Origin of the sequence: Mesorhizobium sp. M7A.F.Ca.MR.245.00.0.0, assembly GCF_003997415.1 — a bacterium.
In the GTDB taxonomy this organism is placed as follows: domain Bacteria; phylum Pseudomonadota; class Alphaproteobacteria; order Rhizobiales; family Rhizobiaceae; genus Mesorhizobium.
In genome coordinates, this window is sequence record NZ_RZTE01000024.1 from 44686 (window position 1) to 86321 (window position 41636).

General features: G+C 63.9%; 43 protein-coding genes and 1 tRNA gene. 21 read left to right on the top strand and 23 right to left on the bottom strand.

The genetic code is table 11. The features are described 5' to 3' along the window. The first annotated feature begins 124 nt into the window (after nt 1–124). The 3 genes from EOB80_RS22345 to EOB80_RS22355 are packed head-to-tail and all read left to right on the top strand — an operon-like array spanning nt 125 to nt 3611. Nucleotides 125–1615, top strand: coding sequence for an ABC transporter ATP-binding protein (locus EOB80_RS22345; protein WP_127329834.1), 1491 nt, complete (start codon nt 125–127; stop codon nt 1613–1615). Continuing rightward, nucleotides 1615–2670 (top strand): ABC transporter permease, encoded by a 1056-nt coding sequence (locus EOB80_RS22350; protein WP_127329777.1) that lies wholly within the window; start codon nt 1615–1617, stop codon nt 2668–2670. Before EOB80_RS22345 ends, EOB80_RS22350 begins: the two co-directional genes overlap by 1 nt. Continuing rightward, nucleotides 2667–3611 carry an ABC transporter permease gene (locus tag EOB80_RS22355; RefSeq protein WP_127329779.1) on the top strand — a complete coding sequence of 315 codons (945 nt, stop codon included), beginning with the start codon at nt 2667–2669 and terminating at the stop codon, nt 3609–3611. Before EOB80_RS22350 ends, EOB80_RS22355 begins: the two co-directional genes overlap by 4 nt. Before the next feature lie 80 nt (nt 3612–3691). Here EOB80_RS22355 and EOB80_RS22360 read toward each other — a convergent pair whose 3' ends face one another. After that, a complete protein-coding gene (locus EOB80_RS22360; RefSeq protein ID WP_127329781.1) occupies nt 3692–4459 on the bottom strand; it encodes an SDR family oxidoreductase in 768 nt (255 codons plus the stop codon). Between the two features lie 289 nt (nt 4460–4748). Here EOB80_RS22360 and EOB80_RS22365 point away from each other — a divergent pair, with 289 nt between their 5' ends. Beyond that, nucleotides 4749–4904 (top strand): hypothetical protein, encoded by a 156-nt coding sequence (locus EOB80_RS22365; protein ID WP_127269069.1) that lies wholly within the window; start codon nt 4749–4751, stop codon nt 4902–4904. 109 nt (nt 4905–5013) lie between these two features. Continuing rightward, complete coding sequence (locus EOB80_RS22370; RefSeq protein WP_127329836.1) at nt 5014–5955, top strand: LLM class flavin-dependent oxidoreductase; 942 nt, start codon at nt 5014–5016, stop codon at nt 5953–5955. A 6-nt stretch (nt 5956–5961) separates the two neighbouring features. On the opposite strand, the gene EOB80_RS22375 is transcribed toward EOB80_RS22370, so the two are convergent. From EOB80_RS22375 to EOB80_RS22395, 5 genes are all read right to left on the bottom strand, one after another. Further along, entirely contained in the window at nt 5962–6648 is a 687-nt protein-coding gene (locus tag EOB80_RS22375) for an isochorismatase family cysteine hydrolase (RefSeq protein WP_127329783.1), read from the bottom strand. Nucleotides 6649–6684: 36 nt separating this feature from the next. After that, nucleotides 6685–8409: an ABC transporter ATP-binding protein gene (locus EOB80_RS22380; protein WP_127329785.1), complete on the bottom strand. Its 1725-nt coding sequence runs from the start codon at nt 8407–8409 to the stop codon at nt 6685–6687. Between the two features lie 109 nt (nt 8410–8518). Continuing rightward, on the bottom strand, nt 8519–10522 hold the full coding sequence (gene fhuB, locus EOB80_RS22385) for a Fe(3+)-hydroxamate ABC transporter permease FhuB (RefSeq protein ID WP_127329787.1): 2004 nt from the start codon (nt 10520–10522) through the stop codon (nt 8519–8521). Continuing rightward, nucleotides 10519–11379, bottom strand: a complete 861-nt coding sequence (locus EOB80_RS22390) for an ABC transporter substrate-binding protein (RefSeq protein ID WP_127329789.1) — start codon at nt 11377–11379, stop codon at nt 10519–10521. The genes fhuB and EOB80_RS22390 overlap by 4 nt, the downstream gene beginning before the upstream one ends. Nucleotides 11380–11404: 25 nt before the next feature. Continuing rightward, nucleotides 11405–13624, bottom strand: a complete 2220-nt coding sequence (locus EOB80_RS22395; RefSeq protein WP_127329791.1) for a TonB-dependent siderophore receptor — start codon at nt 13622–13624, stop codon at nt 11405–11407. 181 nt (nt 13625–13805) lie between these two features. On the opposite strand from EOB80_RS22395, the gene EOB80_RS22400 reads away from it, so the two are divergent. The 4 genes from EOB80_RS22400 to EOB80_RS22415 are packed head-to-tail and all read left to right on the top strand — an operon-like array spanning nt 13806 to nt 17055. Beyond that, a complete protein-coding gene (locus EOB80_RS22400) occupies nt 13806–14597 on the top strand; it encodes an ATP-binding cassette domain-containing protein (protein WP_164762277.1) in 792 nt (263 codons plus the stop codon). A gap of 58 nt (nt 14598–14655) precedes the next feature. Further along, nucleotides 14656–15627 carry a tonB-system energizer ExbB gene (gene exbB, locus EOB80_RS22405; RefSeq protein WP_127329794.1) on the top strand — a complete coding sequence of 324 codons (972 nt, stop codon included), beginning with the start codon at nt 14656–14658 and terminating at the stop codon, nt 15625–15627. A 4-nt stretch (nt 15628–15631) separates the two neighbouring features. Beyond that, nucleotides 15632–16099 carry a TonB system transport protein ExbD gene (gene exbD, locus EOB80_RS22410; RefSeq protein ID WP_127322595.1) on the top strand — a complete coding sequence of 156 codons (468 nt, stop codon included), beginning with the start codon at nt 15632–15634 and terminating at the stop codon, nt 16097–16099. Beyond that, nucleotides 16096–17055, top strand: a complete 960-nt coding sequence (locus EOB80_RS22415; protein WP_127329796.1) for an energy transducer TonB — start codon at nt 16096–16098, stop codon at nt 17053–17055. The genes exbD and EOB80_RS22415 overlap by 4 nt, the downstream gene beginning before the upstream one ends. Before the next feature lie 150 nt (nt 17056–17205). On the opposite strand, the gene EOB80_RS22420 is transcribed toward EOB80_RS22415, so the two are convergent. From EOB80_RS22420 to EOB80_RS22450, 6 genes are all read right to left on the bottom strand, one after another. Next, entirely contained in the window at nt 17206–17526 is a 321-nt protein-coding gene (locus tag EOB80_RS22420) for a hypothetical protein (protein ID WP_127322597.1), read from the bottom strand. 108 nt (nt 17527–17634) lie between these two features. Beyond that, a complete protein-coding gene (locus tag EOB80_RS22425; protein WP_127329798.1) occupies nt 17635–17895 on the bottom strand; it encodes a hypothetical protein in 261 nt (86 codons plus the stop codon). A gap of 4 nt (nt 17896–17899) precedes the next feature. Next, nucleotides 17900–18154, bottom strand: coding sequence for a hypothetical protein (locus EOB80_RS22430; RefSeq protein WP_127268063.1), 255 nt, complete (start codon nt 18152–18154; stop codon nt 17900–17902). Between the two features lie 68 nt (nt 18155–18222). Then, a complete protein-coding gene (locus EOB80_RS22435) occupies nt 18223–19287 on the bottom strand; it encodes a SagB/ThcOx family dehydrogenase (protein ID WP_127329800.1) in 1065 nt (354 codons plus the stop codon). A 428-nt stretch (nt 19288–19715) separates the two neighbouring features. After that, nucleotides 19716–20465: a helix-turn-helix transcriptional regulator gene (locus EOB80_RS22445; RefSeq protein WP_127322138.1), complete on the bottom strand. Its 750-nt coding sequence runs from the start codon at nt 20463–20465 to the stop codon at nt 19716–19718. A 348-nt stretch (nt 20466–20813) separates the two neighbouring features. After that, a tRNA-Ala gene (locus tag EOB80_RS22450) sits at nt 20814–20889 on the bottom strand. A 256-nt stretch (nt 20890–21145) separates the two neighbouring features. On the opposite strand from EOB80_RS22450, the gene EOB80_RS22455 reads away from it, so the two are divergent. Continuing rightward, nucleotides 21146–21436, top strand: a complete 291-nt coding sequence (locus tag EOB80_RS22455) for a YggT family protein (RefSeq protein WP_023811703.1) — start codon at nt 21146–21148, stop codon at nt 21434–21436. A gap of 13 nt (nt 21437–21449) precedes the next feature. Continuing rightward, on the top strand, nt 21450–21767 hold the full coding sequence (locus EOB80_RS22460; protein WP_127268066.1) for a DUF167 family protein: 318 nt from the start codon (nt 21450–21452) through the stop codon (nt 21765–21767). A gap of 19 nt (nt 21768–21786) precedes the next feature. On the opposite strand, the gene EOB80_RS22465 is transcribed toward EOB80_RS22460, so the two are convergent. From EOB80_RS22465 to EOB80_RS22475, 3 genes are read right to left on the bottom strand one after another with little or no spacing between them, the layout of a single operon-like run. Continuing rightward, entirely contained in the window at nt 21787–22668 is an 882-nt protein-coding gene (locus tag EOB80_RS22465) for a MurR/RpiR family transcriptional regulator (protein WP_127268067.1), read from the bottom strand. A gap of 10 nt (nt 22669–22678) precedes the next feature. Further along, nucleotides 22679–23746, bottom strand: coding sequence for a sn-glycerol-3-phosphate ABC transporter ATP-binding protein UgpC (gene ugpC, locus EOB80_RS22470; RefSeq protein WP_127329802.1), 1068 nt, complete (start codon nt 23744–23746; stop codon nt 22679–22681). Nucleotides 23747–23748: 2 nt separating this feature from the next. Next, the gene (locus EOB80_RS22475) at nt 23749–24537 is read right to left on the bottom strand and encodes an SDR family oxidoreductase (protein WP_127329804.1); all 789 of its coding nucleotides are present in this window, start codon (nt 24535–24537) and stop codon (nt 23749–23751) included. A 179-nt stretch (nt 24538–24716) separates the two neighbouring features. On the opposite strand from EOB80_RS22475, the gene EOB80_RS22480 reads away from it, so the two are divergent. The 4 genes from EOB80_RS22480 to EOB80_RS22495 all read left to right on the top strand — a co-directional run bounded on the left by EOB80_RS22480 (nt 24717) and on the right by EOB80_RS22495 (nt 29297). After that, complete coding sequence (locus tag EOB80_RS22480; protein WP_127329806.1) at nt 24717–25949, top strand: sugar ABC transporter substrate-binding protein; 1233 nt, start codon at nt 24717–24719, stop codon at nt 25947–25949. Nucleotides 25950–26088: 139 nt separating this feature from the next. Then, complete coding sequence (locus tag EOB80_RS22485) at nt 26089–26958, top strand: sugar ABC transporter permease (RefSeq protein WP_023811708.1); 870 nt, start codon at nt 26089–26091, stop codon at nt 26956–26958. After that, nucleotides 26955–27779: a carbohydrate ABC transporter permease gene (locus EOB80_RS22490; RefSeq protein WP_127329808.1), complete on the top strand. Its 825-nt coding sequence runs from the start codon at nt 26955–26957 to the stop codon at nt 27777–27779. The genes EOB80_RS22485 and EOB80_RS22490 overlap by 4 nt, the downstream gene beginning before the upstream one ends. A 24-nt stretch (nt 27780–27803) precedes the next feature. After that, the gene (locus EOB80_RS22495; RefSeq protein ID WP_127329810.1) at nt 27804–29297 is read left to right on the top strand and encodes a M81 family metallopeptidase; all 1494 of its coding nucleotides are present in this window, start codon (nt 27804–27806) and stop codon (nt 29295–29297) included. A gap of 147 nt (nt 29298–29444) precedes the next feature. Here the strand turns inward: EOB80_RS22495 and EOB80_RS22500 are convergent, their stop codons facing one another. The 6 genes from EOB80_RS22500 to EOB80_RS22525 all read right to left on the bottom strand — a co-directional run bounded on the left by EOB80_RS22500 (nt 29445) and on the right by EOB80_RS22525 (nt 34735). Continuing rightward, a complete protein-coding gene (locus tag EOB80_RS22500; protein WP_127329812.1) occupies nt 29445–31499 on the bottom strand; it encodes a M3 family metallopeptidase in 2055 nt (684 codons plus the stop codon). Nucleotides 31500–31594: 95 nt separating this feature from the next. Next, nucleotides 31595–32029, bottom strand: coding sequence for a nuclear transport factor 2 family protein (locus tag EOB80_RS22505; protein ID WP_127329814.1), 435 nt, complete (start codon nt 32027–32029; stop codon nt 31595–31597). Beyond that, a complete protein-coding gene (locus EOB80_RS22510) occupies nt 32026–32670 on the bottom strand; it encodes a carbonic anhydrase (RefSeq protein ID WP_023811712.1) in 645 nt (214 codons plus the stop codon). The genes EOB80_RS22505 and EOB80_RS22510 overlap by 4 nt, the downstream gene beginning before the upstream one ends. A 148-nt stretch (nt 32671–32818) precedes the next feature. Then, nucleotides 32819–33589, bottom strand: a complete 771-nt coding sequence (locus tag EOB80_RS22515) for a DUF429 domain-containing protein (protein WP_127329816.1) — start codon at nt 33587–33589, stop codon at nt 32819–32821. After that, entirely contained in the window at nt 33586–34470 is an 885-nt protein-coding gene (gene pdxY, locus EOB80_RS22520; RefSeq protein WP_127269643.1) for a pyridoxal kinase PdxY, read from the bottom strand. Before pdxY ends, EOB80_RS22515 begins: the two co-directional genes overlap by 4 nt. A 13-nt stretch (nt 34471–34483) precedes the next feature. Next, a complete protein-coding gene (locus EOB80_RS22525) occupies nt 34484–34735 on the bottom strand; it encodes a hypothetical protein (RefSeq protein WP_127269645.1) in 252 nt (83 codons plus the stop codon). 162 nt (nt 34736–34897) lie between these two features. Between EOB80_RS22525 and EOB80_RS22530 the strand changes: the two genes are divergently transcribed. The 5 genes from EOB80_RS22530 (at nt 34898) to ppa (ending at nt 38782) form a co-directional block, all read left to right on the top strand. Then, entirely contained in the window at nt 34898–35536 is a 639-nt protein-coding gene (locus EOB80_RS22530; protein ID WP_127269647.1) for a LemA family protein, read from the top strand. Nucleotides 35537–35794: 258 nt separating this feature from the next. Then, nucleotides 35795–36685: a YgcG family protein gene (locus EOB80_RS22540; RefSeq protein WP_127329818.1), complete on the top strand. Its 891-nt coding sequence runs from the start codon at nt 35795–35797 to the stop codon at nt 36683–36685. Between the two features lie 8 nt (nt 36686–36693). After that, nucleotides 36694–37332: a TPM domain-containing protein gene (locus EOB80_RS22545; RefSeq protein WP_127329820.1), complete on the top strand. Its 639-nt coding sequence runs from the start codon at nt 36694–36696 to the stop codon at nt 37330–37332. Nucleotides 37333–37629: 297 nt separating this feature from the next. Then, the gene (locus EOB80_RS22550) at nt 37630–38136 is read left to right on the top strand and encodes a GNAT family N-acetyltransferase (RefSeq protein WP_013528996.1); all 507 of its coding nucleotides are present in this window, start codon (nt 37630–37632) and stop codon (nt 38134–38136) included. A gap of 112 nt (nt 38137–38248) precedes the next feature. Continuing rightward, nucleotides 38249–38782, top strand: coding sequence for an inorganic diphosphatase (gene ppa, locus EOB80_RS22555; RefSeq protein ID WP_013528997.1), 534 nt, complete (start codon nt 38249–38251; stop codon nt 38780–38782). 201 nt (nt 38783–38983) lie between these two features. Here the strand turns inward: ppa and EOB80_RS22560 are convergent, their stop codons facing one another. Both EOB80_RS22560 and EOB80_RS22565 read right to left on the bottom strand, forming a co-directional pair. After that, the gene (locus tag EOB80_RS22560) at nt 38984–39577 is read right to left on the bottom strand and encodes a hypothetical protein (protein WP_127329822.1); all 594 of its coding nucleotides are present in this window, start codon (nt 39575–39577) and stop codon (nt 38984–38986) included. 45 nt (nt 39578–39622) lie between these two features. Then, complete coding sequence (locus EOB80_RS22565; protein WP_127267937.1) at nt 39623–40240, bottom strand: TetR/AcrR family transcriptional regulator; 618 nt, start codon at nt 40238–40240, stop codon at nt 39623–39625. Between the two features lie 72 nt (nt 40241–40312). Here EOB80_RS22565 and EOB80_RS22570 point away from each other — a divergent pair, with 72 nt between their 5' ends. Further along, nucleotides 40313–41596 carry an MFS transporter gene (locus tag EOB80_RS22570; protein WP_127329824.1) on the top strand — a complete coding sequence of 428 codons (1284 nt, stop codon included), beginning with the start codon at nt 40313–40315 and terminating at the stop codon, nt 41594–41596. Nucleotides 41597–41636 lie beyond the last annotated feature (40 nt).

Consider the following 41636-nt stretch of genomic DNA (forward strand, 5'->3'; position numbering starts at 1 on the left):
CCCTTGAGGGGGAGATGGCCGGCAGGCCAGAGGGGGGTGCGGCGCATCCCTCTCAATCAAAGCTGAATCGTAAAGCCAATCCCGATCAGGAGCATCCTTGCCGACGCCCGCCCCCCTCATCGAAATGCGCGGCATCACCAAGAGCTTCGGCGCCGTCAAGGCGAACGAGGCTGTCGATCTCAGCGTCGCGCCCGGCGAAATCCTCGGGTTGCTGGGTGAGAACGGCGCCGGCAAGACGACGCTGATGAATGTGCTGTTCGGCGCCTATGCGCCCGACGCCGGTGAAATCCTTATCCAGGGCAAGCCGGTGCGGATCACCAGTTCCGCCGATGCGCTGGCTGCCGGCATCGGCATGGTGCACCAGCATTTTCACCTCGCGCCGCGGCTGACTGTGCTGGAAAACCTTTTGATCGGCATTCCCGGCAAGACAGGACGGATCGACCGCGCCGGCGGGCTGGCGCGGCTGGCCGAGATCGGCCGCCAGCATGGGCTGATGCTTGACCCGAACCTGCCGGTCTCGGCGCTGTCGGTGGGCGAGCAGCAGCGGCTCGAAATCGTCAAGGCTCTGTTTCGTGGCGCCAGGCTGCTGATCCTCGACGAGCCGACAGCGGTGCTGGCGCCAAGCGAGGTCGACGGGCTGTTTTCGGCGTTGCGTTCTATGGCGGCGCAAGGTCTCGGCATCATCTTCATCTCGCACAAGCTCAACGAGGTGCGGGCGCTGACGCATCGCTGCACGGTGCTGCGGCAAGGCCGCGTTGCCGGCCGCGTCGATGACCCCGCCAACACGACATCCTCGGAGATGGCAACACTGATGTGTGGCCATGAGATCGTGCCGCCGGCGCGGGGGCCATCGACGCCAGGTGCTGATGTGCTGACACTCGACGGCATTTCCACCTCGCATCATTCCGGCACGCCGCTGCGCGACATATCGCTTGCCGTTCGTGCCGGCGAAATCCTCGGCATTGCCGGAGTGTCGGGCAATGGCCAGCGGGCGCTGGCGGAGGTGATCTCCGGCGTGCGGGCGCCCGATGCCGGACGGATGACGATTGCCGGCCAAAAGGTCTCGCGGTTTTCGCCGCGCGAGGTGCAGGCGCTCGGGCTCGGACGTATCCCGGAAGACCGCATGACCACAGGGCTGGTGACCAATCTGCCGCTCGCCGATTCGATGGTGCTGCCTCGCATCGGCACCGCGGCGTTCAGCAGCAGGGGCCTGCTCAAGCCGGATGCGATCCGCGCCTTTGCCGAGGCGCAGATCAAGGCCTATGATATCAGGTGCCCTGGGCCGATGACCCGGGCCGGCGCATTGTCCGGCGGCAATCTGCAGAAGGCGTTGTTGGCACGCGAGCTTGCCTTCGATCCGAAGGTGCTTGTTGTCTCGCAGCCGACGCGCGGGCTTGACATCGGTGCCGCCCGCTTCATCCATGAAAAGTTCCTCGACATGCGGGCCAAGGGCTGCGGCATCATCGTCATTGGCGAGGATCTCGAAGAGCTGCTGGTGCTCTGCGACCGCATCGCGGTGATGTATGAGGGCCGCATCGTCGGCACGCTCGACAGCGCCGATGCGACGATCGCGCGGCTCGGCCTGATGATGACCGGGGCGGAGGGCCACAGCTGATGTTTCGCCTGGAGGTCCGCAGCTCGACGCCGACCTGGTTCAACCTCGCTCTGCCATTGCTGGCGATCGGAGCAACGCTCATCCTGTGCAGCGGCCTGATTGCGCTGGCCGGCGCCGGCGTGCTCGAAGCCTATGGCGTGATGTTCACGGCGTCGCTGGGCGACAGCTATGCGATCACCGAAACGATGGTGCGTGCAACACCCATGATCTTCACCGGACTGGCGGTCGCGGTCGCCTTCCGGGCCAAATTCTGGAACATCGGCGCCGAGGGGCAATTGCTGGCCGGCGCGGTGGCCAGCTGCTTTGTCGGCGCCATTCCAATGCCGGGGCCGCTCGCCATGGTCTTGATGGCGGTCGCCGGTGCTGCGGCGGGAGCCGCAGTCGCGCTGGTGCCGGCGACGCTCAGAGTAAAATTCAAGGTCGACGATGTCGTCAGTTCGCTGCTGCTCAACTCGGTCATCTATTATGCGCTGATGGCGCTGATCGAAGGCCCGTGGAAGGACTCCTTCAGCGGCTATCCGATCTCGCCGCCGATCGAGGATTCGGCCAATTTCCCGGTGCTGCTCGAAGGCACAAGACTGCATCTCGGCGTCGTCGCGGCGCTGATCGCGGCGCCGCTGATCTGGTTCCTGATCGTGCGCACGACGCTCGGCTTCAGGATCAGGGTCACCGGCGAAAACCCGGAAGCCGCCAGATATGGCGGCATCCATGTCGAGCGGGTGCTGATCTCGACGGCGCTGCTGTCCGGCGCGCTGGCCGGGTTGGCCGGCGTCGGCGAGGTCGGCGGCGTGCATTTCCAGGTGATGAGCGACATCTCGCCGGGCTACGGTTATTCCGGCATCGTCGTTGCGATGCTGGCGCGGCTCAATCCGCTCGGCGTGGTGCCGGCAGCGATCTTCCTTGCCGCCGTGATGACCGGCGCCGAGGCGATGTCGCGGGCGACCGGCGTTCCGGCCTTCCTCAGTGACGTCATCCAGGGCACCGCATTGCTTGCCATGCTGGTGGCGCTGCTGTTCACCGCCTATCGCATCCGTCGCGTCGGAGTTGCCCGATGAGCGCGGTGTTCGAACAGATATTCCAGGTCGGCTTCCTGGCCGCGATCATTCGCATTGCCACGCCGCTGGCTTTCGCGACGCTCGGCGAAATGTTCTCGGAGCGGGCCGGCGTGCTCAATCTCGGCATCGAAGGCATCATGCTGTTGTCGGCGATGACCGGCTTTACCGCCGCCAGCCTCAGCGGCAGCCTGTGGCTCGGCGTGCTGGCTGCGGTGCTGACCGGCATGCTGATGAGTGCGCTGCATGCGCTGTTCACCGTGACGCTCGGCCTCAGCCAGCATGTCTGCGGCATCGGGGTGACGCTGTTCTCGTCGGGCCTTGCCTATTTTCTCTATCGGCTGATCTTCGGCCAGCAATCGGTGCCGCCCAACATCAAGGGGTTTCAGACACTGCCGATCCCGCTCCTGTCGGACATCCCGGTGCTCGGGACGGCGGTGTTCAACCAGTTCGCGCTGGTCTACATGGCGATCTTGGCCATTCCGCTGGCCGCCTTCGTGCTCTACCGCACGCCATGGGGCCTGTCGGTGCGCATGGTCGGTGAAAATCCGCGGGCCGCCGATTCGGCGGGGGTCAGTGTCATCGCCACGCGCTTCCAGGCAGTCATCCTCGGTGGTGCGCTGATGGGGCTGGCCGGCGCCTTCCTGTCGATGGCGCAGTTCAACGCCTTCACCTTCGGCGTCGTCTCGGGGCGCGGCTGGGTGGCGATCGCGCTGGTCGTGTTCGGCCGCTGGGATCCGTGGCGCTCGGCGGGCGCGGCGCTGCTGTTCGCCTTCGTCGATGCGCTGCAGCTGCGCATGCAGGCCAGCGGGCTCGGGCACATTCCCTACGAGGCGTTCCTGATGCTGCCGTTCATCTTCACCATCGTCGCCATGGCTGTGATGTCGCGCAACGCGGTGGCACCGTCGGCGCTGCTCAAGCCGTTTCGTAGGGAAGAGCGGTAGCAAAGCTTGGGTTCCTCTCCCCCACCTTCGTGGGGGCGAGGAACCCGCATCCTGCCAAGTTCGCGCCTCCTTTGAGCGTTTCACATCGCGGTAAAACCGTTGTCGACGAACAGATACGTGCCGTTGACGAAGCTCGACTCGTCGCTGGCGAGGTACAACGCTGCCTTCGCCACCTCTTCCGGTTCGCCGATACGGCCCTGCTGCGCGGCCAGTGCCGCGTCCGAGACGTCAACGCCGAGCCTGCCAAGGTCGGCGACCTCGCGCAGGCCGTGCGGTGTACGGATGAAGCCGGGGCAGACGGCGTTGCAGCGGATGTTGCGGTCGCGGAACTCGACGGCGATGGCGCGGGCGAACATGTGGCAGGCGCCCTTGGTGGTGTCGTAGAGCACTTCGTTGGGAGTCGCCGCCACCGCCGAGATCGACGAAGTACAGACGATCGAGCCGCCGCCGGCCGCAATCATGCCGGGCAAAACGGCGCGCGTCATCAGGAACATCGAGCGCACATTGACGGCATGCAGCCAATCCCATTCCTGCACCGTGGTCTCCAGGAAAGGCTTTATCACGATGGTGCCGGCGTGGTTGAACAGCACGGTGATGGGCCCGAGTTTTTCGATAGCACCCTTCACCGCCGCTTCGACCTGTGCCTCGTCGGAGACGTCGGCGACAAAATGTTCGGCGAGATGGCCGCGCGCCCTGATTGTCGCTGCGGTTGCGGCGGCCGCCTCGCCGTTGCGGTCGATGATCGCCACCTTGGCGCCTTCGGCGGCGAACAGCTCCGAAGCCGCTCCACCCATTCCCGTCGCTCCTCCCGAAATGATGGCGACCTTGCCGGCCAGTCTTGTGCCCATTTTTCTGCCCCTATGTGACGATTTCGCTTTGCGGGTTGGGCGATGCTACCGCGCCGGCGCCGGGCGGCCAATCCACGAATTGCGTGCAGCGAGGGCAAGGCCATAGGTCCATTCGGACACAGAAGCGAAAACGGACGCGCCATATGGATCGGCCGTTGGAGTGCTCCCTCTAAGCAAGTGTCTACCAACTTCTAGCACGATAGGAGAAAATTATTCTATCTTTGGCCGAAAAATAGCAATCGACAAAGTCTACAAGTTTTATAGATTAACCGCCGAGACGGAGGTCGATATGTCCTATATCCAGAACGCCCAGACGGATCGCAGTGATCAGCGGTCGGCCAATGCCCAGGCCTTTCGCCCGGCCTATGCCGGGGCTTTCGCCTATCTCGTCTTTGCCCTTGCGTTCGTGTTCACCGGGGCAGTCGTACTGGGCCTTATTCCCTGAGTCGTCAGATCGACCGGGCTTAGCTGCCCACCGCTTTCAGGCAATCGGAGTTGAATGAACCGAATCCTCGGCGTGCTTTCGCGCGCCCGACACCACGGAGGACATGGCAATGCCGATCGAGTTCACGCATATCCCCGGTAAGACCGCCGATGCCGCGGTTCCCTTTTTCTACGACTTTGCCGAGACCGCGGCCAAGCTCGGGCTGATCGAGGATGGCGGCTTCCGCAAGATCGTCATCGACGATTCGGCCGGACTGCTGACCAACATGGATCTTGCGGCCCAGGTGCTCGATCGCACCTCGTCGCTGGAAGTCGTGCTCACCCATTGGGCGGGCGTGGTCGAACCGACCGTGGCGGCCCGCCAACTGGCGTCGATCGACAGGAAAAGCGGCGGGCGCCTGGCGCTGAGAATGATCAGCGAGCCGCTGAGCGACGCCGACGCCGAAACACGGCCGGTCGGGCACACCGTCATCTGGCAGCGCATCGACGAATATCTGGTGCTGCTGAAGCGGCTGTGGTCGAACGACCGGCCCTTCGACCACGAAGGAACGTTCTACAGCATCAAGGGCGGCTATGTGCCGCGCAAGGGACCGCACGGCGCCGACCTGGTCATCCGCATGGGCGGGCAGTCCGGAACGGCACTCAAAGTTGCCGGCCGGCATGCCGATGTCTTTGAATTGGCGCCCGGCTCGATCGACGAGATCCGGCAATTGATGGAGCGGGTGCGCCGCTCCGCCGCCGAACATGGCCGGGCCGGCAAGCTGCGCTTCGCGCTTCCGGTCGGGATTCACCAAGGTGCTTCCGCCTCCGGCCACAAAGCGGTCGATGTTGCCGGGCCGCCAGCCCAGGCCGCCCTGTCGCTGCTTGCTTATGCAGCCCTTGGGATCGATGAATTCATGATTGTCGGCGTCGACACGCCACGCGAGATCGCAACGCTCGGCCGGGAAACGATCGCTCTGCTGCGCAATTCGCTGGCGCGTCGCGAACACGAGGCATTCCAGCCTGGGGCATATGCGTCTCGTGCAGGATTGGAGACGCGGGCAACGGGCTGAAGTTCTTCAGCCTTTTGTTGCCTCGGGCCTGTCGCCAAGCCGCGACAGGCCTTCAATGACAGCGCTCGAATCCGTTAGCGCGCCGAAGACGCCGTCTTCAACCGTCACCATGTGAAGGGCTGCTTCGTGCGCTTGTCTGTCGCCGCTGGCGCAGGCGTCCGAGATCGTCAGGCATTGGAAATTCCGGTCGCAGGCTTCGCGCAGCGTGGTGTGGACGCAGACATCCGTCGTGCATCCGGAAAACATGAGATGCGTGATGCCTTGCGCGCGCAGGACAAGCTCGAAATCCGTATAAATGAAGGCGCTGTTGCAGGTCTTGTCGACAATGATGTCCTGCGGCGCGACGTCGATCTCCGGAACGATCTGGAACCCCGTGCCCGAGCGCAGCAGGATATCGGTGCCCTCGAGACCGGCGCGCTTGCGGCGCCATTTTTCGTAAGGCGTCATATCGGCCATGTCGGCCCGATAGCCCTGCCTGGTGTGGATGACCCTGACGCCGGCCTTGCGCGCGGCAGCGATCAGCCGGCTCACCGTCGGCAGGATCGCCCTTAGAGGCGACGGGTCATAGCCCTGCCTGGCGAAGTAGCCTGTCGTCGACAGGAAATCCTGCTGCAGGTCGATGACGACCAGTGCGGTGTTTTCGGCCACCAGCCTGCCGTCATAGGGGAAATCGAAGGGCGTTGCCTTGATCATCCGGGGCTCCCTGCTTTGGGCCGCCACCATAGTGGATCAGCGCGACGACACCAGATGCTGCGCGTCGTGCAGGCGCCGATAGATGCCGCCGGCGCGGAGCAGTTCGCTGTGCGAACCCTGTTCGACGACGCCCGACTCCGAGACGACGACGATGCGGTCGGCGCCACGGATCGTTGCCAGCCGGTGTGCGATGACCAGCGTGGTGCGGCCCTCGGCAAGTTCGGCCAACGACCTCTGGATTTCGCGCTCGGTCTCGGTGTCGAGCGCCGACGTCGCCTCGTCGAGGATCAAGATCGGCGGGTTCTTCAGGAACATGCGGGCGATCGCCAGCCGCTGCTTCTGGCCGCCGGACAGTTTGACGCCGCGCTCGCCGATGATCGTGTCATAGCCGGCCGGCAGGCCCGATATCATGCCGTCGAGCTGCGCCCGCCGCGCGGCATCGGCGATGGCGTCGTCGGAGGCGCCGAGACGGCCATAGGCGATGTTTTCGCGGATCGAGCCGCCGAACAGGAAGACATCCTGCTGGACGATGCCGATCTGGCCGCGCAGCGAGGCGAGCGTCATGTCCCTGATATCGATGCCGTCGATGCTGATCGCGCCGGCGCTGACCTCGTAGAAACGCGGCAGCAGCGAGCACATGGTGGTCTTGCCGGCGCCGGACGGGCCGACGAAGGCGATGGTTTCGCCGGCGTGGATGGTGAGATCGATACCCCTGAGCACCGGCTTGCCGTCGCCATAGCCGAAGCTGACACCGCGATATTCGATGTCGCCCTTGAGGCCGCCCACAGTCACGGCACCTGGCCGGTCGGCAATGTCGGGTTCGGTGTCGAGCAGCTCGGTGTAGCGCCGGAAGCCGGCAATACCCTTGGGATAGGTCTCGATCACCGAGTTGATCTTCTCTATCGGCCGTACGAAGACGCCGACCAAAAGCAGGAAGCCGACGAAGCCGCCATTGCTGAGGCCTCCCGTGATGACGAGATAGCTGCCGGCGATCATGACCACGAGCTGGATCAACCTGATGCCCATATAGTTCAGGGAATTGCTGGCCGACATGATGCGGTAGGCGTCGAGCTTGGTCTGGCGGTAGCGCTGGTTGTCATGCGCGAACAGCGTGCGCTCATGCTCCTCATTGGCAAAGGCCTGGACGACGCGCATGCCGCCGACATTCTCCTCGATGCGGACGTTGAAATCGCCAACACGCCGGTAGAGCGCCTGCCAGTTGCGCTCCATGCGGTCGCCGTAGCGCATCGTCACCCAGGCGATCAGAGGCACGATCACCGCCGTGATCAGCGCCAGATGCATGTTGACCGTGAACATCAGCACGAAGGCGCCGGCGAAGGTCATGATGGCGATGAACAGGTCCTCGGGGCCGTGATGGGCGATCTCGCCGATCTCCTCGAGGTCCTTGGTGACACGGCCGACGAGATGGCCGGTCTTGTGATTGTCGTAGAAGCGGAACGACAGCTTCTGCAAATGGTCGAAACTCTTGCGCCGCATCTCGGTCTCGATGTTGATGCCGAGCATGTGACCCCAATAGGTGACGACCGCCATCAGCACGGTGTTGAGCAGGTAGATCACCAGCAGCCCGGCAGACGCGATGATGATCAAGGTCCAGTCCTGCTGCGGCAGCAGCTGGTCGACGAAGGTGCGGACCGCCATGGGAAAGCCGAGTTCAAGCAGGCCGGCCAGCACCGCGCAGGAGAAGTCGAGGGCGAACAGCCCCTTCCAGGGCGCGTAGTAGGAAAGGAAACGTCTGATCATCGAGGTGAACCGCAAGCTGTCTTGGCGGGCGCGGTGAGCGCGCCGGCCGTCATCGGTGGGCGCTGCTTACAATCGGCAGCGCAAGGGCGGCAATATGCCAGGACGGACTTCATTGCCTGCCTTTCCACATCAGCGCCATGAAATAGGGGCCGCCGACGAAGGCGGCGATGAGGCCGGCCGGCACTTGCCAGGGAAAGATCAGCGTCCGCCCTGCCCAGTCGGCGGCAACGAGAATCAGCCCGCCTGTCATGGCCGAGGCCAGAAGCTGCGGCACGGCGCGGCGGAAGCCGAGCATGCGTGCGAGGTGCGGCGCCATCAGGCCGACGAAGCTCAGCGGGCCGATGACCAATGTCGCGGTTGCGGTGGCCAATGCGGTGAGCGCAAGCAATGTGGCGCGAACACGTCCCAGTCGCAGGCCAAGGCCACGCGCGGCGGTTTCGCCGAGCGGCAGTATATCGAGCCAGCGCGCGGTCAGCGGCGCCAGCGCGAGGACGGTGACCGCGACCGTTGCGGCGGTGAAGGCATCCGTTGGCGTTGCGCGATAGGTCGATCCCGACAGCCAGGCGAGCAGGAAGTCCATGCGCGGATCGCCGCTGGCCAGAAGCAGCGCGGCGAAGGCGGACGCGACCGTCGCCACGGCGACGCCGGCAAGCAGCAGCCGCTCGGGCGACAGGGCATTGCGCCGCCCGACCAGCACGACGATCGCCAGCGCCAGCAAGGCGCCCGCGAAGGCCGCGCCGAGCATTGTTGAGCGGTCGAAGCTGTCGCTGAGCAGCAGCAGCGCCAGCACGCCGAAAGAGGCGCCGCCGGAAATGCCCAGGACCTCGGGTGCGGCCATCGGGTTGCCGGTCATGCGCTGCATCAGCGTGCCGGCGACGGCGAGCAGGACGCCCGCCGACAGGGCGACGACGACGCGAGGCGCGCGCAGGGCAAGCAGCTCGGTCAAATCCGCGGATGCGATCCAGTGCCAACCGCCTGCGCCACGGCCAAAGCCGATGGCGAGGACAACCGCGAGGATGAGCGCCAGCAGACCCGCGATCAACGGCAGGCCGTTTGTCGGCAGGCGTATCGACGACACCATGTCGGCCTGCCTTTCGGGGGTGGTTCGCATTCGCGGCAACAGGAACAGCAGCAGCGGCGCGCCGAGCAAAGCGGTCGCGGTGCCGGCGGGGATTTCGCCGGTGAACGGCAAATGCTGCACCAGACGGTCGGTGAGCCAGAGCAGGGCACCGCCGACCAGCGGCGACCAGACCAGGCGGCGGCCAAGCGTGCGCGCTCCGGCCAGCCGCGCCAGCGCCGGGGCGGCGAGCGCCACGAAACCGATGACGCCGACCTCGGCGACGACCAGCGCGCTGAGCGAGACGGCGACTGTCATGCCGGCAAGGCGGATGACGGCCGGCCGGGTGCCGAGCGATGCCGCGCCGTCGTCGCTGAGGTCGAGCAGGCGTAGCGGTCGCCAGAGCAGGAGCGCGGCGCAGATGCCGGCCAGCAGCCATGGCGCCAGAACAAGGACCGCCACGTCGCCATTCTGCACCAGCGAGCCGCTCTGCCAGATGAACAGCTCCTCGGTGTATTCGCGGTTGAGCGCCATCAGCAGCGCGCCGGCCGAGCCGAAAGTGAGGCTGACGACGAGGCCGGCGATGATGATCGACACTGGCGAGAAGCTGCGCCCGCGCGCCAGTGCGAAAACGGCTGATGTGGCGAGCGCGCCGCCAGCCAGCGCCACGCCTTCGCGGCCGCCTTCCAGCAGCCATGGTGCGTAGAGGGTGGCGGCCGCCAAAGCGAGGCTCGCTCCGGCATTGGTGCCGATCGTGGTCGGCTCGGCCAGCGGGTTGCGCAGCACATGCTGCATGATGACACCGGCGAGACCAAGTGCCGCGCCGGCCAGCATGCTGACGGCGACACGCGGGAGGAAGGCATAGCGATACAGCAACTGCGCTGGATCGGATGTGTCGGGAGCGGTGAGCGGCTGCCACCACAGGTGCGTCGGGAAAAGGTTGATGAGATCGAAGATGGTCAGCATCAGTGCCAGGCCCGCGGGCACGGCCACCAGCAGGATGAGCGCGCCGATGCCGTCGCGCTGTCGCGGCAGGGACATTGCCTGAGCGATCATGCCGCTGCCACGAATTCGGCGAAACGCGCGGCAGCAGTGAGACCGCCGAACGGCCAGACTGGCGGAATGGTCCGCACCTGGCCGTTCCGGACGCAGGGCAGATTGGCCCAGAGTGAGCTGCGGGCGATCCTGATCCTGACGTGCGGCGGGATCGGATCGACCGAGATCAGTTGCGCCTCGCCGACGGCGACCAGTTCCTCGATGCCGACCGTCGAAAAACCCCATTCATTGGTGGCGCCGGTCCAGGCGTTGACGAGGCCGAGCCGGTCGAGGACATCCTGCAGCAGGCTGCCGGCGCCGTAGACGCGGACATGGCGATCGTCGAACATGCTGACGACGCAGACCGGTTTTTGCACCGCCCGCTCCAGCCTGGCACGCGCTTGGGCGATCGAGGCTTCGGTGCGCCCGACAAGGTTTTCTGCTTCCGTCCTGCGGCCAAGCATGTCGCCAAGCTGCAGCGTCACCTGTTGCGCCTGCGCGTAAGGTGGAGCCTTGCCGCTGTAGAACGGCACGCTGAAGGTCGGCGCCAATCTGGTGAAGCTGTTCTCGTCCAAGCCATAGCCATAGGCGCCGACGATCAGGTCGGGCCGCAATTCCCGAAGCAGTTCGAGATTGGGCTCGCTGCGCGATCCCAGGTCGATGGTGGCCTGCGGCAGCGCCGGGCCCTGCACCCAGTCGCCATAACCCCTGGTGTCGCCGACGGCGAGCGGCGACAGGCCGAGCGAGACCACCAGTTCGGCCGATGTCCATTCCAGGCAGACGACGCGGGCAGGTGCCGCGCGTGCCATGCCGCCCGGCAAAGCGAGGCCGGTCGCGGCGAGGCCGGCAAGATACTGGCGCCGTGTCAGCGCCGCCATTTTGGGCCGGCCGGCCACCTTGCTTCTACCATGTGTATTTCACCGAACCGTTGATCCTGCGGCCCTCGCCGTAGAAGCAGCCGAAGCCCGAGGAGAAGCAGGAGGCGACGTAGCGTTTGTCGAACAGATTGCTGGCATTGAGGCTGAGCGTGGCGTTCTGCCAGGCGTAATGCACCGCCGCGTCGGCGAGCACGACCGATGGAACCTTGAAGCTGTTGGCGTCGTCGCCATAGGTCGAGCCGACATAGCGGACGCCGGCACCCAGGCCGAGACCTTCGAGCTTGCCGCTCATGAAGGTGTAATTGGCCCAGAGCGATGCGGAATGGGCCGGCACGCCGAAGGGCGTATTGCCTTCATTGCTGATCGAACTCCCATTATCATCAACAACAGAAGTCGCCTTGGTGATCCTGGTGTCGAGATAGGTGTAGGCCGCTCTCAGGTCGAAGCCGGAATCGAGGCTGGCAACGGCCTCGAGTTCGACGCCGCGCGAGCGGATCTTGCCGGTCTGGAACATGTCGTCGGGCCGGCCCTCATTGCCATAGCGCACGACATTCTGTCGGGTCAGGTCGAAAACCGATGCCGTAATGAAGGAATTCCACCCGGTCGGCTGGTATTTCAGCCCGATCTCGTACTGCCTGCCGGTCTCGGGCACGAACAGATTGCCGTCGCTGTCGGCGCCGGCCACGGGCTGGAACGATTCGGAGTAGCTGACATAGGGCGCAAGCCCGTTGTCGGCGAGATAGACGAGCCCCGCCCGGCTGGTGAAGGCGTTGTCCCTCTGCTCGGGAATGTAGCCGCCGGCCAGATTGTCGTAGACCTTGGCGTCCGACCAATCCTGGCGGCCGCCAAGGGTCAGCCGCCAGTTGCCGAGCTTTACCTGGTCCTGCGCATAGAGACCGACTTGCTGCTGGGTGGTGTCGGTATCGGTGTAGGGCGTCAGATCGGTGATCGGGTACCCGTAAACCGGATCGAAGACGTTGAAACCGTCCTCGACGGTCCCTTCCGAGGCATAGTCGCGGTAAGTATAGCGTTTGTAGTCGAGGCCGACGAGCAGCGTGTGGGCAAGCGGCCCGGTGTCGAAATCGGCTTGTGCCTGGTTGTCGATGGTGACGCCGCTGAGTTTGGTGCCGCCGGCATCTGCATAACGGTAGTAGTCGCCGCTTGAAGGTTCCAGGCCGTTCGAGTCCGTCAGTCCGCCGCCGAAGACGCCCTCCTCGGTATGGGTGAGATGGACGTAGCGGGCATGCTGGCGGACCTGCCAGGTCTCGTTGAAACGATGATCGAATTCGTAGCCGATCGACGCCTGGTCGTTGTTGTAGCCGTCGAAGCCGGGCTCACCGACGAACATGCCGTTGGGCAAGAACTTGCCATCCTTGCCCGGCGTGATCGTGCCGTATGCCGGCAGATATTGCATCGCCCATCCGGAGCGGTCGCGCTGGTAGTTGGCGAGGATGGTCAGGCTGGTGTCGGCATCGGGCTGCCAGGTGATCGCCGGCGCGATGAAGATGCGGTCGTCCTTGACGAAATCGGTCTGCGTGTCGCCCATGTGAGCGGCACCGGTGAGACGAAACAGCAGCGACTTGTCGGCGTTCACCGCGCCGCTGAAATCGAACTTGCCTTCATACCGGTTGAAGCTGCCACCACCGAATTCGACCTCGCGCAGGTTTTCCTCGGTCGGACGCTTGCTGACATAGTTGATGATGCCGCCGGGGCTTGCCTGGCCATAAAGCACCGATGCCGGTCCGCGCAGCACCTCGTAGCGTTCCGCGCCATAGGAATCGAGTGCGGTGAACAGGGTGAAATTGCTCTCCTTGAGCTGCAGCCCGTCCCTGTAGAAGACGCCGCTGGCGTTCGAAATGCCGCGCAACTGCAGGCCGAGGCCGCGATTGTCGGTGCCGTAGAGATTGCCGGTGGCGCCGGGTGTGTAGCGCAACGCGCTGTTCAGGCTGTCGACGGCCTGCGCTTCCATCTGATCCCTGGTGATGACCGATATCGATTGCGGCGTCTCGATCAGCGGCGTGTCGGTCTTGGTGCCGGTGGAGCCCTTTGTGGCAACGTAGCCCTTGACCGGCCCGAAAGCGCTTTCGACACGTTCCTGGACTTTGATCGGGTCTAGGGTGGTGGTGACCGTCTCCTGGGCCAGTGCATGGCCGCAGCCAAGCAGGGCCGGCAGCGACACCGTTGCGATCAGCAGGCGCTTGCGCGCTATCCGGTTCCGCCAAATCGGTCCATGTCCCGAAATCATCTGGTGCGCCCCCTGTTTCCAAATTTTCGTGCCGATATTGCCGGTCGCGACGATTTGTTGATCGTTGCAGTCATCTTCAATGTTGACTAGTAAGGTCATGTTTCATAGTCAACCGGGCACGACCCGTCGAAATGCCGGAATCTGGAAATGCGGGCGGCCGCACTGGAGAAAAGCCATGAGCATGGCTGGAATTGATGCCCAGACTGCCTTCCATATCGACGCGGTGCGCTTTGCCGTCGGCGAGCGGACGCTGCTCGGTCCGGTCTCGCTCGAACTGGAGCGCTCGCGTGTCTATGGGCTGATCGGCCACAATGGTTCGGGCAAGTCGACGCTTATCAAGCTCATGGCGCGCCAGCAGCCGGCGAGTTCAGGCGCCATCACTTTCGCCAGACGTCCGTTGCCGCAATGGGGTGCCCGCGAATTTGCCCGCGCGCTTGCCTATCTGCCGCAGACGACGCCCGCGGCGACCGGCCTGACCGTGCGCGAACTGGCGACGCTCGGGCGCTATCCCTGGCATGGCGCGCTTGGCCGTTTCCGCGCCGAAGACAGGCAGCATGTCGAGGAGGCGCTGGCCCTGACCGATATGGAGGGTTTTGCCGACCGGCTGGTGGACGAATTGTCGGGCGGCGAGCGCCAACGCGCCTGGCTCGCCATGCTGGTGGCGCAGAACGCCGGCGTCATGCTGCTCGACGAGCCGATTTCGGCACTCGACATCGCCCATCAGGTCGAGGTGCTCGGGCTGGTCAAGGAGCTCAGCCGCAAACGCGACCTATGTGTCGTCGTCGTGCTGCACGATCCCAACATGGCGGCGCGCTACTGCGACGAACTGATCGCGCTCAAGGACGGCAAGCTGCTGACGCGCGGCACGCCAGGCGAAATCATGCGCAGCGATGTGCTGAAAGGCATTTTCGGTGTGGAGATGGGCGTGTTCGCGCACCCCGTCACCGGCCAGCCTGTCGGCTATGTGCAGTGACAATGCGGCGGCGGGAAATAGAAGGCGGCAGGCCGCTGTGAGAACAAGGAAGAAGCTGTTGTCGAGAACTGGTTTGTTGGCGGCGTTGGTCGCATCCGTCATCCTGTCGGCCGGCAGTGCGATGGCCCAGGAGCAACCCGCCGGTGCCGCGCCGGCGGTCGAATCCCCCACCCCGGCTGCTCCCGCGGCCCCAGCCCCGATTGCACCCGCACCCGACGCACCGGCAGTCGCTCCGCCGGCCACGATGGCGCCTTCGCAGCCAGGCACCCAGCCGAACACGGCCGCGCCGTCCGAGGCTGGACCTTCGACGGCGATGGAGTTGACCTTGCCGCATGACCTGTCGCCATGGGGCATGTTCATGGCGGCCGATATCGTCGTCAAGGCGGTGATGATCGGGCTGGCCTTTGCCTCCCTCGTCACCTGGACGATATGGTTGGCCAAGTCGCTGGAGCTTCTCAGTGGCAAGCTGCGCATCCGTCGCGCCGTGCGGGCGATCGGCGAGGCCGCCACGCTGAAGCAGGCCAGCCGTACCCTTGACCGCAGCGGCGGGCCCGGCGCGCTGCTGGTGCGGGCGGCCGAGGAGGAGACCGCACTCTCGGCCGGCGCGCTCGATCATGTCTCGGGCGACGGCCTCAAGGAACGGGTCACGTCGCGCCTGTCGCGCATCGAGGCGGCGGCGGCGCGGCGCATGTCGCGCGGCACCGGCGTGCTGGCGACGATCGGCTCGACCGCGCCCTTCGTCGGCCTGTTCGGCACTGTCTGGGGCATCATGAACGCCTTCATCGGCATCTCGCAGGCGCAGACCACCAATCTCGCTGTGGTCGCGCCGGGCATCGCCGAAGCGCTGCTGGCCACCGCGATGGGCCTGGTCGCGGCCATACCGGCCGTCGTCATCTACAACGTCTTTGCACGCTCGATAGCCGGCTATCGGCAGATCCTCGCCGATGCCTCGGCCGGGGTCGAACGACTGGTCAGCCGCGACCTGGACTTCCGCACCGTGGCGCCGGCAACGCCACTGGCGGCGGAGTAGCGCCATGGGAAGCAGAATCCGACAGACCATGGAGGACGATCTCGAGGAAAGCCACGAGATCAACGTCACCCCGTTCATCGATGTCATCCTGGTGCTGTTGATCATCTTCATGGTCGCGGCGCCGCTGGCCACGGTGGATGTCAATGTCGACCTGCCTGGTTCGACGGCAACGCCCGCGCCGAGGCCCGAGACACCGCTGTTCCTGACGCTGAAGGACGATCTGACGCTGGCGATCGGCAATGACAGCGTGCCGCGCCCGGCTTTCGCCACGACGCTGGACGCCAAGACCAAGGGCGACAAGCAGACGCGCATCTTCCTGCGCGCCGACAAGGCGGTCGCCTATGGCGACCTGATGGAGGCGATGAACCTATTGCGCGGTGCCGGCTATCTGAAGATCGCGCTGGTCGGCCTGGAGACGGCTCCCGCGTCCAATGCCCCGGCGCCCGCAGCCACTGGTGCGGCGGCGCCATGACGCAGGCGGTCGCCGTGCCCTCGGTCCAGCTGTCGCGCTTCGGTTGGCGCGACCTTGGCTTGTGGGCCGGTGCTGCCGCGCTGGTCCTTGGAGCCCATGTCGCGGTCGCCTATGCAGTGCAGAACCTCACAATGGTCACCGAAGCGGATGGCGGTCCACCCCCCGCGCAGATGATCGAGATGGCACCGATGGTGGTGATGCCGGCCGTGGAAGAACAGGTCGCCGCGCTGGATGCGGTGACGCCAGATCAGACCGAACCGACACCGACGACCAAACCGACACCTGAAGAACCGGTCGAAAAGGCGGAGCCGGTTGTCGAGCCGCCGGAAGCGGTCGCGCCCGACGAGGCCGAACCCACCCCGACCGAACCTGCCCAGGCCGAAACGGCTGAACAGGTCGATCAGCCGCCGCCGGATGAGGTCATCCCCGATGTGGTCGAGGCTGTCACGCCAGACGTCGTCATTCCCTTGCCGCAGCCGAAACCGGTCGAAATTGTCAAAGACAAGAAACCGGTCGAGGCCAAGGCGAAGAAGCCTGTCGAGAAGCCCAAGCCGCGGCTTAAGAAGGAGAAGGCGGCTCCGCCGAAGACGGCAACCGTCGCCAGCGCCGACGCACGGCCCGCGGCCAAGACCGCCGCGCCGAAGGCGGCGGAATCGACGTCTCGCTCCGGCGACTCCAGCAAATGGGACTCCCGTCTGGGCGCCTGGATCAAGCGGCACACACGCTATCCCAGCTCTGCCAAGGCCCGACGCGTGGAGGGCAGGCCATATGTCGCATTCACGGTCGACTCGTCCGGCCGGGTCCTGTCTGCCAGGCTCTCTCGTTCCTCGGGGGATGCGGATCTGGACCGTGCGGCGCTCGCTGTGCTGCAAGGCGCCACGGTGCCGAAACCGCCACCGGAACTCGGCTCGCGTCTGAGCCGTACAGCGCCGTTCGTGTTCAGCCTGCGCAACTAGAGCAGTTCACCGTTTCACGGTAACGGCTAACTGCTCTAATTCTTTGGTTTGACGCAATTCCCAAGGGAAAACGCTCTGCGTTTTCCCGGGAAAACCGTTTCACACTTTTCCTGGAATTGCTCTAGGACCGAATTTGTTCGGGCCGGCCTGTCAATAGGCCAGTGACAGGCTCAGGGCCTCGACCTGTTCGAGATAGAAACGGCATTTCGTGCGCAAGGGCCCGAGGCCCGGGTCATCGGCGCCGTTGATCTCGATGGTCTGCATCATGAAGTCGAAATGGGCGTGGAAAGCGTCCACTGTACCCCAGAGACTGTCGGCCTGGCAGCTGTCGGCAATCGCCATCGAGACGAGTTGGCGGGCCTCGACCCGCGCGGCGTCAGGCGATGGCGGCCGCCTGGCGATCAAGACGTCGAGCCGGCTGAAAACGCTTTCCCTGGCATCGACGCTTCTGATGTTGGCTATCATGTTCATGTGCAGGTCCCCTGGGCATTCCAGACGCGCAATAGGTTCCGGTCTGAAATTGAAAAACTGGTGATCAGAGCATTTTCAGCGGCGCCAATGAACGCGTCGCGTTTGGCATCAAGCTTGAGCGACCGGATGCCGGTCCTGCGGGCAGGATGCAATCAGGGCCGGGATTGCGGTTGCATCGGAGGGGTGGCCCCTGATGATGTTGGCGACCTCGGCGTCGGCCTGCTCGAACCAGTAGACCATGTCGGCGCGGCGCAGGTCCGTCGCGGCCTTCTTCAGCAACGGCAGCAGGCTTTGCAACGCGCACAGCGTCTCCCAGCGGTTTGGCCGGGAGGTCGAGCCGGCCACCGCGCATGCGGCTGACGATTGCATGTCGCTACGCTCTCCGTGGCTGGGCGGCCCGAGTGTCCTTTGCCTGCGCCTTGGGGTGCAGCGGGTTGCCGCTGAGCTGCGCATGCCTGGCCGGCCGTGCGCCGCGAAGAACGTCGAAGGCCTCTGCATAGGCCATGCCCAGCAGATAGGAGATCATCGGAAAACGGCTTGCTTCGGCCATCTGCACGAGCTCATTGGTCATCGACGAAATATATTGAAGGCTATCGATTTCCGACTGGCGTAAGGATTGATTTGGCACGTGCTGCTCCTGTCTCTGGTTATACCCTAGGGAACGCGTTATTGGCTGTGAGGCACATAGTTGGTCGGCTAATTGATGGACTGGCCCGCCGTGGACGGATCTCTTTCCGGCGTCGAGAGGGTCAAGGCATAGATCGGTGCGTCGGTGAAACTGTCGAGACCAAGCAGCCGCTTGATGGCGGAATGGCTGAGTGCGGCTGTCGGACATGCCGACAGGCCATGGTTGGTCGCCGCCAGCATGATGTTCTGGCCGATATGGCCGGCCTCGATCAGCACGACACGATAGGCGTTGGCGTCCTCATATTTCCACATCGTGCGATCGAGCTTGGCGCAAAGCAGGACAAGGCACGGCATGGCGTCGGCCCACTCCTGTCCGCCGACCAGTTCGGAGATTTTCGGCAGATGGTTTGCGGAAATCCTGCCAAGGTCGTGATCCGCGGCGGAATAGTGATAGACACCGGGTTCGAGGCCATCGACGCCGAGCGCGACCACATAGGCCTCATAGGGATTTCGCGCGCCGCCTGAAGGGGTCATGCCGAGCGGCAGGGTGCCAACGCAATTGGCGGTCTCGCCGATGATGCCGAGCCCTGCGAACAGGCAATCGGAAAGCTGTTTGGCCGTGATGGTGGGCTGAGCCGCCGTGCGGTTGGTGCGGCGCCGCGCCATCAAGCTGAGAAGTTCATTGTCTTCCAGTGCATTCGGCAGCTGGATGGCGCCTGCGGAATTCTTGAGCATGAGGTTCGGCTGCGGCGTATGGCCGGCGCGTTCTATCTGCAGCTCTTCCGCTTGCTCGATGGTCATGTATTCGCTGTCCTGGACGCAGAAATGCATCAGCGCCGTCGGAAGCCCCCAACTCCATTGTCCTGAAAACTGTTCCTCCTGCTCGGCGAGAGGCGATCCGGCTGTGACCAGCGCGGAGAAATCGAGCAACTGGGGAACGACAGCCTTCAACTCGGACTTCGACCATCCATGGGCGCGGGCAATGTCCGCCGTCGATGCCCATTTGTCCCACGAAGCGAGCAGGCCGACCATCTCAGGACTGCATTCAAACACGCTTCTGGTCAGGAAGTTGCATGCCGTGACCTTGTTCGGTCCGGGGTAGAAAACAAGCGTTTTCGAAGAGCGCATTTTCATGAAGCTGGTTGCCATCTGCGGAGCCGAGGCGCCGACAAGCAAGACGCTCGTCGGCGCAGAACGGCTTCAGCGCTTGTTGTAGTGCATGCCCTGCGAAAAGAAGACGGTCTGCGTGCCGGCGGCAATCGTCAGCTTCGGAGCATTGGTCACTTTCTTGGCCATTTTCATCCCTTTCCTGACCCCAATTTGGGATCCGTTGAAAGACCCCCGGAACGGGATCCGCGTGAAGAAAGGTAAGGTCGGAAGAGTTAATGGTTTGTTAAAATTATAGTAAAACCACGAGCCTAAGGCGGACCCGTGGATTATCTTTCCTGGCATTAAAGTGTAAAATATCGATTTTATTCAGATACAGAGTAGACAATCGTTGGCATACGCTTAATCGGCGTACGCTTATTCTTATTTGGCGTAAGACACGGCGATCCGAGGGGTTAGCCCAACCCGTCCCGGGTGAGGCTGACAACCAGTTGATCGACGCCCGGATCGTCGAGATTGATGACATGCGCCATGCTGATGGCATCCCTTGGGTGGATGTTGGCAATGTCGCGCCGCATGATGACGGACACGAATGCCGGGCCGGCCTCCGTCAGAAGCATGGCCTTGCCCATCAGCACCGGTTCGGAGATGGGAGCCCATTGCACGGAGATCAGCGAGGGCTCTCCGGTCTGGCGGCGATTGATGCCGCTGAAATAGATCCAGTTCAGCCGCGAGATCGCCACGCCATAGTGATTGCCGCGCGCTCGTGCCCAGGTCGATCCCCGGCGCTCCGACCATCCGGTGACCCTTCGGAAGGTGACCAGTTCGGCTTCGCGCCTCACGAAGGTCACCGAGCGCATCAGGAGGTCGAGGCGGCCCGGGATCGAGAAATAGGTGAAATAGGTGCCGCCTGCGATCGAAGGACTGGGAGGGCGGATCATCTGGATGAACAGGCTCTCGGAAACCGGCGGCAGGCCACGCATCGCCGGCTCGGGTGCGCCGGGATCCTGGTACAGTTCGGCTTCGTCGATCCGAAAGTAATCGCATATCAGCTTGGCGGTAGCTTTGTTGGGAACGGTCTGCCCTTGCAGATAGCGTTCGAACTGCGTGCGATTGATGCGCAGCTCACGGCATACCGCACTTACGGAGGCATGGTCCTTGCACAGCCGTCTAAGGTTTGCAGCGAGATTGTCGCGAATTGACACGTCTTTGCTTCCGCAGGCGGATTTTTCATTTCGACTCGAAATCGATATAGCGTCTCCGGTCGCCCCCGCCGAAACGCCCTGGTCACAACGCACAGAAAAAACTGATTTGGTAACGTCAATTTAGTGGGGTGGTTTCCAAAAAAAACGGAAACAATCAGCGAGCTCTTCCGCCATAAGTCCAATTGACAAAAGTTTTGCCGGATATCGCGAAATAGGCGATGTAGCGCGGCCTTTTAAGGTGCGCTGGCACAGCAAATGCCAACCGCGGGGGCAAGCCGGGACGAGCGTCGCGGACTGCATGTGGCGCAGAGATGGGCATCTGGCGCGCAGCGTGGAGAATTATTCCGCTGGTGGAGCTGAGGAGGATCGAACTCCTGACCTCGTCATTGCGAACGACGCGCTCTCCCAGCTGAGCTACAGCCCCGTCCAGCGGATGGGCGCATTTATCGGGCGCCGCGGTTTCCTGTCAAGGCGGAGGTTTGCCGAAATCCAGTGCCGTCAAGCGTCGATCTGGCGCCGGCGGAAAGCGGCCCTTGCCGGTTTTGTGTATTCGCGCCTTCGTTGGGGTGTCGGCGACATGCCCTACAGTCCGACCGGGCCGGTATTGGCGCTCCACAGAAAGGCGGCCCTTGCCGGTTTCGCGTGCAATGGCTACATGTCGGCAACAATTGGAGACCGGCATGCTCGCCCTCATTCAAACAATCGTCATGGCGCTTGACCTCTACTGGTGGATCATCATCGCCTCGGCGATCTTTTCCTGGCTCTACGCCTTCAACGTCGTCAATTCGAAGAACCAGTTCGTCGGCAGCATCGGCAACATGCTCTACCGGCTGACCGAGCCGGCGTTGCGGCCTATCCGCCGCTTCATGCCGGACCTTGGCGGCATCGACATCTCGCCGATCATCCTGCTTCTGATCCTGTTCTTCCTACGGCAGTTTCTGCTCACCACGGTGGCGCCTCTGATCCTGTGAGCAGGATGACCTTATGAGCACGCCGTTTCGCCTGCGCGAAAACGGCGCCGAGCTGTTTGTCCGGCTGACGCCAAAGGCTGCGCTGGACAGGCTCGAAGGCTTCGAGGCCACGGCGGACGGGCGAAGCCATCTGAAAGCGCGCGTCCGCGCCGTGCCGGAAAACGGCGCCGCCAATCATGCGCTCGAAAAGCTGCTGGCCAAGGCTCTGGGCGTGCCCGGGTCCGCTGTCTCGGTTGTCGCCGGCGGCACCGCGCGGCTGAAGACCGTGCGCATTGAAGGCGATCCGGCGAAATTGGCGAAAAGCATCGAGGCGCTCGGCCATCAATCCTGATGTCCTTGGCCGTAGGGGTTCAATCGCCCAATGGCAAACGCGGATCGTCGACTTTCAACGTGTTAACGCTCTGCTTGATGCGGCGCAGATTCTCCAAAACCCTTGGTCCGCGCGTCTCGGCGACCGAGGTGACGATCATGTCGACGATCGACAGCAGCGCATAGCGAGACGATGTCGGCTTGTAGATATTGCCATCCTCGAGCGACTGGAAATGGATGACCGTGTCGGCGACCTTGGCGAGTGCGGAGTCCGGCGGGGTGATGGCGATCGTGGTGGCGCCATATTGCTGGGCGACCTGCACCGCATCGATGACCGATCTGGCATAGCCGGAGACGGAGAAGGCGATCAGCGTGGTGTCGGGGGTGGCAACGGCGGCGTACATGCGTTGCAACTGTCCGTCGATCTGCGCCAGCACCGACACGCCAAGCCTGAACAGCCGGTTCTGCATTTCGGTCGCCATCATGGACGAAATGCCACCGGAGCCGATGCACAGCACATTACCGGAAACAGCGATGCGTGCGGCGACGGCGACCAGCGTCGTCATGTCGAGGTTTTCGCTGGCGCGCTGGATGGCCGATATCGCCGCTTCGGTGATGGCGGAAGCGATGCGCTGTTCGCGGGCATCGCGGCTCAACGGCTCCGGCGACAGATACTGGCCGCCGATGGCGATGGCTTGCGCCAGATAGAATTTGAAGTCGCGCAGGCCCTCGCAGCCGAGGTTGCGGCAGAACCGCGTCACCGTAGGCTCGCTGACACCGACGCGCAAGGCAATTTCCGAAATCGCCGCTTTGGAAACGAAATCGAGGTCTGCCAGCACGAAGCCGGCCAGCTTGCGATCCGACTTCGTTCCGTCCTGCGACATCAGCTGCAGCCGCGTGATGATGTCGGCCGGCGTCTTCATGCTGCTATTCTCATAGAGGCAGGCCCGTTGCCTTGTCGAACAGATGGATGTTGCCGGGGTCGACCGAGACCGGCAGCAGGTCTCCCGGCCTGACCGGCACCCTGTCGCGGAACACGGCGCGTACCGTATCAGCACCGATAGCGCCATAGACATGTGTTTCGGAGCCGGTGGGCTCGACGACATCCACCCTGATCGCCATCGCGTCGACAGCCTCGCCGACGATAAAATGCTCGGGCCGGATGCCAGCCTCCACCGCGCTGTCCGCCGGCACCTGTTTGCCGGCAAGCGCAAGCCGCCCGCCACCGGCCGATTCGAACCAGGTTTTCTCAAGCGCCGTCTTGAGCGAACCGGACACAAAGCTCATCGACGGCGAGCCGAGGAAGGAGGCGACGAACTTGTTGGCAGGCCTGTCATAGAGTTCCAGCGGCGCCCCGACCTGCTGGATTCTGCCGCGGTCCATCACGACGATGCGGTCGGCCATCGTCATGGCCTCGATCTGGTCGTGGGTGACGTAGACGATCGTCGATTTCAGCCGCTGGTGCAGCGCCTTGATCTCGACACGCATCTGCACGCGCAATTGCGCGTCGAGGTTGGACAGCGGCTCGTCGAACAGGAACACCGACGGCTCGCGCACGATGGCGCGGCCCATGGCGACGCGCTGGCGCTGGCCGCCCGACAGCTGGCGGGGATAGCGGTCGAGATAGGAGAAGAGATTGAGGACGCCGGACGCTTTCTTGACCTTCTCATCGATCACCGTGCGCGTCTCGCCGCGGATCTTCGGGCCAAAGCCGATATTGTCAGCTGCCTTCAGATGCGGAAACAGCGCATAGGACTGGAACACCATGGCGATGTTGCGCTGCTGTGGCGGCAGCGCGTTGGCGCGCACGCCGCCAATCAACAGGTCGCCGGAGGTGATCGTCTCCAGGCCGGCCAGCATGCGCAGCAAGGTCGACTTGCCGCAGCCGGACGGGCCGACGAGGACGACGAACTCGCCGCTCTTGATATCGAGGCTGATGTTCTCGAGGATCTTGTGCTGGCCGAAGGATTTCGACAGATCGCGAAACTCGACATCGGTCATTGTCACGCTCCCAGGATGTCGTCGATGAAGGGCAGGCAGCCGGCGGTCAGTCCCGCGTCCACGGGCATCACCACGCCTGTTATTCCCGATGCGCGATTGGACGCAAGGAAGGCGACGGCTTCCGCCACTTCCGCGGCGTTGACGATGCGGCCGAGCGGATAGAGCCGCTGCAATTTGCCGAGGATTTCGGGATCCTTGGCAAGGCGGTGGTCCCAGGCGGCGGTGCGGATCGATCCGGGGCAGACGACATTGGCGCGCAGGCCGCTGCGGCCGAGCTCGACGGCGATCGCCTTTGCATAGGCGTTGATGCCGGCCTTGGCGGCGGCATAGGCCGGATTGCCGAAATGCGCGATGGCGTTGACCGAGGAGATGAAGACGACGCTGCCCGAGCCGCGGCCAGCCATCGCCTTGACCAGCGGGTCGGCGAAATTCATCACGCCAGTCAGGTTGAGATCGAGTTCCTGCTCTATTCTGTCGGGATCGAGCGCCGAAATCGTCTCGGCACGCGTCCAGCCGGCATTGTTGATGAGAATGTCGGGCACACCATCCCGGTCGAGGATCGCGCCGATCGCCGTCGCTATCGATGCCTTGTCGAGAAGATCGAAGACATGGCGGGAGGCAAGGTGCGGACTGTTCAGCGCCTCGCTTGACTGATCGCAACCGACGACCCTGGCGCCTCTTTGCGCCATCAGCGCCACGATGGCCGTGCCGAGACCGCCGCCGGCCCCCGTCACCACGACGGTCTTGCCCTCGAACTCGGCCCTGCCCTCGAACTCGGATTGCGAAACCACCGTGCGTCATCCTCCGGGAGTTCTGACAAATCGCATAAGGCCTAGGCCTGTAAATGTAATTAAGCAACACAATAATCCGCTTGCAAGCCTTCAAATCATCGATAATGTAGGAAAGTCACATAAATCTTCTGCTCCGGCACGGAGAGGCGCGCAGGCGCAACACCAATGGGAGAGATCAAATGAGCCTTGAAAAATGGACTGTCGGCCTGATGGCCGGAATGAGCATGCTGGCAATTGCGGCGCAGGCGGATGCGGGCGAGGTGCGCGTCACCGTGGCCGAGTACAGCGCCAAGACTGCTCCCTATTTCGCCGACGTCAAGAAGGAATTCGAGGCGGCGAACCCCGGCATATCAGTCAAGTTCGAAGTGGTGCCGTGGGATGTGCTGCTGCAGAAGCTGACCACCGACATCACCGCCGGCACCAATGCCGATCTGTCGATCATCGGCACGCGCTGGCTGATCGACTTTGTCCAGCAGGATGTCGCCGAGCCGCTCGACGGCTACATCAAGCCCGACTTCAAGGACCGCTTCATCGACACCTTCCTGTCGCCCTCGATCATGGACGGCAAGACCTACGGCTTGCCGATCGCGGCCTCGGCGCGCGCCATGTACTACAACAAGGAGCTGTTCGAGAAAGCCGGCATCGCCAAGCCACCGGCAACCTGGACCGAGCTGCAGGAAGATGCGCGCAAGATCAAGGCGCTGGGGTCGGGCACGTTCGGCTTCGGCCTGCAGGGCAAGGAGATCGAGACCGACGTCTATTACTATTATGCGATGTGGTCGCAGGGCACCGAGATCCTCAACAAGGACGGCACTTCGGGCCTGAGCACGCCAGGTGCGCTTGAGGCCGCCAAGCTCTACAAGTCGATGATCGACGAAGGCCTGACCGAACCCGGCGTCACCTCCAACAACCGCGAAGACGTGCAGAACCTGTTCAAGCAGGGCAAGGTCGGCATGATGATCACCGCACCCTTCCTGTCCAACCAGATCAAGGAAGAGGCGCCGAACCTGAAATACGGCGTGGCAGCCATCCCCGCCGGCCCGACCGGCGCGCGCGGCACCTATGGCGTGACCGATTCCATCATCATGTTCAAGAACTCCAAGAACAAGGACGAAGCCTGGAAGCTGCTCGATTTCCTGTTCACCACGGAACAGCGCGCCAAGTTCACGCAAGGCGAAGGGTTCCTGCCGGTGAACAAGGAAGAGGCCAAGATGGACTACTACGTCAACAATGCCGATCTGGCAGCGTTCACCGCGCTCCTGCCCGACGCCCGCTTCGCGCCGGTCATTCCGGGCTGGGAAGAAGTCGCCCAGATCACATCGGACGCCATGCAGAAGATCTATCTCGGCGGCGACCCTGAGGCGGGCTTGAAGGACGCGGCCGCCAAGGCCAACACCGTGCTGAAGAAATAGGGCGTATCTCCCTGCGCCCGTGGCGCGCCCCAGACTCAGGCGGGGCGCGCCACACCTAGGTTCCCGGCCCGGTGCGGCGGATCCGAAATTCGCATAGCAGAACCTTCTGATCCAGCGCGCCGAGGTTGCAGGCCAGCAGATGCAAAATCGTTTCTTGCCCTATCTCCTGACCTTGCCCAGCCTGTTTCTGGCGGCGGTGGTCATCTTCTGGCCGGTCTGGGACCTGATCCAGATCTCGACGCATGAGGTCAGCCGCTTCGGCCAGCTTCGCGACTTCAACGACTTCGCCAATTTCGCGGCACTCGCTGCCGATCCCGATTTCACGGCCGCGCTCTGGCGCACCGGCCAATGGACGGTGATGGTGGTCGGCGGTGCGCTTCTCTTGTCGATCCCGGTGGCGATGATCCTCAACACCGATTTCTATGGCCGCGGCATCGCCCGCGTCATCATCATGCTGCCCTGGGCGGTGTCGCTGACCATGACCGCGGTGGTCTGGCGCTGGGCGCTGAGCGGCGAAAGCGGCATGCTCAATTCGGCGCTGATAGGCCTCGGGCTCATCGATCACAACATCCAGTGGCTGGCGAGCGCCGAGACCGCTTTCCCGATGCAAGTGCTGATCGGCATCCTGGTGACGGTGCCGTTCACGACGACGATCTTTCTCGGCGGGCTGTCGTCGATCCCGGACGATCTCTACGAGGCGGCGGCGCTCGAAGGGGCGACGCCGCTGCAGCAGTTCCGCGAAATCACCTTTCCGCTCCTGAAACCGTTCATCAACATCGCCATCGTGCTCAACACCATCTACGTCTTCAATTCCTTCCCGATCATCTGGGTGATGACGCAGGGCGGCCCGGCCAACTCGACCGATATCCTGGTCACCCATCTCTACAAGCTGGCCTTCCGCATCGGCAAGCTGGGCGAAGCATCGGCGGTGTCGCTGGTGATGTTTGCCATATTGCTGGTCTTCACCATGATCTATGTGCGGCTGGCGATGCGGGAGCAACGCACATGACGAGCAAGCTGAAGCGCTCCATCATCGCCTGGCTGCTGCTGGCGCCGCTGATCGTGGTGACGCTCTTTCCCTTCGCCGTGATGTTCCTGACCGCGGTCAAGCCGAGACAGGAAGTGCTGTCGCCGACCTGGTGGCCGAGCGAATTCCGTTGGTCGAATTTTTCCGACATGTGGGTGGCGACGGGCTTCGGTCAGGCGTTGCTCAATTCGCTCTACGTGTCTGTCATCGCCACCGTCGGCGCCATCCTGATCTCGGTTCCGGCGGCCTATGCGATGTCGCGCTTCCGCTTTGCCGGCTACGGCGTCTTGCGCCAGTTCCTGCTGATTTCGCAGATGATCTCGCCGATCGTGCTGGTGCTCGGCCTGTTCCGGCTGATGGCTGCCTGGGGCCTGGTCGAGAGCACGACGGCGCTCGGCTTCATCTACATGGCCTTCAACGTCGCCTTCACGGTGTGGATGCTGCAGAGCTATTTCGACACCATTCCACGCGATCTCGAGGAAGCCGCCTGGATGGAGGGTGCCGGCCGCTGGCTGACCTTGCGCAAAGTGTTCCTGCCGCTGTGCCTGCCGGCGATCGCGGTGACCGCGATCTTCACCTTCATCAACGCCTGGAACGAATTCGTCGTCGCGCTCACCATGCTGCGCAGCCAGGAAAGCTACACGCTGCCGATCCAGGTGTTTTCGCTCGTCGCCGGCCGCTACACCATCGAATGGCACCACGTCATGGCCGCGACGCTGCTGGCGACCTTGCCGGTGGCCATCCTGTTCATCTGGCTGCAGCGCTACCTCGTTCGCGGGCTGGCGCTCGGGGCGGTCAAATAGCGCCTATTCACGGACGGAGCTTTCATGCGCATTTTCACCGCCTCGCTGGCGACGGAAACCAACACCTTCTCGCCGGTGCCGACCGACAGGGCCTCGTTCGAGATGGCCTTCTATGCCGGGCCCGGCAAACATCCGGACACGCCGACGCTGTGCTCCTCGCCGATGGTGGCGCTGCGCCGGCGGGCAGCGGCCGAAGGCCTCGATGTCATCGAGGGCACCGCAACCTGGGCGGAGCCGGGCGGCCTGGTGCAGCGGCAGACCTATGAGGCTCTGCGCGACGAGATCCTTGGCCAGCTCGAGGCCGCGCTGCCGGTAGATGCTGTCATCCTCGGCCTGCATGGCGCCATGGTGGCGCAAGGCTATGACGACTGCGAAGGCGACCTGCTCGAACGGGTTCGCGCAATGGTCGGGCCGGAGGTGGTGATCGCCGTGGAACTCGATCCGCACAGCCATCTGACACCGAAGCGCGTGGCGGCCTCCGACATCCTCGCCTACTTCCTCGAATTCCCGCACACCGATTTTTATGAGCGCGGCGAACACGTCGTCGAGCTTGGGCTTGCGGCGGCGAGGGGTGAGATCAAGCCGGTCATCTCGACCTTCGATTGCCGCATGATCCAGGTGCTGCCGACCAGCCGCGAGCCGATGCGCTCCTTCGTCGACCGCATCAAGGCGCTGCACGGCAAGGACGGCGTGCTGTCGGTCTCCGTCATCCATGGCTTCATGGCGGCGGACGTGGCCGAGATGGGCACGCGCATACTGGTCGTCACCGACGATGACAAGGCCAAGGGCGACGCGCTGGCGGAACGGCTCGGGCGGGAACTCTACGCGCTGCGGGAAAAGACGGCGATGACGATGCTGAGCGCCACCGACGGCATCGACCGGGCCTTGGCCGTGCGCGGCAAGAATCCGGGCAAGCCGGTGGTCATCGCCGATATCTGGGACAATCCCGGCGGCGGCGTTCCCGGCGACGGCACCTTCGTGCTGCGCCAGATGCTGGCGCGTGGCCTGGACAGGTTCGCCGTGGCGACGATCTGGGACCCGATCGCGGTCACCTTCTGCCTGGCGGCGGGCGAAGGCGCGGTCATCGATCTGCGCTTCGGCGGCAAGGCCGGGCCGCAGGCAGGCGAGCCGATCGATGCGCGCGTGCGCGTGCTGAAGGCGGTTGCGGAGGGCTGGCAGAGTTTCGGGCCAAGTCGGGTGACGCTGGGGCCGACGGCGCTGGTCCGCCTCGAAGGCACCGAGGTCGACATCATTCTCAACACCAACCGCACACAGACCTTCGAGCCGGATATCTTTTCCAACATCGGCGTCGATCCGATGGCCAAGGACATGCTGCTGATCAAGTCGACCAACCATTTCTACGCCGGCTTCGAGCCGATCGCCGCCGAGATCATCTATGTCTCGGCGCCGAGTTCGTATCCCAGCAATCCGGCGGTGACCGATTACAAGAAGCTGACAAGGCCGGTGTGGCCAAGGGTTGCGGATCCTTGGAAGGATGCAGGCAATCTCCCCCCTTGAGGGGGAGATGTCGCTGAAGGCGACAGAGGGGGTCGCCTGACGTAATGCGCCAACCTTCTTCTGCCGCAGCAGGCCGAGCCCGGTCGAACCGACCCCCTCTGGCCGCTACGCGGCCATCTCCCCCTCGAGGGGGGAGATTATCCGGTGCTACACCAATCCCCGCTTCACCATCATCGCTTCGGGCGACGGCATCTTGCCGCGAAATGCGGTGTAGAGTTCTTCCGGATCCTTCGAACCGCCGGCGGCGTAGATGTTCTTGCGCAGCCGTTCGGCGAGCGCCGGGTTGAAGGGGTCGCCGGTCTCCTCGAAGGCGGCGAAAGCGTCCGCATCGAGCACTTCCGACCACATGTAGGAATAATAGCCGGCCGAATAGCCGTCGCCGGAGAAGACGTGGCCGAAATGCGGGGTGCGGTGACGCATGGCTATGGTGTCCGGCATGTGCAGCGCTGCAAGCGTTTCGGTTTCGAAACGAAGTGGTACTTCAGGCGCATCCGGCCGTGCGTGATAAGCCATGTCCATCAGCGCGGATGCGGTGAACTCTACTGTTGCAAAGCCAGCGCCAAAAGTCCGCGCGGCCAGCATCTTGTCGAGCAGCGCCTTGGGCATCGGCTTGCCGGTCTTGACGTGCAGCGCGTGTCTTTCCAGCACCGCCGGCACGGTCAGCCAGTGCTCGTAGAGCTGCGAGGGCAATTCGACGAAATCGCGGCTGACCGAGGTGCCCGAAACCGAGGGCCAGGTGACGTCGGTCAGCATGCCGTGCAGCGCGTGGCCGAACTCGTGGAACAGCGTCTTCGCCTCGTCGACCGACAGCAGCGCGGGCTCGCCGGCCGGCGGCTTGGCGAAGTTCATGATGTTGTAGATCACCGGGCTCGCACCGTGGCCGAGCCTGTAGCCGGACTGCAGCGCGCTCATCCAGGCGCCGGAGCGCTTCGAGGGCCGGGCGAAATAATCGGCGAGGAACAGGCCGCGCTCGCTGCCGTCGGCATTTTTCACCACGAAGACGCGGGCGTCGGGGTGCCAGGCAGCGATGCCCTTTTTCTCTTCGAAGGTGATGCCGAACAACCGTGTCGCCACATCGAAGCAGGCATCGATGATCCGGTCGAGCTGCAGATAGGGTTTCAGCTCCGCCTCGTCGAAGGCGAATTTTTCCGCACGCAGTTTCTCCTGGTAGAAGCGCCAGTCCCAGGCGGCGAATTTTTCGTTGCTGCCGGCCTCCGTCGCCAGCCGTTGCAATTCGATCTGGTCGCTTGCTGCCTTCTCCAGCGCCTTTTCCCACACCGGATCGAGCAGCGCGTGCACGGCCTTCGGCGTCTTGGCCATGGTGTCATCGAGCTTCAGCGCGGCGAAGGAGGCGTAGCCGAGCAGCTTTGCCTTCTCGGCGCGCAGGCGCAGCATGTCGCGCACCACGTTCGTGTTGTCGGTGGCGCCGCCATTCTGGCCGCGCATGGTGAAAGCGCGGAAGGCGATCTCGCGCAGATCGCGGCGCTCGGAGAAGGTCGAGAACGGCTCGTAGATCGAGCGCGACAGGGTGACGGCGTAGCGGCCCTTCTGGCCGCGTATCTCGGCGGCTTCGGCCATCGAGCTTTTCACGAAGTCCGGCAGGCCGGCAAGGTCGGCCTCATCGAGGAACAGTGCCCAGTCGCTCTCGTCGGCCAGCACATTCTGGCCGAAGCTGGTACCGAGCGAGGACAATTCCTCGCTGATCTTGGCCAGCCGCTTCTTGCCGTCGGCATCGAGTTTGGCGCCGGAGCGGACAAAACCCTTCCAGGTCTTTTCCAGGACCCGCAGGGTCTCTGCGTCGAGCTTCAGGCTCTCGCGGCGCTGGTAGAGAGCGTCGATGCGGGCAAACAGCCGCTCATTCATCGAAATCGCCGAGAAATGCCTGGACATTTTCGGCGAGATGTCGCGCTCCAGCGCTTGGATCGTCTCGTTGGTGTAGGCGCCGGCGCGGCACCAGAAGATCGACGAGACGCGATCGAGCGCTTCGCCGCCGAGTTCCAGCGCGGCAAGCGTGTTCTCGATGGTCGGCGCATCCTTGTTGCCGGCGATCGCCTCGATCTCGGCCTCGTGCGCCTTCAGCGCCGCGTCGAAGACCGGGGAAAAGTCGCCGTCGCCAATGCGCGTGAAATCGGGCAGGCCGAGCGGCCCTTGCCACGCGGTCAGCGGATGGGCGGCGAGGTCGACGGCTTTCGTGGAAGGCATGGACAGTCTTTCGATCGTTGACGGGGAGAGGTTTGGTCGTCCCCGATGTAGGGCGAGGCCTCGCAAGGCGCAACGGCTCGGCCCTCAGGATGGCGTCAGAAGCCGTCGCACGTCTCGGCGATTGCCGCTTGCGAACTGGCGGTGATGCGGTCGTCGGTCACCGCGAAAGTCTCATGCATGAGCTTGTCATTGTTGGGAAAGTCGTAGCAGGCGACCACGGTGGTGACCCCGCCTTCGCTCTTTTCGATCCGATGCCGGATCGCTGCGCCCGCAACCGCACCTTTCCATTCGTCCATCGAGGCGATGAATTCCTGCTTGCTTTGCACGATGCCGAGGTCGTCCAGCTTGATGCGGACATCATCGGTGAGCAGGTCGGACAGTTCGGTGCGGTCGGCGACCAGCAGCGCCGAATACCAGCGGCTGATGAGGGCACGATCATCGGCGCGGGCGGCAATAATCGCTATCAGCAGCGCGGCCGCCGTCAAAGCGGCCGACCTGATGTTTACCACCTTGCGCGCCGCTGTGTTCATCCCAGCTCCGGCCGTTCGAAATCGCCGGTTTCCTTGTTCATCGTCCAGAGTTCGCCGGTCGAGATATCGAACCAGGCCCCATGCAGCGACAGTCGCCCCTTGCCCTCGAGAATCGAGACGCAGGGAAAGGTTCTGAGATTGGCGATGGAATAGCGGATCGAGATGCGCTCCAGCGCGGTCTGGCGCTCCGACGCGGTCATGAAGGTGCTGGAGGAGACGGTTTCGGCCGCCGGCGCGATCAGGCTCATCCACTTGCCGATGAAGTCGCCCGGCGAAAGCGGCGCGGAATTGGTGTCGAGCGCTGCACGGATGCCGCCACAGCGGCCATGGCCCATGACGACGATGTTCTTGACCTTGAGGCTCTGCACGGCGAATTCAAGCGCCGCCGAGGTCGAATGGAACTCGCCATCGGGAGCATAGGGCGGCACCAGATTGCCGACATTGCGCAGCACGAAGAGTTCGCCGGGCCCGGCGTCGAAGATCGCCTCGGGCGCCGAACGCGAATCGCAGCACGCGACGATCATCGTCTCCGGCGCCTGGCCTTCCCGAGCGAGATCGCGATAGCGCCCGCTCTCTGTGAGATAGCGGCCATTCATGAAATTGCGGTAGCCGGCGAGAAGATGTTCAGGGAGATGGGACATGGGCGGCGTCTGGAGCCTTTCCGGGTTGGATGCGGCAGCTCGTTGCGGTCTAGAGAGGCTCTAGCGGCAAAAGCCGGTCGCGAGCAATGCAGAATTATGAGGGCTGGCTAGAAATGCCATGCATCGAGCGCAACCTTGGTCAACAGCGTTACGCCCAGATGGCGACAGGAATGCCAAAGCTGTCGCGGCCCGGCGGGTCGGGCAGCGGCCGTGCCTCACCGCTGGCGATGCGACCGGCGATCAGCGTCATCGCGGCCGCGTCGAGGAAATCGTCGGCGGCGGCGCCGCGCGGTGGCGGCTGGTCGAGAAAGGCCGTGTCATAGCCATGCCGGCAAAGCAGAGCCTTGCGTTCCGCCATGCCGGCCGGATTGATGCTGCCCTTGATCTTCTTCGGCAGTCGCATGGCCTGATCGCCGTTCAGGCGGCAGAAAGCGACTTCCGGATGCGATTCAAACACACGGCCGCGCAGATCGGGTCGCGCGATCAGCAGGGCGTCGATCTCGCGGATCTTGGCAAAAATGCCGAAGGCCTGGATCGAGACGCCGCGCGGCGGGTCGGATGTGGTCAGGGCCACCTCGCTTGCCCGGATGTGCGCGGCATACCAGGCTTCGATGGTGGTGAAATCATTGGTCTCCGCATAGAGCGCGGCGCGGGAGGGGATCGAGAAGACGCTGGATTGGCGTGCCCCGAGCAGTGGCCGCACCAGCGCTTCGGGGCCGCGCCCGCCCTTGCCCGACAAGTCGGGCAGGCCGATCGGCATGTCGACAGCGATGACAGCGTTTTCGGGAAGGGATGCGAGCAAGGCGGTGAAGGTTGCGAAGACACCGACCGACGGTGCCATGCCAGAAGCGCGCCGGACGGCGATCCAGCCGGCCTTGCAGCCGTCGACGCCGACAAGCACGGTCTCAGTCGACGTCACGCCCGGCGGCCCCGCCCCGGATGCGTGAGGTGGCGAAGCTGGACCATCGCCATCGGATGCGACAGGCTCTGCGCATCGGTTTCGAGCTGCAGTTCGTCGCCGCCGCGCTTGGCGGTGCGCGCCAGGATCTCGTAGACCGCCGCCGTCGTCGATTGCAGCGCCTTGACCGGCGGCTGGCCGGACAGGATACGTGCCAGATAGACGGCCGCCGTCAGATCGCCCAGGCCATTCGGCGGCTTGTCGATCAGGCGATGTTCGGCGAGCAGCGCCTGGCTGCTATCGAGCAGCAGATTGCCGGTGCCGCCCGTCATCATCGACGGCGCAGAGGTGACCAGCATGGTCGATGGTCCGGCGTGGAGCGCTGCCGCGATCGCCGATTTCAGGTCGGGCAACGCGGCGCCGGCCATCCATTCCAGTTCGTAGCGGTTGGGGGTGGCTATGTCGGCGATCGGCATCAGCCGGTCGCGCATGGCGATGGCTGTCGGCTCGGGCACGTAGAGGCCGCCCGAATCACCCATCACCGGATCGCAGATATAGACGGCGCCGGGTGTCCTTGCCTTCACCGCGGCGACCAGCGAGGCGACGGCCTCGGCCTGGCCGGCCTCGCCGAGATAGCCGGACAACACAGCGCCGACTTCACCCAGCCATGGCGCCCGCTCGAGATCGGCCATCAGCGCCTTGAACTGGTCGAGCGGCGGTACGATCCGCGTTGCCCGTCCATGGCCGGGATGCCAGGGCAGGATGACGGTCGGCACCGCCCAGACCGGGAACCCCAGGGTCTCCAGCGCAAACACGGCGGCACGGTTGCCGACCGAGCCGCGCGCGACATGGCTGGAAATGACGATGACCGCACGCGGCGCGTCGGTTTGTTCGGCGCTCATTGTCGTTTGATTCCTAACTGCCCCGGATGACGTAAAGCACGAGCCAGACCATCAGGCCCAGCGCCAGCAGCAGGCCCAGCGTGCGGCCAAAGCGGGTGCCCCAGACTTCGATCGGATCGGCGCGATCGGCATCGGCCGCGGTGACGTGATCGCGCATGCCTTTCGCGGCCCGCCCCGCAAACGAGTCGCCCGCCGGATTCGTCTCGTGCGCGATGCGCTCGAGGATACGGCGCGATTCCTTCTCGCTGTCCTGGCGCTCCGCCATGATGATGTCCCGTTTTGCCGGACCTTATCGCGTTCGTACGGCCAATCACAGACCCTTGCAGCGGCATTGGGCATGCCAGGCGAGGGCTGCCGGCCCGGGCGGTTTTCTTGCGCGCTGATTGTGGTAATGCTTCGCGTGCAACTTCTACCGAGGGACCCCATCATGTTTGCCCAGCGCCTTGCCTCGCCGTCCATTTTCCGCACGCTGCCCGCCTTCCTGATGATGGCGATCGTGCTGCCGCTGCTTGCCGGCTGCGGCTACAACACCATCCCCACAGCGGAAGAAAACGCCAGGGCGGCGTGGAGCGAGGTGCTGAACCAGTATCAGCGCCGCGCCGACCTCATCCCCAACCTGGTCGAGACGGTGAAGGGTTATGCCTCGCACGAAAAGGATACGCTCGACGCGGTGGTCGAGGCACGCGCCAAGGCAACGCAGATCACGGTAACACCGGAAACGCTGAAGGATCCCGAAGCCCTCAAGAAGTTTCAGGATGCCCAGGCGGGGCTGACCAGCGCGCTGTCGCGGCTGATCGCGGTCTCGGAGGCCTATCCCGACCTCAAGGCCAATCAGAATTTCCTGGCGCTGCAAGCCCAGCTCGAAGGCACCGAGAACCGCATCGCGGTGTCGCGGCGCGACTACATCCAGGCGGTCAGGGACTACAATCTGACGCTGAGGACCTTCCCCTCGGTGCTGTGGGCGACCTTCTGGTTCCGCGGCAATGAGCCCTTTGCCAATTTCACTGTCGCCGAAGACAAGATGCAGCCGCCGAAGGTCGATTTCGGCACGAAGCAGGGCGGGTGAACGTCGACTGTCATCGGAATAAATCCCGCGAAATGACGGGCTGCTGGCGTGCAAACACCCCCCTCTGTCCTACCGGAACCGGCCCTTCGCTGCCGCTTCGGGCGTTCGTCGTTCGGAAAGCCAAGCAATTGGCTTCCCGTCCGCTACGCGGATCAGTCCTCACCCCCCTCAAGGGGGGAGATTGGCAGCTTCGGCGCTGACGCCGATCTTGCGACGTTGCAAATTGGCGAAAGCGGAGATGACGGCCAATCTCCCCATTTGAGGGGGAGATGCCCGGCAGGGCAGAGGGGGGCGCCCCGGAACGCAAGCCTAGGGTTCCTTTTCGCTCTTCTAAGCCTCTTCTTCCTTCCCTTCACCGCCCTCGCCGCCGATCTTCCGGCGCTGACCGGCCGTGTCGTCGACAATGCCGGCATCATCGATGCCGCGACCAAGGCGGCGCTGACGCGGAAGCTTGCCGGTTTCGAGACAAAAGGTTCAGACCAGATCGTCGTCGCGACGATCCCCAGCCTGGATGGCGAGGAGATCGAGCCCTACGCCAACCGGCTGTTCCGCTTCTGGAAACTCGGCCAGGCGGGCGAAAACAACGGCGTGCTGCTGCTGGTCGCCCCGAACGACCGCAAGATGCGCATCGAGGTCGGTTATGGGCTGGAAGGTACGCTGACCGACCTGCACACCAAGCTGATCATTGAAAACGACATGGTGCCGGCGTTCCGCGCCGGCGATTTCTCCGGCGGCATCAGCAAAGCCGTCGACGACATGGTCATGGTGCTGGAAGGCAATCCGGAGGAGCTGGAAGCGCGAGGCAAGCGCAATCCCGCCGATGACGGCACGTCCATCGATCCGATCGTTGCCGTGTTCCTGATCCTGTGGGCGACGATGTTTTTCGGCGGGTTGGCGATGGCGTTCCTGCCGCCGATGTTCGGCACGAAGCTGTCGCCGGGCGTGTACAGATGGCTGGGCATGACGTTTCGTTACGGCCGTGGGCCGAGCGGCTACTCGGGCAGCCGTGGCTGGACAACGGGTTCGTCTTCGGGCGGCTGGTCGTCGGGGAGCTCCGGTGGTGGCTGGTCTTCGGGATCAAGCGGCGGTGGCGGGTTTTCCGGTGGCGGCGGCTCATCGGGTGGTGGCGGTTCTTCAGGAAGCTGGTGAGACATATCATGGCAACACGACCAATCAGCCCGCAGGATCATGAGCGCATCGCAACCGCGATCCGCGCCGCCGAGGAGAAAACCGACGGCGAGATCTACTGCGTCGTGGCGCATGCCAGCGACGGCTATTTCTTCCCGGCCGCCTTCATGGCGACCGTGTACATGCTGATCGTCAGCCTGGCGGTCGGCTACGGTCTGGAGGCCTGGTGGCTGTCGATCCGGCTGCCGCATTTCGTCCTCGCTCAGCTCCTGGCGCTTGCCTGCGTGCTGGCCTTGTTGTGGGCGCTGCCCGGCCTGCGCATCCATCTGGTGCCGAGGCGGCTGCGCTACCAGGCGGCGCACGCCAACGCGATCAAGCAGTTCCTTGCCCGCAACGTCCACCGCACCACGGCGCGCACCGGCGTGCTGGTCTTCGTCTCGATCGCTGAACGCTACGCCGAAGTGGTTGCCGATTCGGGCATCGACGCCAAGGTCGGCCAGCATGTCTGGGACGGTGTCGTGCGCGACCTTACCGCGCATGCCGGCGACGACCGGCTTGCCGACGGCTTCGTCAAGGCGATCGAGCAGGTGGGTGCGGTGCTGGCCGAGCATTTCCCGGTCACAGTGGGCGACAGCAACGAACTTGACGACCATCTCGTCGAAATCTGAAAGCCCGCCTGCAAACGCTACTCAGCCGGACGCCTGACGTGGTTTTCTGCGCTTCCGGCCTTCGCCGGCCGAAGCACTCACACATGAGCGGCCTTGGCAGGCCGACTTCGGCCGGCGTTCACGTACAAAAGTGCGCTCCGCTCCGGTTCTCGAAAGCCACGCCATCCGCCTCGGCTGAGCGCGTTTTCAAGCAGGCTTTGCCCAATGTCATCAGTGTCATGGTCGCCTGTGAGAAAGCAGCCGGCGGGCCGCCGGGACTCTTGCAATCGGGCGATGCGGGTTTATGGTTAACAAATCATGAATACGCTGACGATCGACATCCGGAAAGCCGACCCGCGCGATGCCAGTGCCATCGCCGAGGTGCATCTGGAGGCCTGGCGCGGCGCCTATTCCGGCATCATTCCGCACCGCACCCTGACATCGATGATCAACCGTCGAGGTGCCGACTGGTGGGCAAATGCGATTCGCCGCGCCGCCACTGTTCTGGTGGTCGAGATCGGCGGAAAGATCGCCGGCTATGCGACGATCGGCAAGAACCGCGCCCGTGAACTCAGGCAGCAAGGCGAAATCTACGAATTGTACCTGCGGCCGGAATATCAGGGCATCGGGCTCGGCAGCCGCCTGTTTTCGGCAGCCAAGGCGCGGTTGGCCGATCACGGGCTGAAAGGCATGGTCGTGTGGGCGCTGGAAGACAACCAGAACGCACTCGCCTTCTATGCCGGCGCCGGCGGCCGCGATGTTGCGGAAGGCGTCGAGATCTTCGAGCAGAAGGCGCTCAAGAAGGTCGCTTTCGTCTGGGAATGACAGCCCGGCCCTTCGGCCATTGCGTCTCCCGATTTCAGCCAGCACCATTCGCCGCATTGCACCATGACGCGCCGCCCGCTATCGATCGTCCATCGAGAGAGGGATTTAAGCCATGCGCATTGAAGCCATAGCCAGCGGAAAGAACCCGCCTGAGGACGTCAACGTCATCATCGAGGTGCCGATCGGCGGCGAGCCGATCAAGTATGAGATGGACAAGGAAGCCGGCACGCTGTTCGTCGACCGCTTCCTGCACACCTCGATGCGCTACCCCGGCAATTACGGCTTCGTGCCGCACACGCTGTCGGGCGACGGCGATCCGATCGACGTGCTGGTCTGCAACACGCGCGCCCTGGTGCCGGGCTGCGTCATCAACGTCAGGCCGATCGGCGTGCTGATCATGGAAGACAATGCCGGCCAGGATGAGAAGATCATTGCCGTGCCGTCGCCGAAACTGACGCTGCGCTACGAGAACGTCACCGAATACACCCAGCTTCCCGACATCACGCGCCAGCAGGTGCAGCACTTCTTCGAGCACTACAAGGATCTCGAGCCCGGCAAATGGGTCAAGATCGAAGGCTGGCATGATTCCAAATATGCCAAGAAGATGATCGTCGACGCGATCGAGCGGGCCAAGGCGAGCAAGTAGCCCAACTTCGTCATACCAGGGCGGAGCAGCCGCAAAGCGGCGTCGCGGAGACCCTGGTATGCATGCCGTGACGCCAGGCGACGTGCGCGGCGGAACGGAATTCTGCGCCGTTGCGGTGTTGTTGGTGTCGCGGCATGGATCCTCGGGTCTGCGCCGCGTCGCTGCGCTCCTTGCTCCGCCCGTGGATGACGAAGCGGGTGGTCAGTTATCCACCCGGCCGAAAGCCGGCACGTTGCCGATGACAGTGCGCCTGTCCTTGCCGCAGGCGAAGGTGCGTGCCTTGTCGTCGGCAAGCTTGCGCGCCTGGTCGTTGGCGGTGGGATTGCCGGTGGCCAGCACCAGGCCGACGGTGCAGCCGTCGCGGGCGTCCATCTGGCCGATCTTGGCGACGAGCAGCACTTCGGTCGGCTTTTTCTCGTCCTCGGGATTGCTGATCGAGCGGCGATGGATGGCTGCATAGGGCACAGCCTTGTCGCGGGTGGTTTCGATGCGCCATTCGATCTTGGCTCCAGACGAATTGAAACCGGAAAAGCTCTCCCAGACCGTCGTCATGTCGCCGCCGGGGGGAAAGCCGTAGAACAGCGATTCACGGGCATCGTCATAGGCGATCAGCACGGGATAGCCGCGATAGCCCGAACAGGCGAGTTCGGCCCAGTCGCCATCGCCTTCTTCTGCCTGCGCGTAGGTCACGCAGTCCGTTTTCGAATCCAGATCGGTGTAGGCGCTGGAAATATCGTCGGCTTGCGCAGCCCGACCGAGACCGACCAGAACAAGCGGGATCAGAATGGCACGCATGGCGGTCAATCTCCGTTGCAAGCTGCCGCAGCGTAGCGCCAAACGTTATTTCTTCAAGCTCGCTTCAATCAGCAGGTCGGCGTTGCGGGCGACCGCTTGCGCCGGGCCGCCGAGCCCGAACAGCTGGCCACTGATATAGGCGCCTTCGATCAGCAGCAGCAGGCCGTCGCCGAGCGTGTCAGGGTCTTGCGCGCCCATCGCAACCGCCATGGCGCGCAGGCGGCGGCGCAATTCCTGCTTGTTGGCCTCGCTGACCACACGGGCCGGATGGCTGTGGTCGGGATATTCGACCGCCGCGTTGGTCATGCCGCAGCCGCGATAGTCCGCCACTTGCGTGCGCTTGCCGATGCGGGTCAGGAAAGCCTTGATCTGTGCGCGCGGGTCACCGGGATGAGCAGCTACCGCCTCGTCGAAACGCTCCCAATATTCAAGATCGTACTGCCTGAGATAGGAGGCGGCCAGTTCATCCTTGGACGGAAAGCTGCGATAGAGGCTGGGTTTGGTGACGCCGGCACGTTTGACGATCTCGTCGACGCCGATCGCCCTGATGCCACGCCGGTAGAACAGGTCATACGCCACATCGAGTATCTTCTTGGCTGCTTTCGGCGGCGCCGACGCATGATCGTCGCTGATGGTCAGATCAATATTTTTGTCGGTTGGCATCGTGTGACTCGATTGACAATGTTACCGATCGGTACGTATACATACTCCACCTGCAACGTACCGGTCAGTAACATGATAGCTCAATCCCGCCCCTTTGGCCAGCGCTACGCTTTCGTCGTGGTCGGCGTGATCTTCCTTAGCCTGCTGGTTGCGGCTGGCCTGCGCTCCGCACCCTCTGTCATGATGCTGCCGCTGGAGAACAGTTTCGGCTGGCGGCGCGACATCATCTCGCTGGCCGCCGGTGTCGGCATCCTGCTTTACGGCCTCACAGGGCCATTTGCCGCGGCCCTGATGGAGCGCATCGGGCTGCGCCGCACGCTGCTGGCCTCGCTGGTGGTGATGTCAGGCTCGACCGCGCTCAGCCTGCTGATGACCAAGCCTTGGCATCTGTTCATCACCTGGGGCGTGTTCTCGGGCATTGGTTCCGGTGCTGTCGCCAGCGTGCTCGGCGCGACCATCGTCAACCGGTGGTTCAAGACCAATCGCGGGCTTGTCATGGGATTGATGTCGGCCTCCAGCGCCTCGGGCATGCTGGTGTTCCTGCCGCTGATCGCCGCGCTGGCGCAGTCGGGCGGCTGGCAGCCGGTTGTCATTGCGGTCGCGATCGCGACCGCTGCCCTGATACCGCTGGTCTGGCTGCTGGTGCCGGAGCGGCCGGCATCGATCGGCATGGTGCGCTACGGCGCCGAGGCTGACGACGTGCCGCCCACGCCGCCTGCGTCACAGGGCAATTTTCTGGCGCATACGTTCTCGACGCTGCGCCGTGCCGCCGGCACGCGGGTGTTCTGGTATCTGTTCGCCACCTTCTTCGTCTGCGGCTTCACCACCAACGGGCTGGTCGGCACGCATCTGATCGCGTTCTGCGGCGACATGGGCATCGGCGAAGTGCAGGCCGCCGGCCTGCTGTCGATGATGGGCATCTTCGACCTGATCGGCACGACGTTGTCGGGCTGGCTCACCGACCGCTTCGATCCGCGTAAGCTGCTCGGCGTCTATTATGGCATTCGTGGCCTGTCGCTGATCTATCTGCCGTATTCTGGCTTCTCGGCGACCAGCCTGATCATCTTCGCTGTGCTCTACGGCCTCGACTGGATCGCCACCGTGCCGCCGACGCTGCGGCTCGCCAACGAGGCGTTCGGCGATCGCAGCGGGCCGATCGTGTTCGGCTGGATCGTCGCCGGACACCAGATCGGTGCGGCCGCTGCCGCCGCCTTTGGCGGCACCATGCGCGAGTTGCAGGGCAATTACGAACTGGCGTTCCTGATCGCCGGCATGACGGCAATCGCCGCCGCCTGTATCTCGCTGCTGATCAACACCAGCAAGCCGGCGTTCGATCCGGAGCCGCAAGCGGCTTAGGCGCGACGCTAATCTCCCCCCTCGAGGGGGAGAAGGCCGC

Coding starts and splice junctions, on each gene's coding strand:
- EOB80_RS22345 (WP_127329834.1), top strand. CDS start 125: ATGCGCGGCATCACCAAGAGCTTCGGCGCCGTCAAGGCGAACGAGGCT.
- EOB80_RS22350 (WP_127329777.1), top strand. CDS start 1,615: ATGTTTCGCCTGGAGGTCCGCAGCTCGACGCCGACCTGGTTCAACCTC.
- EOB80_RS22355 (WP_127329779.1), top strand. CDS start 2,667: ATGAGCGCGGTGTTCGAACAGATATTCCAGGTCGGCTTCCTGGCCGCG.
- EOB80_RS22360 (WP_127329781.1), bottom strand. CDS start 4,459: ATGGGCACAAGACTGGCCGGCAAGGTCGCCATCATTTCGGGAGGAGCG.
- EOB80_RS22365 (WP_127269069.1), top strand. CDS start 4,749: ATGTCCTATATCCAGAACGCCCAGACGGATCGCAGTGATCAGCGGTCG.
- EOB80_RS22370 (WP_127329836.1), top strand. CDS start 5,014: ATGCCGATCGAGTTCACGCATATCCCCGGTAAGACCGCCGATGCCGCG.
- EOB80_RS22375 (WP_127329783.1), bottom strand. CDS start 6,648: ATGATCAAGGCAACGCCCTTCGATTTCCCCTATGACGGCAGGCTGGTG.
- EOB80_RS22380 (WP_127329785.1), bottom strand. CDS start 8,409: ATGATCAGACGTTTCCTTTCCTACTACGCGCCCTGGAAGGGGCTGTTC.
- fhuB (WP_127329787.1), bottom strand. CDS start 10,522: ATGATCGCTCAGGCAATGTCCCTGCCGCGACAGCGCGACGGCATCGGC.
- EOB80_RS22390 (WP_127329789.1), bottom strand. CDS start 11,379: ATGGCGGCGCTGACACGGCGCCAGTATCTTGCCGGCCTCGCCGCGACC.
- EOB80_RS22395 (WP_127329791.1), bottom strand. CDS start 13,624: ATGATTTCGGGACATGGACCGATTTGGCGGAACCGGATAGCGCGCAAG.
- EOB80_RS22400 (WP_164762277.1), top strand. CDS start 13,806: ATGGCTGGAATTGATGCCCAGACTGCCTTCCATATCGACGCGGTGCGC.
- exbD (WP_127322595.1), top strand. CDS start 15,632: ATGGGAAGCAGAATCCGACAGACCATGGAGGACGATCTCGAGGAAAGC.
- EOB80_RS22415 (WP_127329796.1), top strand. CDS start 16,096: ATGACGCAGGCGGTCGCCGTGCCCTCGGTCCAGCTGTCGCGCTTCGGT.
- EOB80_RS22420 (WP_127322597.1), bottom strand. CDS start 17,526: ATGAACATGATAGCCAACATCAGAAGCGTCGATGCCAGGGAAAGCGTT.
- EOB80_RS22425 (WP_127329798.1), bottom strand. CDS start 17,895: ATGCAATCGTCAGCCGCATGCGCGGTGGCCGGCTCGACCTCCCGGCCA.
- EOB80_RS22435 (WP_127329800.1), bottom strand. CDS start 19,287: ATGAAAATGCGCTCTTCGAAAACGCTTGTTTTCTACCCCGGACCGAAC.
- EOB80_RS22455 (WP_023811703.1), top strand. CDS start 21,146: ATGCTCGCCCTCATTCAAACAATCGTCATGGCGCTTGACCTCTACTGG.
- EOB80_RS22460 (WP_127268066.1), top strand. CDS start 21,450: ATGAGCACGCCGTTTCGCCTGCGCGAAAACGGCGCCGAGCTGTTTGTC.
- EOB80_RS22465 (WP_127268067.1), bottom strand. CDS start 22,668: ATGAAGACGCCGGCCGACATCATCACGCGGCTGCAGCTGATGTCGCAG.
- ugpC (WP_127329802.1), bottom strand. CDS start 23,746: ATGACCGATGTCGAGTTTCGCGATCTGTCGAAATCCTTCGGCCAGCAC.
- EOB80_RS22480 (WP_127329806.1), top strand. CDS start 24,717: ATGAGCCTTGAAAAATGGACTGTCGGCCTGATGGCCGGAATGAGCATG.
- EOB80_RS22485 (WP_023811708.1), top strand. CDS start 26,089: ATGCAAAATCGTTTCTTGCCCTATCTCCTGACCTTGCCCAGCCTGTTT.
- EOB80_RS22490 (WP_127329808.1), top strand. CDS start 26,955: ATGACGAGCAAGCTGAAGCGCTCCATCATCGCCTGGCTGCTGCTGGCG.
- EOB80_RS22495 (WP_127329810.1), top strand. CDS start 27,804: ATGCGCATTTTCACCGCCTCGCTGGCGACGGAAACCAACACCTTCTCG.
- EOB80_RS22500 (WP_127329812.1), bottom strand. CDS start 31,499: ATGCCTTCCACGAAAGCCGTCGACCTCGCCGCCCATCCGCTGACCGCG.
- EOB80_RS22505 (WP_127329814.1), bottom strand. CDS start 32,029: ATGAACACAGCGGCGCGCAAGGTGGTAAACATCAGGTCGGCCGCTTTG.
- EOB80_RS22510 (WP_023811712.1), bottom strand. CDS start 32,670: ATGTCCCATCTCCCTGAACATCTTCTCGCCGGCTACCGCAATTTCATG.
- pdxY (WP_127269643.1), bottom strand. CDS start 34,470: ATGAGCGCCGAACAAACCGACGCGCCGCGTGCGGTCATCGTCATTTCC.
- EOB80_RS22525 (WP_127269645.1), bottom strand. CDS start 34,735: ATGGCGGAGCGCCAGGACAGCGAGAAGGAATCGCGCCGTATCCTCGAG.
- EOB80_RS22530 (WP_127269647.1), top strand. CDS start 34,898: ATGTTTGCCCAGCGCCTTGCCTCGCCGTCCATTTTCCGCACGCTGCCC.
- EOB80_RS22545 (WP_127329820.1), top strand. CDS start 36,694: ATGGCAACACGACCAATCAGCCCGCAGGATCATGAGCGCATCGCAACC.
- EOB80_RS22550 (WP_013528996.1), top strand. CDS start 37,630: ATGAATACGCTGACGATCGACATCCGGAAAGCCGACCCGCGCGATGCC.
- ppa (WP_013528997.1), top strand. CDS start 38,249: ATGCGCATTGAAGCCATAGCCAGCGGAAAGAACCCGCCTGAGGACGTC.
- EOB80_RS22560 (WP_127329822.1), bottom strand. CDS start 39,577: ATGCGTGCCATTCTGATCCCGCTTGTTCTGGTCGGTCTCGGTCGGGCT.
- EOB80_RS22565 (WP_127267937.1), bottom strand. CDS start 40,240: ATGCCAACCGACAAAAATATTGATCTGACCATCAGCGACGATCATGCG.
- EOB80_RS22570 (WP_127329824.1), top strand. CDS start 40,313: ATGATAGCTCAATCCCGCCCCTTTGGCCAGCGCTACGCTTTCGTCGTG.